A 57,671-nucleotide genomic window follows, 5' to 3' on the forward strand; every position below is an offset into this window, starting at 1 on the left:
AATAGCCGCAGCGGTTATAGCTCCAAAGGCCGGGTTGACGGCTACAGCGGCGGCGTTTACGCCACCTGGTATCAGGATGCCAACACCCTGAACGGCCTGTATGTGGACAGCTGGGTGCAGTACAGCCTGCTGGACGCTGAGGTACACGGCGAGCAGCTATCGGGCGAAAGCTACGATATGAGTGGCCTGAGCGCCTCGGTTGAAAGCGGCTATCGTCTCCCGGTTTATCAGGGTGAGAACGGTCAGGTGTTTATCACGCCACAGGCTCAGGTAACCTGGAGCGGTATCAGCGCTGACGACCACCGTGAAGTTAACGGTACCCGCGTGACTTCATCGGGTGAGAACAACGTTCAGACTCGTCTGGGCGTGAAGCTGTCCCGTGACGGCGTGAGCGATAAAGACAAAGGTAGCGACAAGCTATTTACCGTGTATGTCGAAGCCAACTGGTTGCATAACACCGAACAGGCGGGTGCCGTGCTGGACGGTGTGGCGGTCAAGCAAGCGGGCAACGCAAACGTGGGCGAGCTGAAGCTGGGGGCCGAAGGCCAACTGAATAAGCACGTTAATCTGTGGACCAACGTGGCTCAGCAAATGGGTGATGAAGGCTATAGCGATACTGCGTTAACCGTCGGATTTAAATATAAGTTCTGATAATCCGCTAATAAAAGGCCCGCCATGAATAATGGCGGGCCTTTATCTTATCAACGGTCATAGTTTACGTTTTATCCAGATCAAGGAATGTAGAACATATGGAAATCAGATCTAAACCTTGCTGTCATTATTGCGAAGATAGCCGACACGTTAGAAAACACGGCACATCGCGAGCACGTATTCAGCGCTATTTATGCTCTGCCTGTAATAGAACTTTTCAGACCCGTTATATTTATCAGGGAAATAAATCTGATAATAACCGTTCAATTAAAAATGATTAGATGAAGGACAAGATTATTCAGAAATTGCCCGTCATCTGGGAATAAAAACAGATGTAATGAATCGGCATAGTCTTACGCTGGCCGACTCATTACTTCCCCGAATAATGATAAATATATTTATTAGACTAATGAGTTAAGTTTATACGTTGAAAAAAGATTGTTACGCACCTTATTTTCAGATTAATACATGCAAGCGAGGTTATTATAACAAGACAACTTTATTCCCTCCTCCGAATTTAAGTGCAGAGCGGTTGCATTTCTGCTTGAAAGTGGCAAATCTGTTGCCCGTATGGCTCAAGAACTCGATATCAAAGAGAACACTCTCTACAACTTTTCCCATGTCCCACAGATCTCCGAACAATAATTAGAAATACGCCGCCTTAAGGCCAAAATCGCTGAACTGGAGCAGAAGCAATGAATACGATATTCGATGAATATCAACGTGTTCTACAGTCGCCGTCGCTAGCATTCAACGTTGGGCTATTTGTCCCCGGTTGATTATGAGGCTGTCGCGTAATTAGGTGGGAACAATTTCGGGAACAGATCGGTATATAAAACATCATAGATTGAGCATATATACTCACAAGCAAGTTGATATGGATTGAATAGCGTTGATTTATCGATAAGATAAAATGAAGAAAAATGAATGTATACGCGGATTACAGACAAAAAAATAGACGCCTAATGACGTCTATTTTTTCGAATTTGGTACCGAGGACGGGACTTGAACCCGTAAGCCCAATCGGGCACTACCACCTCAAGGTAGCGTGTCTACCAATTCCACCACCTCGGCACTGATTACTCTTGAACTCTTTATCCCTTAACGCGGGATATCACTATTTGGCGTATTCTGAGGAACAGGCGTAGGCTGCTCAGTTTTCACTGGGGTACTCAGATCTTCCCACTCACCGACTTTCTTATCTTGATGAGTACTAAGATTGCCTAACGCCAGACTAATCACAAAGAATAGCGTTGCTAAAATTGCTGTCATTCGAGTCATGAAGTTACCTGACCCGCCTGAACCAAATAGCGTTGCTGATGCACCGGCACCGAAAGAAGCGCCCATGTCAGCACCTTTACCTTGTTGCAGCATAACCAGACCAACCAGTCCGATAGCCACTAACAGGAAAATAATAAGAAGCGCTTCGTACATATTCTTGCCTGTAATCCTTCGGGATAACCCCGTGCGTGCTTAAGCTGGTACCAGTAACTGGAGACAATGTTAATTCGATCTCTCCCGACTGGAGCGGGTGTGAATACTAACCAAAGCCACAGGTAGGTGCAAGCGCATTTTAACAACCCGTGCGTATTTGCAGAAAAAATCGGCATATATTAAATAGGCGTTTGGTTAACTTGGGTATTATAGAGTAATCACGGCCCGCTCGCCATCACTGGATAAGCGCGTCAAACGCTTGCTCTGTACCATGAAATACGTTGAGATCGACAAAGGTATCAATGCCCTCAATTCGCCCTCTGTTGCCATATTGCCAAAACGTCCACGAACGGCCATCGGTTAACAGGGGCTGCCGATAAATATTGCGTATCCAGATCGGATTACCTTCAAATTGATAAGCGGCATAGTCATCAAAAAATTCGCTGGTCACATATAAAATTGGCTTCTTATGGTAAAAAGCTTCCAGACGATTTATTAATACCGTTATTTCTGTAATTACCTGCTCTTTGCTTAAGTTTGACTGACAGTTACCGCCATATTCCAGATCGATAATCGGCGGTAAAATACCGGGTTCATGCGGTACGGTTTCAATGAAGTTTTTAGCCTGTTGTTCGCCGGATTTGCAAAAAGTAAAAAAGTGGTAGGCTCCGACGATAAAATTACGCTTTCTGGCCGACTCCCAGTTAGCCTTAAAGCTTTTATCTTTAAAATCGGCACCTTCACTAGCCTTAACGAAGATAAAGCGGACTTTATCTTTATCAATGCTATCCCAATCAATTTGCTTTTGATGGTTTGATATATCAATTCCCTGTATAGGAAATTCAGCCAGAGTAGGATAATTAAACCTTAAATATCCATGATATAGCGAATAAATCGTTAAAGCCCCAATTCCAATAATGGCAATAATAATCCACAATAAATACCGAACTGGCATACGTAGTAATATCCTTTCACCGTTTGCTAATGATTAGATAGAACAAAGGCGGGAATATCCCGCCTTTGTTCTGAATCGTGGCTCGAGATGCTTAGCCCGCCGATTTTACAGCGTCGGCAATGCTATTTGCCAAGCGTAAAACCTGATCATAATCTTCACCTTCAACCATCACCCGAATCAACGGCTCAGTTCCTGATTTGCGCAATAATACCCGCCCACGACCAGACAACTCTTGTTCAACCTGAGCCGTAGCCTGTTTGACGCTATCAGTGTCTAACGGGTCATGTTTACCGGCAAAACGTACGTTGACCAAAACCTGAGGTAAGAGTTTCATTCCGCTACACAGGTCGTGTAGGGTCATATGGTTGCGGGCCATGGCGGCCAGCACCTGTAGACCCGCCACAATGCCATCACCCGTTGTAGTCTTATCTAAAAGAATGACGTGACCTGAATTCTCTGCACCGAGCGACCAACCCAGTTCTCTCATTTTTTCCAGAACGTAGCGGTCACCGACTTTGGCTCTGGCAAATGGGATCCCCAACTGCTTAAGTGCAAGCTCCAGCCCCATATTGCTCATCAGTGTTCCAACTGCACCGCCTTTAAGCTGGCCCTGACGCAGAGCTTCACGGGCGATGATATACAGAATTTGATCGCCATCGACTTTATTACCCAAATGATCGACCATCATTACCCGATCGCCATCGCCGTCAAAAGCGATACCTACGTGAGCTTTTTCAGCAAGAACGCGTTCTTGCAGCAGGGTAACGTCTGTTGCACCGCATTTCTCATTAATATTCATGCCGTCAGGCTCGCAGCCGATAGCAATAACTTTAGCACCGAGTTCACGCAGTACGCTCGGGGCGATGTGATAAGTTGCGCCATTGGCACAGTCGACTACGATCTTTAACTCGCTCAGGCTCAGTTCACTTGGGAAACCGCCTTTACAGAATTCAATATAACGACCAGCGGCATCGTTAATGCGGCTGGCTTTGCCCAACTCGGCTGACTCTACGCAGGTCAGCGGTTTTTCCATTTCAGCTTCTATCGCTTCTTCTACTTCATCCGGCAGCTTAGTTCCGTCAATAGAGAAGAACTTAATTCCGTTGTCATAATATGGATTATGGGAAGCCGAAATAACGATGCCCGCTTCAGCACGGAAAGTTCGGGTCAGATAAGCAACTGCAGGCGTTGGCATTGGGCCCGTAAAAGAAGCAGACAGACCGGCAGCAGCCAGTCCGGCCTCAAGGGCTGACTCCAGCATATAACCGGAAATACGCGTATCTTTACCGATAATAATTTTACGGGAGCCGTGACGTGCTAAAACTTTTCCTGCCGCCCAGCCTAGCTTAAGCACAAACTCCGGAGTGATAGGATGATCACCAACCTTGCCCCGAATACCATCCGTGCCAAAATACTTGCGATTACTGCTCATGTTATTTTTATCCCTTAGCCGAAAGTGTTGCTTCAACGACTCTCATCGCTTCAGCCGTTTCTTTTACGTCATGGACGCGAATAATTTGTGCCCCTTGCATTGCGGCAATTACCGCACAGGTAACGCTACCGATAACCCGTTGCTCAGGAGGCACATTTAAAAGTTGCCCTATCATAGACTTTCTCGACATTCCTACCAATAGCGGCAAACCAAAATGGTGAAAGTCAGACAAATGGGACAATAATTGGTAATTATGCTTTAGATTTTTGCCAAAACCGAACCCTGGGTCGAGCAATATTTTATTCTTATTAATACCGGCATTGATACAACGAGCAACATGTTGAGCGAAAAATGCATCAACGTCAGCCACCACGTCCTGATACTGAGGCTCATGCTGCATATTTTTGGGTATGCCTTGCATATGCATCAGGCAAACTGGCAATCCCGTTTCAAGCGCCGCGTCAATTGCTCCCGGCTCTTGTAATGCTCTGATATCATTGATCAGGTGAACCCCAACGCGGTTTGATTCCCTCATCACTTCCGGCTTGGATGTATCAACCGAAACCCAGATTTCAAAGTTTTTAGCTATTGCCTCAGCAACCGGAATAACCCGATCAAGCTCTTCCGCAACGGAAACGTCTGCCGCTCCGGGCCGGGTTGATTCGCCGCCAATATCAATAATGGTAGCTCCGGCCTGAATCATTTCATTTGCATGGCGTAAAGCGTTATCTATCTGACTATAGCGGCCGCCATCAGAGAAGGAGTCAGGCGTTACGTTGAGGATCCCCATCACCTGTGGATAGGAGAGCTCTAGCGTTAGTCCCCTGCTTTCTAACTTCATGGTGAATTCCTTTAGGCCAATATTAATCAATAGCTAATATTATTTTACTTCGGACCAGATGACTAATAAGAAACAAAAAAGCTCTTTAGTCAAAATATGCTTCACTGTAGCAACAAAGACAAAACCCCCGAGCAAGCTCGGGGGTTTTATTACCACGGTTAACCAATATGATTCACTTAAACTGCCGGTTTATCACTTGGTGTTTCAGGCTTATGCAGATCCGTTGGTTCAGAAGGCATAACCGGAACCTGAGTATTATCCACAGGTGGTTTAGTTCCACCACTCTGTGCGTCATCCCAACCAGCTGGAGTACGAACTTCACGACGGGCCATTAGATCGTCGACCTGAGGAGCATCAATGGTTTCATACTTCATCAGCGCATCTTTCATAGCATGCATGATGTCGATATTGTCTTCCAGAATTTGCCTTGCACGCTGATAGTTACGTTCGATCAGCAATTTCACTTCCTGATCGATAATGCGCGCAGTTTCATCAGACATGTGCTTAGTTTTTGACATCGAGCGGCCAAGGAAGACTTCACCTTCTTCTTCAGCATACAGTAGCGGGCCCAATTTTTCAGAGAAGCCCCACTGAGTTACCATGTTACGCGCAATCGATGTAGCGTATTTGATATCCTGAGATGCCCCTGTCGATACTTTATTCTCGCCATAGATTAACTCTTCGGCCAAACGACCACCATAAGCAACCGAGATCATACTTTCCAACTTCTGGCGGTTCACGCTGATTGCGTCGCCCTCAGGAAGGAAGAAGGTTACGCCTAACGCCCGTCCGCGAGGAATAATCGTTACCTTATGAACCGGATCGTGTTCCGGTACCAAACGGCCAACAATCGCATGGCCAGCTTCATGGTAAGCCGTCGACTCTTTCTGCTCTTCGGTCATCACCATTGAACGACGCTCAGCACCCATCATGATCTTATCTTTGGCTTTTTCAAATTCAACCATGGATACAACGCGCTTATTAGTACGGGCAGCAAACAGAGCGGCTTCGTTAACTAAGTTAGCTAAATCAGCACCAGAGAAACCCGGCGTACCGCGAGCGATAACGGACTCGTCTACGTCTGGCGATACTGGTACGCGGCGCATATGGACTTTAAGAATTTGGGCGCGCCCGCGAACGTCTGGTAATCCAACAACAACCTGACGGTCAAAACGACCCGGGCGTAACAATGCAGGATCCAAAACGTCCGGACGGTTAGTAGCGGCAATAACGATAACGCCTTCATTACCTTCAAAACCGTCCATCTCAACCAGCATTTGGTTCAAGGTTTGCTCACGCTCATCGTGACCGCCGCCTAAGCCAGCGCCACGCTGACGGCCCACCGCATCGATTTCATCGATAAAGATGATACAAGGGGCGGCTTTCTTAGCCTGTTCGAACATATCACGAACGCGAGATGCACCAACACCAACAAACATTTCAACAAAGTCAGAGCCGGAAATGGTAAAGAATGGCACTTTAGCTTCACCGGCAATCGCTTTAGCCAGCAAAGTTTTACCGGTACCCGGAGGACCGACCATCAAAATGCCTTTAGGGATTTTACCACCTAGCTTTTGGAACCGGCTTGGGTCACGTAAAAACTCAACTAATTCACTGACGTCTTCTTTTGCTTCATCACAACCGGCAACGTCAGCAAAGGTCGTCTTGATCTGCTCTTCCGATAACATTCTGGCCTTACTTTTGCCGAATGACATCGCACCTTTACCACCGCCGCCTTGCATTTGGCGCATAAAGAAGATCCAGACGCCAATCAACAGAAGCATCGGGAACCAGGAGATAAATACTTGTTGCAGGAAGCCCGGTTGTTCCGGCGGTTCACCGACAGTTTTTACATTATTTTTTAGCAACAGACTAATAAGTAATGGATCTTCAACAGGTATATAAGTTGTATGGGTCGCTTTGTCTTGCTGTGTTTTATACTGAATTTCGCGCCCACTAATGCGAGCTTCGCTAACCTGGTTATTACTAACCTGCGTCATAAACTCAGAATAGTCAGTTCGACGACTATTAGATTCGCTAGGTCCGAAGCTCTGAAATACAGTCATCAGGACAACCGCGATGACCAACCAGAGAATTAGGTTTTTCGCCATATCACTCAAGGAATTAACCTCATATTACAATGGTATTAACAATACGCGTTAGGGTACTATAGTTTTCGCCCAGTCGCTACAATGTATACTTCACGTGAACGAGCTCGCGAAGCATCAGGTTTACGGACTTTTACTGTGTTAAAGAAAGAGCGGACTTCGCGTAAATACTCATCAAATCCCTCCCCTTGAAAGACCTTCACCAAAAAACTGCCGCCCGGCGCTAGTACATCTCTACACATCTCTAACGCCAGTTCCACTAGATACATCGACCTTGGAATATCAACGGCAGGAGTGCCACTCATATTCGGCGCCATATCGGACATTACTACCTGAACCTTGCCGTCACCTACGCGCTCTAACAAGGCTTTCAGGACCATCTCATCACGAAAATCGCCCTGAAGAAAGTCAACACCAACGATTGGATCCATAGGTAAAATGTCGCATGCAATCACTCTACCCGTGTTACCAATTTGTGTCACAACATATTGTGACCAACCACCCGGTGCAGCACCCAGATCGACAATGGTCATTCCTGATTTAAATAATTTGTCTGTTTGCTGTATTTCATCTAGTTTAAACCATGCGCGGGAACGTAGCCCCTTTTTCTGCGCCTGTTGTACATATTTATCGTTAAAGTGTTCTTGTAACCAGCGTGTTGAACTGCCTGAACGCTTTTTACCCATGAGGTATTCCAACTATAAATGTCTATCGGCTTCACACCAAATTGGTGATAAGTATCAGATGGCGGTAGAATAAGCCGTTTTCAACCCCAAACCCAAACTGACGTAAAGAAAATGAATCTATCTAACAAGCAAAAGCAACATCTTAAAAGCTTAGCGCACCCTTTAAAACCTGTAGTGATGATAGGTGGGAACGGCCTTACAGAGGGCGTCCTCGCTGAAATCGAACAGGCTTTAGAACATCATGAGCTGATAAAAGTAAAAATATCAACGGAAGAGCGCGAAACAAAACAACTGATTGCTGAAGCGATTACTCGTGAAACTGGCGCTAACAATGTGCAGGTGATTGGCAGTATTTTAGTGCTCTATAGAGCAAGTAAAGATAAAAAAATCAGCCTGCCTCGTTAAGTTTGATGAAAAAAGGTGATAATTGTCGCCTTTTTTCATTTCTTTACATTCAGCCAGATATTGACCAAATGTAATATGACCAGAAATTAGAGGTATTGAACCTTTAAAATCTCAAACTCGATATCGCCACCGGGTGCCTTGATGATTACAACATCGTCGGCTTCTTTGCCAATAAGCCCGCGGGCCATCGGTGAGTTAATTGAGATCAAATTTTGCTTAAAATCGGCCTCATCGTCACCCACGATACGATAAGTCAGCTCTTCTTCAGTTTCCAGATTCATCACATCAACCGTGGTACCAAAAATCACCCGGCCGGTATTTGGCATTTTAGTCACATCAATAATCTGGACGTTAGATAGCTTAGCTTCGATATCTTGGATACGACCTTCGCAGAAACCTTGCTGCTCGCGAGCGGCATGATATTCCGCATTTTCTTTCAGATCGCCGTGAGCACGCGCTTCGGCAATATCAGAAATGATTTTGGGTCTACGTACGCTTTTTAAGTATTCGAGCTCTTCACGCAGGTTCTCGGCCCCAAGTAACGTCATTGGAATTTGTTTCATCTATCCTTTCCTCTTAAATCGCTGACATTAGCCACAGCCGCAACGATTTATAATAAATTGACGGCCTTTCTCTACAAGGCTGTCTACTTTACAAACAAAAGCAGTCCGACCCGGCACCATTTAACCAAGCCAAACAAATATCGCATTGAGGCCCCATTTTACCTTAGAGTTGCTTTGGGGTCATTGTTTACTTTTATCATACATCAGCCATAGTATGGCAATCATGGGATAAATTACTGAATCGAATAATGGTACACTTTCAGCCGCTCAAACCATTGCCCCTATTCGAGTCGAGAGCCCGAAAGCGTAGTATCAAAACCGGCTATTCAGGACAATATTATTTATGCAGGCAAGCAGGTACCAATTAATTATGCGTTTATTGAAAATTTTCACCGGGTTGGCATGTACATTGGCATTCACCGTACAGGCAGCACCGATTGAACAATATGCTGAATCCCTCCCGGACGGTGCTAGCCTCTCCCTGATGGTACAAAAAGTCGGCGCATCGACACCATCTATAGACTACCACGGTAAACAGCTAAGCCTGCCGGCCAGTACACAAAAAGTCGTTACCGCATTAGCCGCATTATTACAGCTTGGGCCAGATTTCAAATTTATCACCACAATGGAAAGTTCCGCAACCTTCAGCAACGGCGTTCTTAATGGCGATCTGATTGTTCGTTTTAGCGGTGACCCTACGCTAAAACGCCAGCAACTGCGTAATATGGTGCAGTCGCTCAAACAGCAAGGATTACAGAAGATATCCGGCAGTCTGGTGATTGATTCATCGGTATTTGCCAGCCACGATAAAGCGCCCGGCTGGTCATGGAACGATTTGACCCAATGTTTCAGCGCTCCGCCTTCTGCGGCCATTGTTGATAAAAACTGTTTTACTATTGCTCTGCAAACGTCAAAACAGAGCGGTGGCACGGCAACAGCGCAGGTAGCACCTTATTACCCCGTTCAAGTTATCAGCAACGTAAAATCTTATCCGCAAAACTCACCGGATGCCCGTTACTGTGAATTTGATGTTATTGCCAGTGAGAATCAGAGATACACCCTGGCAGGATGCATGACTCAGCAAGAGAAGCCGATTTCATTAGCGTTCGCGATTCAGGACGGTGCCGATTACGCAGGCCAGATATTAAAGAGTGAATTTCAACAGGCAGGAATTCAAATTGGTAACGCTATCAGATACCAAACGTCACCAACGGCGCCAGCCAAAGTGTTGGCGCAAACTCAGTCAGTAGCGTTACACGATCTACTCAAAGTGATGCTAAAAGTTTCTGATAATATGATTGCCGATACCGTCTTTCGTACCATGGGTAACAGGCAATATGGCGTTCCGGGAACATGGCGTTCAGGCTCTAATGCGGTTCGTTTAACGCTACGTCAGCAGGCTGGGATTGATATTGGTAATACAGTTATCGCCGACGGCTCCGGCTTATCTAGACATAACCTGATTGCGGCTGATACGATGATGCAGATTTTACAATATATCGCGCAGCACGACGCCCAGCTAGATTTTATTTCAATGCTGCCCGTCTCCGGTCAGGACGGAACCCTCCGTTCCCGCAGTGGCTTTAAAGACGCCGGGTTAGACGGTAAAGTCTCGGCGAAAACCGGGGCGCTTCAGGGAGTTTACAATCTGGCTGGCTTCATCACTACGGCCAGCGGTGAGAAAATGGCGTTTGTTCAGTATCTATCTGGCTACGCCATGTCACCACAGGATCGCTCAAGTCGTAAAGCAACGTTGGCCGGATTTGAAAGCATGCTTTACCGGGATATTTACACGAGTAACTAATCGTCGGAAACAACCATATCGGGCGGAACAAAACCGCCTATATGGTTTAAATCTATCAGCTATCCATCGTCTCTTCCAAAACCCACACGCTGACACTACCGCCGTTAACCGGAAAATCTGCATTTCCCTGTTCATCGGTCGTTATCGTCTCTTCACGTTTGCCAAGATAATCACGATAATTTTTGTTTGCGAATCCATCGCCTAATGGAATATTTTTCTTATTCTCAGCTCCGTTCGATAGAATCACGACACAACCGGGCTCTTCGTTGGTTCCTGAGCGGACAAAGGCAATACAGTTAGCATCATCAAAGTATTCGGTCTGTATTCCGTTAGCAAAACGTTGGCGCGCCTGTATCAACAAAGGCAGTTCCTCTATCGCAGACATCTCAATGTCATAAAGCTCACCATCACTTCCCTCATCCTGATAGCTCGCGCCGAATAGGTCTGGATAAAAAATGCAGGGAACACCCTGTTCACGCATTAGGATCAGCGCATAGGCTAAGGGTTTAAACCAAGGGTCAACTGGCGTTTCCAGCGACTGTAGAGGCTGCGTATCATGATTAGCAACAAGCGTTACCGCATGTTCTGCGTTGGCAGCAACTAAAGAACCGTCAAAGATCGTCGTCAGGTCAAACTCGTCGCCGCCTTTTGAAGCATGATAGAAATTCAGATGAAGCGGTGCATCAAATAGCATTAGCTTATCGTCAACTAAGTCCAGATATTGCTGCAAAATGCTCAAGTCGTGCGACCAATATTCGGCCACGGTAAATAAGTCTCTCTGAACGGTACCTCTGGCATGATCCAGCCATTGCTTAAAGAACCATGCAGGAATATGTTTTACCGCGTCGAGCCTGAAACCATCACAGGGTACCGTTTCCATCAACCAGGTTATCCAGCGCTTAAGTTCTTCCATCACCGCCGGGTTTCGGTACTCAATGTTGGCTCCCATCAGAAAATCATAGTTGCCGTTTTCACTATCAACCTCATCGTTCCATCCGTCATCAGCATAGTCATTAACAATTTTGAATATCCCCTCTTCCCGAGGCTCTTCAATATAGTCAACACCGCTAAAGCTATGGAAATCCCAAACGTATTCAGAGTACTTATTCTGCCGACCGGGAAAAGTAAATCGGGTATAGGCCAGCGCTTCTATCACTTCGTTGGAAATATCATTACGATTATCCGAATCAACCTTTTTGACCTGAATCTTTTCCTTTTCATCAGCACCCAGTTTATGGTTGAGAACAATATCTAAATAGACCTCTAACCCGTTATCTTTAAGGGTATTAACCGCCTTAAGCAGGCCATCCTTATCACCATATTTAGTCGCGCGAGATCCTTTCTGCTCAAACTCACCAAGATCAAATAGGTCATAAGAGTCATACCCCACAGAATAGCCGCCAGAAGCCCCTTTATAAGGAGGAGGTAACCACACGGCGGTTATCCCTAACTCAGCCAGTTGTTCAGCACGTTCTACGGCCTCAGGCCACAATTTGCCACCATCAGGATAATACCAATGGAAAAACTGCAGTATGATTGCTTTTTTCATAATTACTGGTTCCATAAGTCGATTGGATTCAGTAAAAGTATGGTGTTGATTGGCTAAAAATACAGCGAAAGATAATATTAATTACCCGAACAAAAAGAAAAGGCTGCCTTAAGGCAGCCTTCATTAGTCGATTCAATATGTCGATCGGTTAGCGTCGTTCATAAATAATTTCAACGCCGTCGTCATCTTCTTCGTCCCAATCATCATCGTCGTCATCTTCATCAGAACCGGTCCAAATCTCTTCCTTACTGTTACTATCAGAACCATCTAATTGCTCACGATGGTAGTCATCCCACATAAACTCGACTTTCTCTGGAGCAACTTCTTCAATAGCCATCGTTTTAGGATGCGCGTTCAGGAAGGCCATAACGTCCCAGCAGAGTGCCGTCACACCGGCGCGATTAGCCGCTGAAATCAGGTAATATTTACCTTCCCAGCCTAATGCATCAGCGATCTCTTTTGCTCTTGCCTCGGCTTCTTCTTCACTAACCAGATCGACTTTGTTAAATACCAGCCAACGCGGTTTATCCGCTAAGTTTTCACTGTATTGATTCAGCTCATTGATAATAATATGAGCATTCTCAACAGGTTCAGATTCATCAATTGGCGCAATATCGATAAGGTGCAACAACACACGACAACGTTCAAGGTGCTTAAGGAACCGAATACCTAGGCCTGCGCCATCGGAAGCGCCTTCAATAAGACCAGGAATATCGGCAACGACAAAGCTCTGCTCGCTGTCCATACGCACCACGCCTAAACTAGGCACTAACGTTGTAAACGGGTAGTCAGCAACTTTCGGCTTCGCGGCAGATACTGCACGGATAAAGGTCGATTTGCCAGCATTTGGTAAACCAAGCATACCGACATCGGCCAGCAATAAGAGCTCTAACAATAGATCATGCTTATCACCCGGCGTACCGCTGGTCTTCTGACGAGGAGCCCGGTTAGTTGATGATTTAAAACGCAGGTTACCTAAGCCATGGAAGCCGCCTTTAGCGACCATTATTTTTTGCCCATGGCGGGTCAAATCGCCTAAAATCTCACCGGTATCCTGATCCTGAATTCGCGTTCCTACAGGAACCTTGATGGTAACATCTTGGCCTCTGCGACCGGTACAGGCCTTGCTTTGGCCATTTTGGCCACGCTCGGCGCGAAAGGATTTCTCAAAACGATAGTCGATCAGCGTATTTAGGTTCTCATCAGCGATCATGTAAACATCGCCGCCATCACCGCCGTCTCCTCCATCAGGGCCACCGTTAGGAATATATTTTTCGCGGCGGAAGCTTACACAACCGTTACCACCGTCGCCTGCTTCAACGCGAATGACTGCTTCATCAACGAATTTCATTCACTGTCTCCGTAAATTATTTATCCGACTACCCAAATGCCTTACTCTGATTTTACCCTATATTCTCGGGTTAATTTCTGAATGCTATTTATAGGGGTAATACCGATTTTTTCTCTGACCGCCGGGGCAATAGTCGATGGCCCGCAGCGGAAAACATGGCGCCCATAACAACAATGAATGCGCCGCTATATCCAAGTATATTTAGCACCGTCATGGAGAATACATCTGGCCAGAACAATGCTAATAAATCAGAAAATACTAAAGTAAACAAAGGAGTCAGCGTAATCAGGGCACTCACTTGTGCCACCTGCCAGCGCGCCATCGCTTCACCCAAAGCGCCATAGGCAACTAGAGTATTCAATCCACAAAAAGCCAGACAGCCCAACTGCCATGCGTTTAGTTTATAAATTTCACTGGGTGTTGATATCGGAGTAACGAGAACCACACATAATATATACAGTAGAAACAGGATCTGAGAAGCTGCCAGTCGCCGTTGTAGTATCTTCTGAGCAATCGCATAGCAAACCCAAACCAGTGCAGAACACATGCCCAGCAGCACGCCCACGGTGTAATCGGTTAGACGCGTAAATATTTCAATCAGGTTAGTATTAAAAAACAATACCAAACCAAAAATTAACATCGCGGCACCGATAACCTGGGTGATTCTCATACTTTCTTTGAGTATCAGTACGCTGGCAAACATCAACCCTACCGGCGATAGCTGTACAATCACCTGAGAAGCAGTCGGCGTTAAATACTGTAATGCAGAGCTGTATAGAATAAAGTTTCCGACCAATCCCAATGAGGCAATGATTAACATGGCCAACCAACGAGGGCGCTTAAATAAGCTTAAGCTAGGTAACTTATGCTGAACCGCTAATACGATGCCAAGACCCACTGCAGATATAATAAAACGATACCAAACAATGGTATTAGGTGTCATATCCGGCAAAAGTTGCTTTATCGCAATTGGCACCATACCCCATAACACCGCAGTTATTAGTGCAAACGTAATGCCTAATCCCACACTCTGTTTTACTTGCGACATTTATCTAACGGCTCCAGCGCTACGGAACGAATTCTATTCAGATACCAATTTCAAGTATCACCACAACAGATTGATCAATAATAATCCATCAGTCATGTCATCAACAGCCGATGAGCTAACATACCTTTAAAAATAAAAAGCCCCGCAATAACAATTGCAGGGCCTTACATCTATTGGGGCTCGAAAAAGTTATTCAGCTTCGATGCTGATAAACTTACGATTTTTCGGGCCTTTTACTTCAAATTTGACTTTACCGTCAATTAAAGCAAACAGAGTGTGATCGCGACCGCAACCTACGTTAGTACCCGCGTGGAACTTAGTACCACGTTGACGTACCAGAATGTTGCCAGCCAGAATTGATTCACCACCAAAACGCTTAACGCCTAAACGTTTCGCTTCAGAATCGCGGCCATTTCGTGTGGAACCGCCAGCCTTTTTATGTGCCATTTATCGATCTCCTATACCTTAAGCGCTGATAGCAGTGATTTTAACATCAGTAAACCACTGACGGTGGCCCTGCTGCTTACGGTAGTGCTTACGACGACGGAACTTGACGATTTTAATTTTATCGCCACGACCGTGTGCCACAATCTCTGCTTTAACTTTGCTGCCGTCAACGTATGGAACGCCAATCTTAACGTCATCACCGTTAGCAATCATCATAACTTGGTCAAACTCAATAGTTTCACCCGTTGCGATGTCCAGCTTTTCCAAGCGAACAGTTTGCCCTTCGCTTACTCGGTGTTGTTTACCACCACTTTGGAAAACCGCGTACATATAAACTCCGCATTTCCGCGCATCCGACTTAATGTGTATAGAGTGCGCTATAAAATATTCACAATAGGGCGCGAATTCTACGCAAAAATCTAACCGATGACAAGCGTAGATATGATAAGAATGAGAAGAAAATAATTAAGCACATTTAAGGACGTTCATCTACGCTCGTTTTCAAGTACAATCCTCTTGCCTCGGCGCACGTTTTTTGCGTGCCGGAGGATGGCCCCTAATATCAAAATAAAATGATAATATTATAATTGACGCTATGAACATTGAAAAAATCACGCAGTTAGCAGAACAGGACATGGCAGCGGTCAACGCGGCAATACTGGCCCAGTTAGATTCAGATGTAGTACTTATCAATCAATTGGGACATTACATCATTAGCGGCGGAGGAAAACGTATCCGCCCAATGATTGCTGTGCTTGCAGCCAGGGCTCTTGATTACCAAGGTGACGGACACATTACTTCCGCCGCTCTAATTGAATTTATCCATACTGCGACGTTACTTCATGATGACGTTGTTGATGAGTCCGATCTTCGCAGAGGAAAGGCTACGGCTAATGCAGCGTTTGGTAACGCGGCCAGCGTGTTAGTTGGTGACTTTATCTATACCCGTTCGTTTCAGATGATGACTAGCCTCGGGTCATTAAAAATTCTCAAACTGATGTCGTCAGCAACTAACGTTATTGCTGAAGGGGAAGTCATGCAGTTAATGAACTGCAACAACCCAAATATCACTGAAGAAAATTATATGCAGGTGATTTACAGTAAAACGGCCCGATTGTTCGAAGCTGCTGCGCAAACGTCAGCCATTTTGGCTAATGGAACGCCTGAACAAGAAAAGGCCTTACAGGATTATGGTCGCTATATTGGTACGGCATTCCAGCTAATTGACGATTTACTGGATTACAGCGCTAACGGAGCCAAATTAGGAAAAAATCTAGGTGACGATCTTAACGAAGGCAAACCTACCCTACCATTGCTGCACGCAATGCATAATGGAAGCCCTGAAAGGTCAGCACAAATTCGTGAAGCGATTGAACAAGGGAACGGCAGGCACCTGCTACAGCCCGTATTAGAAACCATGCACCAATGTGGTTCACTGGCATATACCCAAAAACGAGCCGAAGAAGAAGCGGACAAAGCAATTGCCGCGCTAGCTTGCCTACCCGACACGCCGTATAAAGCCGCGTTGGAAGGTTTAGCCCGCCTTTCTGTACACAGAGACACCTAGCAGTTTTACACATAGACAGCGGTCTGCCGCAGTGGCCCGCTGTCTATATTTTTGTAACAGTAATCCTATTCTACTTCGCTAAGTTCAGCCTCAGGCACCGTTACGTTACTTTCTGTGCGCGCATTTACTTTAGCCATTAAGCCGGTAACGCCATATCGGACGATCAATGACGTTATTTGCTCTCGCTCCGTCAGCGTTAATTGGTTATATGCAGTAACCCAGATAGAAAATGGATCATTACTATTAGCAATATACTGCGTGCCGTTCTCATTAGCCCGTAAAACGCTCCGGGCTTTATCTGGAATACTATCAATATGATACTCAAGCGCCTTACCCTGAATGCCGAGGCGTTTACGACTATTCCACTGTTCCCTACGAGCTTTCTGATTAATTCCCTGAATGGTAGAAGGTAGCCCAGCAATCCCTGTCAGCTCATTTGTTGAAAACCATTCTTTTTTCATAAAATATTACCCTTTCGCTCGCTATTCCATACTGTCAGTTCACTTATGACTTTCTTAAATACAGATGAAATATTTCGTTTTAGTAAAGCATGTGCCGTTTATTACGGCTCGAATATATAAACCGGTAACTGGGTTATGTTAGTCGCATAAATAAAAAAAAGACTAGTTTAAATTTCTTTTCCTGTCTAAAAAGACAGGTTAACTCATTGTAAAAACGTATTTTCTGCGAGGTTCTTTTAGCCAAATAAATCAATAAATCGGAGGATGAAGATGCTAATGGAATAACCTTACCTAACATTCATAATAGATATAAAATTAGAATAACTTAATGACCAATTTAATATAAAAATCACTTTACTTAATGAATAAAAATAAATATCCACTCATCTAAAACTAACGCGACCAGATCACCATTCAAGACATAACCAAATGAAAATAAACGAATTTACCAACTAAAAAACAGCTATGTCATAGAAATAATTGTGCTATCCATAAAATAAATCGTTTGAACTAAATTAGAAATTTTGTTGATATTAAATTGATTGAAAATATTAAGGATTAATATTTTAAACCTGAATAACAGGTATATATTAGTTGTTTTCGTAACGCCTGTAATTAACTGGCATATTGAAAAGGAGTATAATTAAATGGCTTTAAGGAAAGATGACTGGCATCCCGCAGATATTATTGCGGCACTGCGCAAACAAGGCACAACGTTAGCTGCGCTTTCACGTCAGTCAGGTTTAAGTTCATCAACCTTAGCTAACGCTTTAGTTAGACCATGGCCAAAGGGCGAATGGCTGATCGCTAATGAGCTAAGAATTCATCCCTCTGAAATCTGGCCTAGTCGCTACTTTGATGCTAGAACCAATAAACTACTTGTATGTCGTCAGCAGAAGAATAAAAAAGATACTTCCGATAGTTTCTAAAATGTAGGAACCGACTAAAACTAAATAAATTGATAAATAGGATTAGGTAAGTAAAGCAACATTTAAGCAAATTTTTATCATAAAAAAACCGCTACCGGTGAGCCTGATAGCGGTTTTCCATTATTCATACTGGCTATTAGCCCTGAATGAATTTTTCACCTAACTCAATATCTTTATGCAAAACGTCAAGCATAGAATCGAGCGCTTGTTGTTCAAAAGCAGATAATGTACCTATCGATTTTATCGACTCAATACCGTTCTTACCCAGAACTAAAGGTTGGGCGAAGAAACGGGAATATTGACCATCCCCTTCAACATAAGCGCACTCAACAACATTGCCTGCGCCCTGCATTGCCTTAACTAACGACAGCGCAAAACGAGCAGCAGCCTGACCCATTGACAGAGTGGCAGACCCACCACCGGCTTTGGCTTCAACCACTTCAGTACCCGCATTCTGAATGCGTTTAGTCAGGTTTTCAATTTCAGAATCAGTAAAGCTAACGCCGGAAATCTGTGACAATAGAGGTAAAATAGTTACGCCAGAATGGCCCCCAATAACCGGAACTTCAACCTCAGAGGGCTGTTTACCTTTCAGCGCAGCAACGAAGGTGTTTGAACGAATAATGTCCAACGTTGTGATGCCGAATAATTTATTCTTATCATATACACCCGCCTTTTTTAACACCTCGGCAGCAATCGCTACCGTCGTGTTTACAGGGTTAGTAATGATACCGATGCAGGCTTTCGGGCATACTTGAGCAACTTGCTCAATCAAGTTACGCACGATACCAGCATTAATATTGAACAGATCGGAACGGTCCATGCCAGGCTTTCGAGCAACACCGGCAGAAATTAGAACAACATCAGCGCCTTGTAGCGCTGGCTTAGCATCTTCGCCACTAAATCCCTTGACCTCAACGGCAGTAGGAATGTGGCTTAAATCAACAGCAACGCCCGGAGTAACCGGTGCGATATCATAAAGGGATAGTTCAGAATTTGCGGGTAATTGCGTTTTCAGTAATAAAGCGAGAGCCTGACCAATACCTCCTGCAGCCCCAAGTACTGTAACTTTCATTTATTACTCCTTTGTATTGCATTTAATGTGTTATTGGAATCTATTCGTTAAGCTTAAAGGATGAAAAGCGCGATAACAAACATTAAGCCAGCATATTGAGACGTAACCCAAGAAATAAGTAGTTAAATACATTAAGTTCACCACAATATATAAAGATTTTTGAGTCTGGCGCGATTTTTATTCATAATGAGTACATTGTTATCTAACTATCGGCGGTAAATGATGCGAAGCCCTGCAAAGCAAGACGATCTGGTGAAAGCCTTTAAGGCGCTATTGAAAGAAGAGAAGCTCAGCTCTCAAGGTGAAATAGTACAAGCTTTACAAGATGAAGGTTTCGAGAACATCAACCAGTCCAAAATATCCCGCATGCTAACCAAGTATGGCGCGGTACGGATTCGGAATGCCAAAATGGAGATGGTTTATTGCCTGCCAAGCGAGCTTGGAGTCCCAACGGCAACCAGCCCTTTGAAAAATTTGATTCTGGACGTCGACTATAACGACTCTTTAGTCGTTATACACACCAGCCCGGGGGCGGCACAATTACTTGCCCGCCTACTCGATTCAATTGGTAAGTCAGAAGGTATCCTTGGTACGATTGCCGGCGATGACACTATATTTACCACACCAGCCAGAGGTTTCAGCGTAGAACAGCTATACGAAGCCATACAAGATCTGTTTGAGCAAGAGCTTTAGTTAACGCGTAGAGTTGATTAAATGAAAAGGCCTTCATAATTGAAGGCCTTTTGCTATTGAGCTAATCGCCCAACGTCAGAGCAACCCTTTCTGTGCTAAGCCAGACAATAACTTATCGTGGATACCACCAAAGCCGCCATTACTCATCACTAAAATATAATCGCCAGGCTGAGCCGTTTTCACGATAATATTAACCAGAACGTCTAAATCTCCAGACCAATGAGCAGGCTGAATACAAGCGTCCGCTACCTCAGATATTTGCCATGGAAGACTTTCTGGTTGCAGTAAGAAAACCTCATCAGCCCGGCCAAGAGCCGGCGCCAGATCGTTTTTGCTTACGCCCATCTTCATAGTATTAGAGCGGGGTTCAAGCACCGCTAAAATTCTGGCAGTACCGCCAACCTTGCCTCTCAGCGCCGCCAGCGTAGCAACTATAGCCGTCGGATGATGAGCAAAATCGTCATAAACGGCGATACCATTAACTTCACCTTTTAACTCAAGGCGACGTCGGGCATTAATAAAATCGCCGAGGGCAACACACGCATCTTTTGGCTGCACGCCAACGTGGCGGGCCGCAGCAATAGCCATCAGGCCGTTATGCATATTATGCTCACCCACTAATGCCCATTGCACTTCCCCGACGACCTCGCCGTTAAGTAACACCTGATAATGGCTGGCATCGGCATTCAGTTTGTTAGCACCCCATTGCTGGCCATCACCCAAGTATTCGAGCTCACTCCAGCATCCCATATTGATAACCTGTTTCAAATTCAGATCGTTCTCCGGCAGGATTATCTTACCTTTGCCGGGAACCAAACGAACCAAATGATGGAACTGCTTTTGTATTGCTGCCAGATCGTCGAAAATATCTGCATGGTCAAACTCTAAGTTGTTCAATACCAAAGTGCGCGGGCAGTAATGAACAAATTTGGAGCGTTTATCAAAAAAAGCACTGTCATATTCATCGGCTTCAATGACAAAAAACGGGCTATCGCCGAGGCGAGCCGAAACGTCAAAATTGCCCGGAACGCCGCCGATAACGAACCCAGGCTTATAACCACAATATTCAAGGATCCACGCGGCCATACCCGCCGTGGTAGTTTTACCATGAGTACCCGCAATCGCGATAACCCAGCGATCCTGAAGAACGTTGTCGTGTAGCCACTGGGGCCCAGAAACATAGTGAATCCCTTGCTCCATCACGGCTTCAACGCAAGCATTTCCTCGTTTCATAGCATTGCCAATAATCACTAAATCAGGCTGAGGGTCGAGCTGGGATGGGTCATATCCCTGAATCAGTTCGATGCCCTGATTCTCTAATAAAGTACTCATTGGCGGGTAAACGTTAGCGTCAGAACCGGTTACCTGATGCCCGAGAGCACGAGCCAGCATGGCAATGCCGCCCATAAAAGTGCCGCAAATACCGAGAATATGAATGCGCATTGTATTTCCATTTTTCAGGTGTATCGAGTTAGCTCTCATTCTAACGCCTTGGGCTTGCGATAAGAAGAGGAATTACCTATCAATTTCTTTAACCTTTAGTTAAAATTTATCGCACATACAACTGATGGCATACGATTGCCGTTATCCTTTCGGCCTATTCAGGAATCGTTCATGAAAACGTTAGGCGAATTTATCGTCGAGAAGCAGCACGATTTTCCTCACGCTACCGGTGAGCTTACTTCGTTACTATCAGCCATTAAGCTGGGTGCTAAAATTATCCACCGGGATATAAACAAAGCCGGACTGGTTGATATTCTCGGGACTAATGGCGTCTCGAATATACAGGGCGAAGCTCAGATGAAGCTTGATCTGTATGCGAATGAAAAGCTCAAAGCAGCGCTTAAAGCGCGCGGTGAAGTTGCAGGCATTGCATCAGAAGAAGAAGACAACATAGTTATCTTTGAAGGCGAACGGGCTACGAACGCAAAATATGTTGTACTAATGGATCCCTTAGATGGCTCATCCAATATTGATGTAAACGTGTCAGTCGGTACCATTTTCTCTATCTATCGCCGCATTACGCCGTTAGGTCAACCGATTACCGAAGCTGATTTCCTGCAACCGGGCAATCGTCAGGTTGCGGCTGGCTACGTGGTTTATGGTTCATCCACCATGTTAGTTTATACCACTGGTTTTGGCGTTCATGCCTTTACCTATGACTCTTCTATCGGCGTTTTCTGTCTGTCACACGAAAAGGTGCGTTTCCCCGCTACGGGCAATATGTACTCAATCAATGAAGGGAATTACATCAAATTCCCATTAGGCGTAAAAAAATACCTGAAGTATTGTCAAGAGCAGGATGAGGCGACTAACCGCCCTTATACCTCACGATATATTGGCTCTCTGGTGGCCGATTTCCATCGCAACCTGCTAAAAGGCGGTATTTATCTGTACCCAAGTACCGCTTCCCATCCCAAAGGTAAACTGCGTTTACTGTATGAATGTAACCCTATGGCAATGCTGGCAGAACAGGCCGGTGGCCGCGCCAGCGACGGGTTTAGACGAATTCTAGACATTGAGCCTAAAGAGCTTCATCAGCGCATGCCGCTGTTTATCGGCAGCGAAGACATGGTTAAAGATGCTGAGCGCTTTATGCATAACTACCCGGATGAATAATTCCGGACGCTTAGTTCCATAGCACCATCGGATAGCGGGGCAGATAATTCTGCCCCGTTTTTTTATCACTTTGTCAGTACGCTATTGGGCTAGCCATATACCGACAAAATCGCCAGTTGTTTACATTTATGAAACCATTATAATCATTGATGTTTACAACACTGGGGTCAACAATGAGTAGCATCGTTCAAAAAGGTGTCGTGGTATTTATCGCTTTTTGCGCGCTGTCGGGTATCGGCGGCGTCATCCTCGCAGGTTTAATCATTTATAGCCGGGCAACGTCCTGAATAGCCGTATTACCGTTTATTTCGGGGCTTAGTTGCCCATCTCGCTCTACGTATAGCTCGTCTTATAAACAGCTAAATATAATTTCGGTTAATGCTTCAATTATGCCCGCTATCATCAAAAATTGAGGATTCGATCGGAGAGTCGGCTATAATAAGCGCCAATTTCAATCTAATTTTATTTGATAAAAGGAAATAGAGATGAGCCTTAACTTGGTTCCGGCAGGTAAAGACCTTCCAGAAGACATTTACGTTGTAATTGAAATCCCGGCAAACGCCGATCCAATCAAATATGAAGTAGACAAAGAAACCGGCGCCATTTTTGTTGACCGTTTTATGTCAACCGCCATGTTCTACCCATGTAACTACGGCTACATCAACCATACCCTGTCATTAGACGGTGACCCGGTTGACGTACTGGTTCCAACCCCTTATCCACTGGTTCCGGGTGCAGTTATCCGTTGCCGCCCCGTCGGCGTGCTGAAAATGTCGGACGAAGCCGGTGAAGATGCCAAATTAGTCGCCGTACCACACACTAAGCTGAGCAAAGAGTACGATCATATTAAAGACGTCACTGATTTACCTGAGCTACTACGAGCCCAAATTTCTCACTTCTTTGAACATTACAAAGACTTAGAGAAGGGTAAATGGGTTAAAGTGGAAGGCTGGGAAAATGCTGAAGCGGCAAAAGCTGAAATTGTTGCTTCATTTGAGCGAGCGAAGCAGGCTAAATAGTCCATTGCTACCACCTATGATGCTGTTACCACCGATGCGGTAATGACGGACGTAAAAAGAGCGCTACAAGGCGCTCTTTTTTATTACTTCGAAACTAACGACCCAAACTAATTTTAATCGGTCCTGCTCACCCAATCACCGCTATTAATGCGTTTAAGGCCGTCAACAGAATGCAGGTACAGATACATCCAGGCGCTCCCGTATGGCGTTTGAACCAGCTCACGTTTGTAGTCCCGACGATCGTTTTTTAACTCGTCCAGTTCAGCCAGAATAGACGAATCGATCCGATACACTTCACAATCGATCTCACCGTCACCTTTAATGACCGCCGGATAAAGGCCTAAATCATACAGTTCGTAGCCCGGAATGCGATAATCACCGAGCCACTGGGCATTAGTCATCCAATGACTATTCCCCTGTTTGCGTCGTAAACTACCATAAACAATAATTCGCATAATCAAAACTCAAACTGATAAAGTAGATCCAATGCCTGATCGAGGCCAGACACAGCTTCAAGATACAGCCTTGGCATTAACCGATAGCGCAATGTCAGGGTCGCAAGAGAATCGAAAATTCCTACGCCATATTTCACCTGTAGATCTTGCGTAATATAGCCACTCACGACGACGGCAGAGCTATCTCCAACGCCTTGTGTATCTAACGATAGATTTTTTACGCCAAAAGCATCGCCAATTTGGCCGACTAACTTACCGCTTTTAGCAACACCTAACCCTATAAGCATTGAGGTCATCATATCACTGTCACCACCACGGCTGTCTAGTCCCTGCCCTCTTAATAGATAAGAAAGTGCCGCTTGCTGTGACATGGCGGGATCCGAGAATATCTCAACGTGGGGTTCGCTGGCTAATCCGGTAACCCTTACGCCAGCGGTAACGCCATCAGCCGTTGAATCCGGATTACGAATAGCTTCCAAATCGAGCAGAGGTTGATCCGGAGGCCCGGCAAACTGTATCACCCCTTTTTGGATCACAAGATCTTGCCCATATGCCCTGAACTGGCCTTTTGGAATGTTAATTTGCCCGCTAAGCCCCAGCCCTTTCTTATCTTGAGCCACTTTCAACGAGCCTTGCAGGTGAGCTTTCAGCCCAAATGCATTAATCGCAACGTTATCTCCGACATTGATAACTAAGTTACTGCTAATTGGGATCGCCGCCGTTCTCGGCGCGATAGGCTGTAGATTCTGGTCTAGCATCACCTCATCAGGAGATACGCCCGTTGCACTCTCAGGAACGTCCTGAACGGAAATTCTTGCCCATGGAATAGTGACCGACCCGTTAAGCGCCAGCAGCTGAGGCATTGCCTCAAACACAACATCAGGAGACATATCCAGCATGATTGTTGGTGGCATCGCCACGCGGATACGATCGCCCTTAGCCGTAATCGAAGCGCGCCAGGCGGCGGGCTGCTGCCAGTCGGCGTTTCCGCCCAAATTTAGTGCCCCGTTCTCAGTCTGAATTTGGCCGGTCAAATTCGAACTAGTACCGTTAAAGTTCAGCGCTAAATTCCCCTGTTTAATCGTTAGAGGAACCCATTGGCTGTTCAGGCGCAGCTTATCTAAGCTTAGGCTGCCCAAAATTCTAGGGCTTTGAATATTCCCGCCCAAGCGCAGATTAGCATTCAGCGAACCCTCGGCGATTTCACCCTTGACGAGAATGGGTTTTATCAGCGCCAGAGAAAAACCGTCAATTATTACGTTACCGGAAAGATTACGCTGCCCCTGCGGATCGCTGATTTGAACGTCACCGTTAAAGCTGCCGTTATTGGCTACTTTCATCAGCCAGTTCAACTGAGCCCTGTTACCGTTCATATTAGCGTCGATTTTTAACACATCGAACGCAATAGGCAGAGGATACCCTTCAACCATCTGCGTTACCGCTACTCCATTACCGGCTAACGTTAATTTGGCCTGAGGTAGTAAACCATCAGCTTTCCAACTCACATCCGCATTGCCAGTAAAAATGCCTTTTACTTTGGTATCTTTATCCAATAACCGATCCAGCATTGTGAGATCAAATCGGTTCAAAACAATGCTTGCCTGACCGTCAGGACCCGCTTCAATAGCCTTAGGTACGCACAGTTCAGCATTAGGATTACGCCAGCAGTGAGGGCCTACGCTAATCGTCTGGGTAGCATGGCTATAGCCTAATGCAACATCACGGGTTAAACCCCAGTCACCAACCGGAGTGTCAAAAGACGCCTTGCTCAGCGTACCTATCCAGCGTTGTGTCTGGCGATCAAAGCTGCCGTTTAATGCCAACTGGCCGGAAACCGGTTTACCGTCAATATTGAGCTCAAGCTGATGATGTTGCTCATTCCCCTTGGCATCAAGGTTCAATAGGCTAACGTTCAATTCACCCTGCTTAAGCTCATTAACCTGTAGGTTCAATGAGCCGCTAACCTGCTGGGCTGAAACCACATCGCTGTTTAACCTAACGCGCGCAATACTCAACGCCTGCCAGCGCAAACCGCTGGCTGTCAGATCGGCGACTAATTGAGGCGCTTTAGCCGAACCGCTTAGCCTTACCGTGCCTACGGCAACCCCATCAAGACCGGGCATCATACCGGTCAATTTTGGCGCATTAATATTGGCATCCAACAGCCACTGGTCTGACAGATCGCCTTTGATATCCACGGTATTAGGGCCAAGCGTTAAATTAAAGCCCGGAATGACCCATTGCCCTGAATCATTGCCCCAGGCAGATCCTTTGGCCAGCAATCGGTTTTGTTTTATGTTGCCGCTGAGATCGATATCTGAAATATCAATTTGCCAGCTTCCGCCGTATACACTACCTCGGGTAGTTACTTTACCATTTAGCTGAGCGGGCCATTGCGGCCACTGTTTGGCGGTATTCACTCCATCGATCGTCAGAAGCGAGTTCCAACTAATCGCTTTGCTCCAGTCAACAACGCCGCTCAGTTCAGCGTTTCCCTGAAGAGCACTCAACTGCAGGCGAGACAGAGTAAACCGTTCAATATTCCCCTTTCCGTCAACCAGCAGGCTGGCCGGGGGAATGCCGGTCCCTTCCGCGCTGGAACGCAGCGAAAGCGCGTAGTCGGTTGCCTTTCCGTTAAGCCGCAGTCGAGTATTATTCAACTGATATTCACTTTTACCGGTTAGCGGCCACTGAACCTTTTGGCTATCCAACGTGAGCTGTAATGGTAGCCCTGCCGTTGTAAGCTCAGTTTCTGCACTTAGCTGTGCCGCTACCGGCCCGGACAAATTAAGGCCCAGCATTAAGCGACCAACAACGTTCCCGCTTAAAGACAGCTTAGCCTTTTGGCCTTTCAACGGTTCAACATTCGCTACGCCATTCAGCGTGAGGTTAACCGGCCATTGATTTTTTAGCGAAATATCACCGCTCACGGCAGCCATGCCTTCCGGCGCATTCACTTCTAATGACTGAATCTGAATATGGGAATCTTGAGTTATCGCCTGTAGCGTTAAGCGATCGATTTGTATTTGTGAATCAGCGATCAGGCGCAAATTCTCACCGAGCAGGCTTTGCAGGTTGATGTCTACCGGCAGCCGGACATCGGGTAGAGACTCAAGCAGAGGTTTATCAAACAGCGCTTTCAGCCTCTCTCCCGTGGTCTGTGGCTCTTCTGGTGTTGAAACGGTGACAGGCACCTTTGGCGGTTCAGTTTTTGGCAGCACCACCAATAATTGACGTATATTGGTTGGTAAAAGCGTAACGTCTCGCTTCTGCCAACGGGCTCCGCTACGGAATTCATCGAGCGTAATCGCTATGTCGTCAACGGTCACGCTAACGTTATTCAGCCGCAACAGGCTAAGTTCAATAGGGTAAGGCGTTTGGATATCGGTAACCGGATCGCTTTGCGTTTCTGGCGTTTGCGACACAGGCATTTGAGTACTATCAACCTTGACGTCAATATCTTTGGCAGTCACTGCGTTAACGCAGACTTTCCCTTCGCTCAGGCAGGTGAAATTCACCGAGAGGTGAAGCTCGCCAACCGCTACCGATAAACCCGGTTGGCTATAATTAATCTGCGACAGCGTAAGATTACGCCAACTGCCTTCTACGTTAGCTACCTGTAAGCCGGGTACAAAACGGGGAACGTTTTTGATAGTAAACAGCAGACCGGTCTGAGACCCCAGTAGACCGGCCAGCGCGCCTATCAGCAGCACGACCAGTAATACCAAGCTAATGGCGATTCGTTTTACCCACTTCATCCTCATAGTTCCGGCCCTAACCCGATATAAAGCTGTAAACCCTTCTCATCTTTATCACCAATAGGCGCAGCAATATCTAACTTAATTGGCCCAATCGGCGAAGCCCAGCGAACGCCCATGCCAGCACCTTTTTTAAAGGTGTAGTCGTCCAGTTTATTCACCGCATCGCCGCCATCAGCAAAAGTAGCGATCCACCACTTACCGCTGACGTTATATTGATATTCCAGCGAGCCGGTTGCCATCTTTGATGCACCGGTGAGCTTATCGTCACTGTCTTTAGGCGAAATTGACTTGTATTTATATCCGCGAATACTACGGTCACCACCGGCGAAAAAGCGCAATGACGGAGGCACCTTGGAGAAATCACCGGTCTCTATCCAGCCTACATTTCCTCTGGCGATAAAGCGGTGTTTATCGGCTAAAGTTCTGATCCAAACGTTCTGCGCCTGAGCAACCGCAAAATCAACATCAGAACCCCAAGTCGTGTTAGATACGTCTATCGAATAACGCTGACTGTCGCCCCAAAGCGGCATCAAACCACCCCGTTGACGAGTACGGTTAAGGCTAACGCCGGGGTAAAGCAGCATCGTGGTATTAGTATCTAAGCCTTGGGTAAAGTGGTCTAGGCTCCAGGCCATATTCACCGCGCGCTGCCAGCCGCTAGAGCTGTCCCAAAAGCGGGCGACGTTTACTTTGGTGGAATCCGACTGAGTATCGTTTTGGTCTTGCCGTTTAAAGCCGGTTTGCAGTACATAATACTGTTCTAACGGACTTTTTAGCAGGGGAATTTTATAGCTGAAATCAATAGATTGCTCTGGCTGAGAAAGACTCAGGCTGGACTGAAAGCTGTGCCCTTGGGCGTTAACCCAAGGCTTGCGCCAGTTAGCGGTAAGCTTCGGGCCGATATCGGTTGAATAGCCACCGCCTAGCTCAATGATATTTTCGCTTCTGGGCGATAGCTCACCTTCTAAAGGCAGCAATTTATCACCATAAACACCGGTAAACTTTGGCGCGACAACGACGGAGTTAAACCATCCGCTCGAAGAAAGCCGGCGGTTTAATTCTGAAAGCCTGTCGGAGCTATAATAGTCGCCCTCTTTAAAGGGGAGCAGGTTTTGCAAATACTGGTCGTCAATTTGTGAATTAACGAAAGTGACTTTACCAAACCGGTAACGATCGCCGCTGTTAAAATCAATATCCCAAAAAGCCTGAAGTTCACTGGCCGCTACTCCCAGCTGGCTTTTAGTAATATCTGCATCGAAATAGCCACGGCGCAGGGCCAGACTGGTTAATGAACGTTTAAAGCTATCGTAAGTTCCATGATCCAGAATGGTGCCTTTCGATGGAACATCTGTTTTAAACAACCCGATATAGGCTTCATCCTGCTTTGCCTGTCCCTCAATGTTAATTCGAGTTTTCTCAATCCGAATCGGCTCGCCGGGCGTTACTATGGCGAGTAGAACGGGCTTAGTTGCCAGCTCTGGGTGGGTTATTTCAAACCGGATCTCAGGGTTATAGTAACCTTTGGCGCGCAAACCTTTTCGAATTTCTTCATCTACTTGGCGGGTAAAACGCGGGCTATTAACCGCTTCTTCATCAGGAATAGTAGAAAGCAACGCACGAACGTTCTGTTCTAAATCACCGCTAAGACCTTTAACGTCCAGACTTAAGCCTTCACTGGTCGCTGAAGACGCAACTAGAGCTAGCAGGAGCGGTGGGAACATTTTATATCGTGATCGTGGCACGCAGACTCCTAAAATAATCTGACTGATTCACTACAATACCAAGGGTATGAACCGATCGGTTAATCGCATACTCTGTTAATTATTTGTATATTGTCTGCAAAGATACAACATACTTGCCCCTATATCGACAACCTAATTTGGAGTTAATTCATGTTTTCGTTAGATAAAACTAAACTTATTACGCCAGAAAATGCGTTACCGGGTCGTTCAGATACCATGCCCGTTGCGGCGGAACACCAGATATTACACTCATCGATGACAAACATTCCTGACAATATGCTAGTTGCGATGGTGGCAATGGGTTGTTTCTGGGGCGTTGAACGCCTGTTCTGGCAGCAGCCCGGTGTATATAGCACTGCCGCAGGCTATAGTGGCGGAGTCACGCCTAATCCCACCTATCATGAGGTTTGCTCAGGGCAAACCGGGCACGCGGAGGTCGTCAAAATTATCTTTGACCCGGCATTAATCAGCTACCAGGCACTACTAAAACTGTTCTGGGAAAATCACGACCCGGCGCAGGGAATGCGCCAGGGTGGAGACATTGGCACCCAGTACCGTTCCGCTATTTATCCAACCACCGAGCAGCAATTCCAGCAGGCTTTAGACAGTAAGGGAGCCTTCGAGGCCGCAATGCTCATCGCCGGTGATAAACGTATTGTTACCACTGAAATTACGCCAGCACGGCCGTTCTATTTTGCAGAGAATGAACATCAACAGTACCTCGCAAAACACCCTAACGGATACTGTAATCTAAGCGGCATCGGGGTTTGCCTGCCAACGAAGGGATGACCAAGAGTTAAGCAACTGTTATACTAATGGCCGTAGCGGACTAAAACCGATAGACAAGATAGTCCGCCGCCCTTTTTCATATATCCTGAATATTCAACGTAAAATCAATTTCCGACATAACTGCGGATAAACTATGTTAAACAGTCTATTACTAATTATTTTATTGATCGCGATAAGCGCGTTCTTTTCATTTGCCGAAATTTCATTAGCAGCATCACGTAAAATGAAGCTAAAAATGATGGTCGACGAAGGCAACATCAACGCAGAGCGCGTTTTAAAACTACAAGAAACTCCCGGCATTTTCTTTACCGTAGTACAAATTGGTATCAATGCCGTCGCTATTTTAGGCGGTATCGTCGGGGATTCCGCTTTCTCGCCATTTTTAACCGACCTGTTTAGCCGTTTCATGGAACCGGTACTTGCAGAGCAGCTCGGCTTTATCGTCTCATTTACTATCGTCACCAGCCTATTTATTCTGTTTGCAGACTTAACGCCTAAGCGTATCGGTATGACATCTCCGGAAGTGGTAGCCGTACGGATTATCAATCTAATGCGTTTTTGTATTGCCCTATTCCGCCCGCTGGTTTGGATATTCAATGGGATGGCGACGCTAATCTGTCGGCTACTCAAGGTGCCAATGGTACGTAATGACAACATTACCTCTGACGATGTCTATGCCGTGTTCGAAGCCGGAGCGCTGGCTGGGGTGTTACGTAAGCAGGAACATGAGTTAATCGAAAACGTATTTGAATTAGAGTCCAGAACGGTGCCTTCGTCGATGACGGCCCGTGAACACGTGGTTTATTTCGACCTTAACGAACAAGAAGATCAGATTAAAGACAAAATCGCCAATTATCCCCACTCCAAGTTTTTAGTGTGTAATGGCTCTATCGATCAAATCATCGGCTACGTCGATTCCAAAGATCTGCTGATTCGCGTATTGAGTAATCAAAGCCTGACGCTCACTCTCAAAGGCGGCGTTCATATTCATACCCCGCTCATCGTGCCGGACACGTTAACGTTATCTGAAACGCTGGAAAGCTTTAAACTCGCCGGAGAAGATTTTGCCGTTATTCTCAATGAATATGCTCTGGTGGTGGGAATTATTACGCTAAAAGACGTGATGACTACGCTGATGGGCGACTTGATTGGCCCCGGTCAGGAAGAGCAGATTGTGGCCCGTGACGAAAACTCATGGCTGGTAGATGGTGCGACCCCCATTGATGACGTAATGCGAGTGATGTCGATTGATGATTTCCCGCAGTCCGACAACTATGAAACTATCGGCGGCTTCATGATGTTTATGCTGCGCAAAATTCCAAAGCGTACGGATTCAGTCAAACATGCCGGATTTAAATTTGAAGTGGTTGATATCGATAGCTATAAGATTGATCAGCTGCTGGTTACCCGCATTGAAAACAAGGTGATTCCAGTAGCGATAGAAGAAAGTAAAAAAGTGGACTAACTCGTAGTGCGAAATCGCTAAACCTTAAAACACAAAATGGCCATCTGAAAGGATGGCCATTTTATTCACCGTCAGGCAAATTGGGCCCGCAACTCTCTTACTTCACGGTTTACCTCAGCCATAACGCTGAAGTGAAGCTTATCACATACCTTTGGAAGCAAAATTTTTCCCATGTCAAACTCAAAGGCACCAATACCTTTGATATACAACCGCCCACGGAATAGAGTCTTCACATACAAAGCAACCCGCTGCGGATTGTAACTAGGGAAGATTTTCATTTTACGCCCTCCATCATTGTTTTTAGCTTAACACCACTATAGCTGTAGCCACGAAATGACCCGATAGTGGCGTGAGCTATTACATTTAGTTAACACTACAATCGCATCCGTATATAGCTTCTTTAATGTTATTTACACTATCAGCCATAATACCGACTCGATGACGAACACCATTAACTATAGAAACAAATCGAGGATCTATCGAATAAAAAACTAACAAATAAATTTATTTCAATATATAAGACCAATTAGCTCCATTTATTCCGCGGGTTAGCCGACACATAAAAACCGGGATTAATAAAAGACTCCACGGGAGAATAGTCCAAACTGACATCATCCCAATTGTTCACCTGCAGGCCCGCTGCTAACGCAATGGCATGCCCGGCAGCGGTATCCCAAATACAGGTCGGCCCAAAGCGCGGATAAATCTGAGCGTTCCCTTCCGCCACTAAACAAAACTTAAGCGATGACCCGACGGCCATCGTCTCATACTGCCCCAATGAAGAAAGAAAATCCTCCAGTTGTTGGTCTCTATGCGATCGACTGCACACTACGTTTGGCGGATAAGCACGTTTGGCCTTAATTTCCTTGCGTTTACCGTTAGACTCTTTCCAAGCGACGTTATTCTCAGCGGCGTATAGCAGGTCAAGCACCGGCGCATAGACCACGCCCATAACCGGAATGCCGTTATTAATCAGAGCAATATTTACCGTAAATTCACCGTTGTGGCTGAGGAATTCTTTGGTGCCATCCAGCGGATCGACTAACCAGTAGCGCTGCCAGTGACGACGAATTTCCCAATCCTGAGGCGCTTCTTCTGAAAGTATGGGGATATCTGGCGTAAGGGTAGTCAGGCCTTGAACGATCAAACGATGAGCAGCCAAATCCGCAGCCGTTACCGGAGAATGGTCGGACTTCAAGCTGGCTTCAACCGGTTTATCTCCCTGATAGATAGCCATAATAGCGTCCCCGGCCTCACGGGATAAAAGACAGATTGCCTCCAGCATTTCAGATAACCGATGCATGATAAATACCTATATTGCCATTCAAATTATTAATACCCAGATTAGCTATTTTTTTCGCAATAGCCAGTGTGTTAACGGCATGACTTATTACTAAATAGTATTACCCACCCCAAAAGGTAGAGCAGGGAAACTTAGCCTTATTTATCGGAAATTTAGCTAACATAGAATAAAAAAAGAGCGGATTACGCACAGCGTAGTCATTACATAAAAAAACGCCGGCATCGCCAGCGTTTTCTATTTAAAGATCGTCAATTGCTACAGAATTTCTATCAGTTCGACGTCAAATATTAATGTACTAAACGGTGGAATCGCCGCGCCAGCGCCACGCTCACCATAAGCCAGATTATGAGGAATGGTTAATTTCCATTTAGAACCAACAGGCATCAGGGTTAAAGCTTCAATCCAGCCAGCGATAACGCCGCTAACTGCAAATTCTGCCGGCTCACCGCGCTGTATTGAACTATCAAATACGGTTCCGTCAGTCAGCATGCCTGCATAATGAACGCGCACGCGATCCTGGCGGGAAGGAACTGCTCCCTCGCCCTTAGCCAGCACTTCAAACTGCAGGCCAGACTCGGTGACGTTTACTTCACAACGCTTGGCATTATCTTCCAGAAAGCGGACACCATCTTCAGCCATTTGCTTTTGTTTCTCAATACGCGCTTTATCAGCACGCTCATGAATTTCACGCAGAGCACGGTGAACGGCGTCAACCGGTACTGACGGGTGATTGCCGTTTAGTGCGTCAGTTAGACCGGCTAATAGAGCTTCAGGCTGTAAACCTTCTAATCCGGACTCTTGTAACTGCTGCCCCACTTGTAAACCAATGCCATAGCTGGCCTGAGATTCTACGCAATCAAAAGATGGCTTAGTCATCGTTTTTCCTTAGGATCGATAAAATAAAAATGAAGCATAGCACAGCATACTTTTAGGAAAAATTTAGATCGCTAAAAATACACAAACACACCAAATTAACAACTATTCGGAAAGCTCAACGTTAGCTCGCTCAATACTTCGTTTACTCAGCAGCCAGACAATAATCCCCAACAGGCTCAAAATACCGCCGACAACAGAAACGCCTATCCATTGAGCATATTGATACGCAGCGGCTGAAATCAATGAGCCAAACGCTCCGCCAATAAAATAGCTCGTCATATAACCAGCCGTCAGGCGGCTGCGGGCTTCCGGCATCATGCGATAAATCATAGTCTGATTAGTCACATGAACGGCCTGAACGGCCAGATCGAGTACGATAATCCCGACCAACAGCGCCCAAAGAGAATATTGCCCAAAAGCGACCAGTAGCCATGAGCTAAATAATAATAATAGGCCAACTGTGGTAGTCCGTCCTGATTTTCCCCGATCGGCTAAGCGGCCAGCACCGTTTGCGGCCAGTGCACCGGCCGCACCCACTAATCCAAACAGTCCTATAACTGCTTCAGAGTAGTGATAGGGGCCACCGGCCAGTAGAAAAGCCATTGAGGTCCAGAGCACGCTGAAATTAGCAAAGGATAAAGCGCCCAGCAACGCTCTGGTTCGTAATGTGGCGTTGTGCGTAAATAGAAAGATAATAGAGACCAGCAGCTGAGGGTAGTTCAATCCGCTGTGCTGTTTATAGCGAGGTAGGGCTCGCCATAAAATCAGGGCCATCAGTATCATTAGCCCACTGGCAACCCAATAAACCGTACGCCACCCGCCCAATGACGCCAGTAATCCAGCAACCGTTCGGGCCAATAAAATCCCCAACAGCAATCCGCTCATAATCATGCCGACCACTTTTCCGCGTTTTTCAGGCGAAGCCAGCGTAGCCGCCAAAGGAACCAGGATTTGGGCGACCACGGAGAATAGCCCGGTCAGCGCCGTGCCAACAATCACCCACAAAATGGTAGAAGACAGCGCAGTGATCAACAGCCCTGCGGCAGAAAGCAGCGTCATCAATACGATCAAACCCCGGCGCTCAAACATATCACCGAGAGGAACAATGAACATCAGCCCGGCAGCATAGCCTAACTGAGCGGCGGTAACAATAAACCCAGCCTGGCTCACGGTAAGCTCAAAGTTACTCGCGATAGTCTCCAGCAGAGGCTGAGCATAATAGTTACTGGCAACGGCCAGACCGGTGGCGATCGACATCAGGACGATGAGGGCCGGCGTTAATGATTTATTAACCGTATTTTGATTCATAATCTAGATTCTTAACGTGACAATATCTTCAGTATCCGGCAGTTTCAGCAATTCTTACAGCGTAAATTTAAAACAGCCTACCTACGATCTGGCGGCTGCTCGGGAACAACGCTTTCAAACGCAATCAGGTACTGACTTCAATCAGTAAGAACCCACATTCAGGTTAACTAAAGTGGATAGTCGATAACTTGAGGAAACTTAGAGTAGCCGATATATATTATTTACATACGCTAGGTAATTCGCTCTATTATGGATAAGATAACGCCAGAGCAACACTCGTTTTTATGATTTTTGCAGATTGCTAAACGCTTAACAAAGTAAGGATGGAGTGGAGTAATGCAGGTAAACAGAGGCAGAAAAAGAGCATCCATAAACAGTCAGCCAATAAAAGTCGGGTTATCAAAACTGTGGCATCTGTCTGACAGCTTTGACTGGATGTCTCCGCTACCTTATCCACATCGCCGGGGTATTATACTGGCGACGCTATTACTGCTTATCGCCTTCTTCTGGCCCAGCTCGGTACCAGACGTCCAAACAGGTAGCAATCCGGCTACCCCGGTTGATACTGCTGCCACTACTGGGCAAAACCAGCCGCCTAGCTCAAATACGGCAGAACCCCATAACGCTGACCAGACTCCAGCAATAGAGCCGCCAGCGCAGCAAAATACGCAAACAGCGCTTTCACCGCCGCCTCTCCAGCCAGAACAAACGCAGCCGGCAGAGCAAATAAGCTCAACGACTCCGGCAGATGCAGGGCAATGGAAAGAGTTCACGGTTCAGAAAGGCCACACGCTGACACAATTATTCAGAGACAATAACTATACGGTGTCTGATGCATTCTTGATGGCAAGGGTTGAAGGTCAGGGTCGGCCGATTAATGAACTTCAGGTTGGCCAAAAAATCAAAGTTAGAGTAGCTCACGATCGGCAGGTCACGGCGCTGGAAGTAGAACTTACGCCGAACAGGTCCGCGTTATTTATCCGACAAAGTAACGGTAGTTTTAAACGTGAACGCTAAGTTTCTGTTGTAAAAAATCCCGCAACACCACGGCCTGATTATGTATCCTGTCTTTATTAGCAAACAGCAGCGTCACTAGTTTTCCCTGTCGTAATAGCTCTACGAGAGGTAGCCAATCGTCACTCGCCTCCAGCTCAGCAAGATATAGCACGCGAAACTCCGGCCAGCGGTTAGGATCGTCATGAACCCAGCGCCGCAGGTCTGCACTAGGCGCGATACTTTTTAGCCAAGGTACGCCGGTCAGTCGGATCTTACTAATACCCCGTGGCCACAAGCGATCGACCAGAAAACTGTTTTCTGCCGCAGGAACCGGAATATCATAAACACGAACCAGTTGGATATTTTCAGTGGTCATATCGTTTTCCTTGTGCGATCTGGATTTCCCAATACCAATTCCAGTTTAAAGCCCTACAGTAAAAAATAAAAACCCTAAAAAGCAAAACGCCGACATAAGCCGGCGTTTTTTAACATGGTAAGAAAACTAAATATTAGTCTTCAGCAACCACGATCACGTTCAGTTTAGCGAATACTTCGCTATGGACTTGGAAGCTAATTTCGTACTCACCAATGTTGCGTAAAACGCCATCTGGCAGACGAACTTCGCTCTTAGCCACTTCCACGCCTGCTGCAGTAACTGCATCAGAAATGTCACGTGTACCGATAGAGCCAAACAGTTTTCCTTCATCGCCTGCTTTAGAAGCGATAGTCACGCTGCCCAGATTATTGATCTTAGCCGCGCGAGCTTCAGCTGCTGTCAGAACGCCAGCCAATTTGGCTTCTAATTCTGCACGGCGAGCTTCGAAGTACTCAACGTTTTTCTTGGTTGCCGGAACCGCTTTACCTTGCGGAACCAGATAGTTGCGAGCATAGCCCGACTTAACGTTAACTTGATCACCTAGGCTGCCTAAGTTAGCAACTTTATCAAGTAGAATAACTTGCATTACCGTATCCTCTCTAAGTTCGTGGACAGTTGCCGATTACTGATGACGATCAGTATACGGTAACAAAGACAGGTAACGCGCGCGCTTAATAGCACGAGCCAGCTGACGCTGGTATTTTGCGCGAGTACCGGTGATACGGCTCGGGACAATTTTCCCGCTCTCGGTGATATAATTTTTTAGCGTTGCGATATCTTTATAGTCAATCTCAATAACGCCTTCCGCGGTGAAACGGCAGAACTTGCGACGACGGAAATAACGTGCCATTTGGCTAGTCTCCAGAATCTATCAATTCAATCTGCTCGGCATGTAACACTAATTTATTTAGCCCGTTGCGGCCTTGATGGCTGCTAATAAAGCCGGTTACTTTAAGGTTACTGCCGACCGTTATACTGTGAGTTAACGCTTGTGACTGCGGCCCGCTGACAACGATGGGCATTCTGCACCATGCTTGTCGGCTAAATCCTGCTTCCTGTTGCTGTGAGCGGTGCTCTAGCACAAACTGACAGTGAGGAATGCCGGACGGACTGGTTTTACGAATGGGGGTCTTGCACACAGTGCCAGACAACACCAACCGATTTGCAGTCAACACGTGCGATTACTCTTCAGAATCCTCAACATCATCAGAATCATCAATGCTTTCTTCTGCGAAATCTTCACGACGCTCACGGCGTTCGTCTTTCGCTTTAACCATTGGTGAAGCTTCTGTTACGGCATGCTTAGTACGCATAACCATGTTACGGATAACGGCGTCGTTGAAACGGAAGTTAGTTTCCAGTTCATCGATCGCTTCCTGAGGTGCTTCAACGTTCAAAAGAACGTAGTGAGCTTTATGCAGTTTATTAATTGGATAAGCCAGTTGACGGCGGCCCCAATCTTCTAAACGGTGGATAGAACCACCTGCAGTTGTGATCGCACCGGTGTAACGTTCGATCATGCCTGGAACTTGTTCGCTTTGGTCTGGATGGACCATAAAGACGATTTCGTAATGACGCATCAATTGCTCCTTACGGATTATTCAGCCTCCTGTCAGGGTCAGCCGTGGCCCATGGAAGCAAGGAACGTGTTTAAGTGTACGGCTGAAAAAATGACGGTGAATTGTACGTTTATGGCCTAGGAACTTCAAGGAGATTCAGCTTTTCTTTTCAATTAGCCAAATCCCGTCATCTTAAGCCTGTGCCAACGCTTCGATTTCAAGCGCAGAATCGAAGTGCAGCCTGGCAACGCCGGCCACAATGCGTGCCGGGCGATGATCTCCAATCCATTGAGAATACAGCCGGTTAAACTCAGGCCATAGATTCATATCAACAATATATATGCGCACCTGCACCAGCTTATCCTTACTGCTGCCTGAAGCCCTCAGGCAGGCATCGATATTAAACAGTACCTGTTCTACCTGTTCTGCAAAAGGCCTATCGCCCAGCGAACCCCCCTGTAGGCTAACCGGTAATTGGCCGGACAAATAGACCATACCGCCGCTGATGCAGGCATGTGAGTAATGCCCCCCCGGCTTGGAGAGTTCAGAACTATTAATACAGGAAATATCCTTTATTACCTTTGACTGATTCATGTTGGTTAACCTAGTTTAGTGCGACCGAAGCAACGCTCCGACCTTTAGCCATTAATTAAAGATCTCGTTCATCATTGCGGACGCTTTCAGCCCCGAGCCAGTCAGAATAACCACGGTGGTCTCACCCGGCTTAATGGTTCCCCGTTGAGTGAAAGCATCTATTGCTGCCGCGGCGGTTGAACTTGTTGGCTCGGCAAACAGTCCCATTGCGGCCAGCTTTTTCACCGCACGAATAATCTCATCCTCTGAAATACCAATAGTATCGCCGCCTGAACGCCGGATCGCAGACAGAACCTCTGCTAAACGAACCGGACTACGGATCGCAGTACCTTCAGCAATAGTCGGGGCATACTCCGTCGCTACCAGCTCACAAGTACCGGCCTTAAACGTAGCGTCAATCGGAGAGCAGTTTGTCGGTTGAGCGATTAATAGCTTCGGTAATTTTTTTATCTGCCCTGCTGCCAATAGCTCACAAAAGCCAATATCACATCCCAGAACGTTACTGCCTGCACCGGTAGGAATAATAATGTTATCCGGTGCTTTAAAACCAAGATCTTCCCAGATTTCATACGCCAGAGACTTCGTTCCCTGCAGAAAAAACGGATGCCAGTTGTGGCTAGCATAAAAGGTATGCTTAGACTGCCTGAGGGCTTCCTGCTCAGTCGCCTGACGCGATCCCGGTACACCCTGTACTTCAGCGCCAAACGAACGGCTTTGTAACAATTTACCCGCAGAGGTTGAATCAGGAGCCAAAATCTTGGCGTTAACGCCTGCGGCCGCGCAGAAAGCTGCTATGGCCGCCCCTCCGTTACCAGAACTATCTTCAATCAGCTCCTTGACGCCTAACTGAGCCAGAAATGACACCATTACCGCCGCACCGCGATCTTTAAAGCTGCTGGTCGGGTTAAACCACTCCAGCTTGAACAGCACATCTGCGTTCCCCCAGCGCTTTTCCACCAAAGGTGTGCAACCTTCGCCTAAAGAAACCGGATGATGAATTTCAACCGGCAATGCCGCCTGATAGCGCCACAGCGAACGTTTTTTGGTTTCGATATCATCACGAGTGATACCAGCTAACGGTGTAATCATTAACGGCGCTCCGCGCTCGGAGCACCAGCGCAGATCGTCAATCGGATAAGATAAGCCAAAGCGTTCATCAATATATTTGGGGGGATTTATTTTCATACGCGTATCTCCAAGAGGGCATACCACTAATTGAGTAACGGATAGAATGACGCCGCCAATATACAAAAAATAAATAGTTATACAAAGTGTTAAATAAATAATTAGCTATCGTCGTCACAAGAAGTAGACGACCGTTAAGAATGGTGGATGACTAAACGCGGCATATAAAACAAAGATTCTTACCGTTCTGGAGCCAGAGTCGTAGCTAGTCAATATCATTGCTGAATCTCACCAACATTTATCTCATGAAGCTATAAATCATTTATCATATTGTATAATCTAGAACAAAAGGTAAACCGGATAACGCATCAATGTCGGCCGAAAAAAACCACAAGTTCACTACATTAAGCGAAAATGAGCTGCTGCTAAGAGAAGCTAAAAAAATTGCCTCTGCACTAGGAAAGATGTTTGCCCCCAGCTGCGAAGTAGTACTTCACGATCTGACTCATCCTGAGCACGCCATTATCGCCATTGAGTGCCCGCTCTCTGGGCGAAAAATCGGCGATCCGGCCACGGAAATGGGGTTGGCCCGGATTCAGAACAACAGCTTCCCGGACGTAGTTCAGAACTATGAAAACAGTTTCCCTGACGGCAGGCCGGTAAAAAGTACCTCGATTGGCCTGAGAAATAGTCAGAACGAATACGTGGCGGCGCTGTGTTTGAATATGGACATTTCCCTATTTAGCACAGTTCAGAGGGTGATCGGCCAACTTACCGCAGTAGACAATCAGCAGGCTCCGCTGAATGAATCGCTGAAAACCTGGGGGCTGGATGACATTAAAGCCAAGATCAATGAATACGCAGCGGCGTTAAATACCCAACCGCGGGCGCTCACGTCACAACAGCGGCAAAAGCTTATTCGTCATCTGTCTGAACTGGGCATGCTACAGCTGCGGGGAGCAGCAACAACGGCGGCAGAGACGCTCGGGATCTCAAGGGTTTCTATTTACAACGCACTAAAGAATTAGCTGCAAAATAGCGCGCTTATTTCTAAATATAACCTCTCGTATTGACCTTTATTTTGCGCGCCGTATAGTCAGAGAGAGGTATATCATAGCCTGAAACACATATTCATTTTGATTAGCCGCCTCAGACAAATGTCCGGAGCCGTTACCGTTACTATAGTTTTATCTTAATTAGACGGGATCCCATGCAAACCTTTCTTTTACCTTTATGGCACCAGATGGTGCTCTCTGCGCCTCTATTTATACTGGCCATTTTGGGATATGGCTTAATTCGCTGGGGTAAATGGGATAAAGCCGTCGCCGACGGGCTCACCAAGTTTGTCTTTTCAGTCGCATTACCCGCCATGCTATTTCGCATGATGTGCAACTTTTCTAAGCAACCACCGGTTGATGCCCGGCTATTGATCGCTTTCTTCGGCAGCTGCCTGATTGTATTTATCGTTGGTCGCCTGCTCGGCGCTAAAGTTTTCAAGCTTGATGGTACTTCTGGTTCAGTATTTGCGCTGGGAGGCATCTTCTCTAATAACGTGATGCTGGGAATTCCGGTGGCAACCGTTGCTCTGGGTGAGGCGGCATTGCCATCAGTCGCGCTGGTTTTGGTATTTAATGGACTGATTCTATGGACGCTGGTTACTGTATCCGTTGAGTGGTCACGCAACGGCTCCCTGACGGTAAAAGGCTTCGCCCACACGGCCCGCAACGTGCTAAGAAATCCGCTAATTATCGGGATTATTTCCGGCACGCTCTTCAGCCTGACGGGTTACGATCTCCCCATCATTATCGATCAGCCGGTCAGTATGCTAGGCCAAATAGCAGCCCCAATGTCATTGATTGCACTGGGCATGAGCCTAGCTGAATACCGGATCCGCGATGGCTGGCAGATAAGTTCAGCCATTTGCACTTTAAAACTAATACTACAGCCAATGGTCGTCTGGGCTTTAGCCGTTATACTAAAATTGCCACCGATGGAAACTCAGGTGGTGGTGCTACTAGGTTCAATGGCCGTTGGGGTTAACGTTTATCTGATGTCCCGCCAGTTCAACGTCATTGTCGGGCCAGCGGCTTCCAGCATGGTTATCTCTACCATACTGTCAGCAGTGACTACCCCTTTGATACTGACATTAATTGGCGTAAGGGTTTAATCGCAGAATACTAACAAGTTAATCAGATCAACCACAAGAGAGGCTCACTAGATGTATCAGCTTTATATAGCCAACAAAAACTACTCTTCATGGTCACTGCGCCCGTGGGTATTAATGAAAACGTTAGCCATTCCGTTTGAAGAAATCATGACGCCTTTTACGCCGGTTTCCAGTTGGAATGAGTTCAGCGCCTTCTCGCCGTCAGGCAAAGTTCCGTGTTTGACCCACACACAGCTCACGATATGGGATTCACTGGCCATTATTGAGTATCTGGCAGAATCACACGCATCCGTCTGGCCAGCGTCCGCTGAAGCGCGCGCATGGGCACGCTGCGCCAGCGCAGAAATGCACTCGGGATTTAACACTATTCGCAGTCACTGCCCGATGAATATTGGTATCCGGCTACGTCTCAGTCAGCAAACACCCGAGCTGAAAAAGGAGCTATCCCGCTTAGATGGACTGTGGAATCAGAGTTTAGACAAGTTCGGCGGTCCCTTCTTAGCTGGCGATATATTCACCGCCGTTGATGCCTTCTTTGCGCCCGTGGCCTTCCGCTTACAAAGCTACGATTTAACGCTTTCGCCAACGGCCTTAGCCTATGCCGACAGGCTACGTAATCTTCCGGCGATGGTCCAATGGCAACAGGCGGCGCTGAAAGAAGTGTGGCGAGAAGAAGATCATGAACGTGAAAGCCTAGATAGAGGAACGTTATTGCAAGATCTACGGACCGGATAACCGAATCATTCTATAAACAACAAAGGCACCCATAAAGGGTGCCTTTCAGATTTATAACGATACCAACATCAAAACCGCTATCAACCGCGCTGTCTCACAATCTCAAACAAACAAACCCCGGTCGCAACCGAAACGTTAAGCGACGAAACGCTACCCGCCATCGGAATACTAATCAGCTCATCGCAATGCTCTCGGGTCAAACGACGCATACCTTCACCTTCAGCGCCCATCACCAAGGCAACCGGACCATCGAACTTACTTTGGTACAGCGTATGATCGGCCTCACCGGCCGTACCCACGATCCAGATATTTTGTTCCTGAAGCAGCCGTAAAGTGCGCGCCAGATTAGTCACCCGAATCAAAGGCACGGTTTCAGCCGCACCGCTGGCAACTTTCTTCGCCGTTGCATTTAGCTGAGCCGAACGGTCACGGGGCACGATCACGGCATGAACACCGGCGGCATCTGCGCTACGCAGGCAAGCGCCTAAGTTATGCGGATCGGTAACGCCATCGAGTACCAGCAGGAACGGTTTATCCAGACCGGCAATCAAGGCCGGCAAGTCGTTTTCCTGATATTGACGACCTTCACGCACTTTGGCGATAATACCCTGATGAACTGCACCTTCAACTTTGTTGTCCAGCCACTGGCGATTCGCAACCTGAACTGAAATACCGCTTTGTTCAATTTCAGCGACTAAAGGCTGTAACCGGCGATCGTCCCGGCCTTTAAGAATAAAGACTTCAATAAAACGCTGAGGGTCTTGATCCAACAACGCTTTAACGGCATGAATACCGTAAATAATCTCACTACTCATAGCATCATTCTTCTACAATTATTCTTCTACAATCAAGTATAAAATCAGGGCGACACCGTGGCCGCCCTGCGATGACGGCTTATTACATTAAATTTCGTCGGATTTCTTAGTCCGCTTAGTTTTTAACGCTGCCGTTATTTTTTTCGTCTTGGCTGACGGAGATTTAGCCTTTGGCTTCGCCTTATCAGCTTTTTCAACGCTGCTAGTTTTATCCGCCTTGGCGGCTTTAACTACGGTTTCATCTTTGTTAGCTTTGCTTCTTCTCGGCGCTTTAGATTTAGTGCGGGAATCGCCTTTAGAGTGGCTCTCGCTGCGTAGCTTCACGCTTTTCTTTTCGTTATCACGGGCAGTTTTACCTTCCCCACGCGGACGACGCTCGCTGGAAACCAGCGCGAAATCTATTTTGCGTTCATCCAGATGTACGGCATCCACCCGAATTTCCACCTTATCGCCCAGCCGGAATGTCTGACCGGAAGATTCCCCGACTAAACGCTGCCCGACGTTATCAAAACGATAATAATCATTCTCTAGGGTTGAAACGTGCACCAGACCATCGATAAACAGATCGTCTAAGCGAACAAAAAAGCCAAATGACGTTACGCTGGCAATAGTGCCGCTAAACACTTCACCGACGTGATCCTGCATAAAGTCACACTTCAGCCAGTCGGCTACGTTTCTGGTCGCTTCATCTGCCCGGCGTTCAGTCATGGAGCAGTGCTCACCTAACTGAAGCATTTCATTTACTTCATAATGCCAGCCGCCGCTTGGCGTAGAATTGCCCTTAAGCGTACCGGCCTGCTTGGCCAACAGATACTTAATTCCACGGTGTAATGACAGATCCGGATAGCGACGAATCGGAGAGGTAAAGTGAGCGTAAGACGTTAGCGCCAGACCAAAGTGACCGCGATTATCAGGATCGTAAATCGCCTGTTTCATTGAACGCAGCAGCATCGTCTGCAGCATTTCACGATCGGGGCGATCGGCAACCGCATCCATTAATACCGCATAATCTTTAGGCTGAGGCTCCAGACCGCCACCCAAGGTTAAGCCTAACTCGCTTAATACGCTGCGCAGTGACGTCATGTTCTCGCCTTTCGGACGATCGTGAACCCGGTATAGCGCCGGTTCAGCAGACTTCTCAACGAAACGAGCCGCAGAGATATTAGCCAGAATCATACATTCTTCAATGATCTTATGAGCATCATTACGGACCAGAGGCTCAATACGCTCAATGCGGCGTTCAGCGTTAAAAATAAATTTAGCCTCGTCGGTCTCAAAAGAGATACCGCCGCGCTGCTCGCGGGCCAGATCTAATGCTTTATACAGATGATTAAGCTCTTCCAGCATTGGTACCAGCGGTCGATAGTGCTCACGCAGCTCGGCATCGCCTTTCAGAATATCCGCAACTTTGGTATAGGTTAAACGAGCGTGAGAATTCATCACGGCTTCGTAGAACTTAAAGGTAGAGAGTTTACCGGTGGCAGATATGGTCATTTCGCACACCATGCACAGGCGATCTACCTGAGGATTTAGCGAACACAATCCGTTCGATAACACTTCAGGTAACATTGGTACAACCTGTGACGGGAAATAAACTGAGGTTCCCCGGCTATGGGCTTCTGTATCCAGAGCAGTTGGCGGACGAACGTAGTAGCTCACGTCGGCAATCGCTACCCATAGGCGCCAGCCGCCACCGCGTTTTTTCTCACAGCAAACGGCGTCATCGAAGTCACGCGCGTCTTCACCGTCAATAGTCACTAACGGTAAATCGCGTAAATCGATACGGCCCTTTTTAGCCTCTTCAGGCACTTGCTCTTTTAAGCCAGCAACCTGATTAAGTACGGCGTCAGGCCAGACGTGAGGTATTTCGTGGGTGCGCAACGCGATATCTACCGCCATTGACGTTCCCATATTATCGCCTAACACTTCAACGACATGACCAACCGCTTTGGTTCGACGGGTCGGGCGCTGAGTCAGCTCAACCACCACCACAAACCCCATACGGGCACCCATGATGTTCTCTGGCGGTATTAAAATATCGAAATGCAGTCGGCTATCGTCAGGTACCACAAAGCCAATGCCAGCATCGGTAAAATAGCGCCCGACAATCTGACTGGTCTTCGGTACTAAAACTCGAACTACGCGAGCTTCACGGCGGCCTTTGCGATCAAGATCCTGAGGCTGAGCTAAAATCAGATCCCCATGGATAGTCATTTTCATCTGTTCAGCTGAGAGATAAAGATCTTCTTTACTTCCCTCAACCCGCAAAAATCCGTAACCGTCGCGATGGCCGATTACCGTACCTTTGATTAAATCTAAACGCTCAGGCAATGCATAACACTGGCGGCGGGTAAAAACCAACTGTCCGTCGCGTTCCATTGCTCTTAAACGACGTCGCAGCGCCTCTTGTTGTTCTTCACCTTCCAGACCAAGCGCGCTAAATATTTCATCGCGATTAGCCGGTTTTTCTTTTTTAGCCAGTAAATCAAGGATGAATTCGCGGCTTGGAATGGGTGACCCGTACTTTTCAGTTTCGCGGGCTAAGAAAGGATCTTTTGACATTACTCTTCCTTCTTTTTAGTTGCCGATATTAATGGGGAGCCAGAAAACAATAAAGCTTGAAGACCTTTGTTATCATCAATCATATCGGCAAGCGTGTGATTGTCTAATTCTTGTAGAAAAGACTTAACCGCTTTATCTAATACTAATTTTAGACGACAGGCGGGAGTAATGTGGCAAAATTCCAGACTACAGTTAACCAACGATAGCGGCTCCATAGCGCGAACCACATCACCAATTCGGATGGTATGGGCTGGGCGGCCTAAACGGATGCCGCCATTTTTCCCCCGCACGGCATCAACGACCCCGTCGCGGCTAAGCTGGTTAATAATTTTAACCATATGATTGCGAGAAACGCCATAGACTTCAGTAACCTGAGAAATATTGGTAAGTTCGCCAGCGGGGAGTGACGCCATATAAATCAGGGCTCGCAGGCCATAATCAGTAAAACTTGTTAACTGCACGAATACCTCTTTACTAAAATTACGCTCAGGACCCCGGCGGGCTGAACATCGCGATCTCAATAACAAGACCGCGCAATGACAATAGGTGCTGAAATATCAGGAGCAATACGCTTAATTAATAACGCTGCTCAATAGTCCATCAGGATAACAAACCCGCTTACAACTAGCTTGTGAATAATTTATTTCACCCGTAGAGCGAGGTATACCCTGCTACATTTAATTACTTTCTCTATATAAAAAGAAACCGGGCTAATTGCCCGGTTAATAACCCTACTTCAACTTCAGATGATTTTTATGCATCAAACGGATCGCGTAAAATCATAGTTTCAGTACGGTCTGGGCCTGTAGAAACGATATCAACCGGTACGCCGGTTAACTCTTCAAAACGCTTGATATAGTCACGCGCAGCCCGAGGCAATTTATCGAACTCTTTAACACCAAAGGTGCTTTCGCTCCAACCCGGTAAGCTTTCGTATACCGGCACGATACCTTCCCAGGCATCAGCGTCTAACGGTGTAGTTTCCACTACGCGGCCGTCAGGCATACGGTACCCTACACAGATTTTCACTTCTTTCAGACCGTCTAACACGTCCAGTTTGGTCATGCAAAAGCCAGACAATGAATTCAGCAGTACCGCACGACGAACGGCGATGGCATCTAACCAACCGGTACGACGACGACGGCCAGTAGTTGCACCAAACTCGTTACCCTTTTGGCACAGAAACTCACCAACGTCATCAAATAACTCTGTCGGGAACGGGCCAGCACCAACGCGGGTTGAATAAGCTTTAACAATACCTAATACGTAATCCACATAGCGCGGACCAAAACCCGAACCCGTAGCAACACCGCCAGCGGTGGTATTAGACGAAGTGACGTAAGGGAATGAACCGTGATCGATGTCTAATAAAGTGCCTTGTGCACCTTCAAACATCATCAGCTCGCCTTTTTTACGGGCGCTGTCTAACAGTTCAGAAACGTCAACAATCATAGCGATCAGGATGTCAGCGATAGCCATCACGTCGTCCAGAACGGTTTGATAATCTACCGCTTCTACTTTGTAGTAGTTAACTAGCTGGAAGTTATGGTATTCCATCACTTCTTTCAGCTTTGCTGCGAAACGCTCTTTATTCAATAAATCACCAACGCGCAGAGCACGACGAGCGACTTTATCTTCATAAGCAGGTCCGATACCACGGCCGGTTGTACCGATCGCTTTAGCACCGCGCGCTTTTTCACGAGCTACATCTAATGCCGCATGGTAAGGAAGAATAAGCGGACAAGCTTCTGAGATTAACAGACGCTCACGCACCGGGATGCCCCGATCTTCTAATTCACGCATTTCTTTCATTAAAGCTTCGGGAGATAAAACAACACCATTTGCAATGATACTGGTTACATTCTCGCGAAGAATACCGGAAGGGATTAAATGAAGTACGGTTTTTTCACCGTTGATAACAAGAGTATGACCCGCATTGTGTCCGCCCTGATAGCGTACCACATACTTAGCTCTTTCGGTCAGGAGGTCTACGACCTTGCCCTTACCTTCGTCACCCCATTGAGTGCCCAGTACGACGACGTTTTTGCCCATCTCACTATTCACCAAGTCAGTTAAAAAAGAATTCTACCATCACATTAATTTACTTTCAGTATTTTTTAACACAGGTGGCTCAAATCAGACCAGTAGCAATTCAGCATTAGCTAAAAAATTATATTTCTTTGTTATAGCGTAATGAATGGGCGGAATAATGAACGGAATTGACTATACGCAATCGATAACTTATCCATAACGTTGGGCTTCTAACCAAAAAACGATACTCAGGCAGCTGGCCTCAAAACGCCCTTCTTGATTAACAACAATAATACCAACGCCAAACCGTGCTGACCCTTTACAACAACTTCAGCAATCTTCCTATTTATCTTAATTAAACGCATGGCTTGGGTAAAAAATGTGCGGCATGTCAAAAATTCGATTATCAATTCCAAAGATTTCTTGCATAAATCAGCTTCCATGACCATATTTAAAGAAACGATTCAGCACTGATGAGCTATAGAGATGGAGTTATTCAGTGCTTATTTTTACCACAAAAGCTGAATCGATTCAGTAAAAATGCACAGAGGTACATATGTATCAGTTATTACCACAAGTTATTCACCTGAAGGCATCGGCTGACGGTAAAGAGGATGCAATCACTCAGGTTGCCGCCGCTTTAGCTGAAGCTGGCTACGTTAGCGCAGGCTATCTCGACGGCATGCTACAGCGTGAGCAACAGGCATCGACCTACCTAGGTAACGGCATTGCCATCCCCCACGGCACTACCGATACCCGCACTCTAGTGCTGAATACCGGAGTACAGGTTTTCCAGTTCCCTCAGGGAATTGAGTGGGGAGAAGGACAAACCGCCTATATTGTCATTGGGATCGCCGCCCGTTCCGATGAACATCTGGCCCTATTGCGCCAGCTCACGCACGTATTAAGCGATGAGACCATTTCCCGGCAGCTAGCCCAAACGACGTCAAAAGAGGAGCTGTGTAGCTTATTGATGGGAGAACGCCAGACAAAGGAATTTGATTTTGATGCGTCATCTATTACCTTAAATGTCGATGCCAATAACCTCATCACCCTTCAGGCAATTAATGCTGGCCACCTCCGGCAGATCAACGCCGTCGACGATCGGTTTATGGTTGATGTTATTACCCATTCACCAATCAACCTCAGGCAGGGGATTTGGCTAAACGACAGCACCGAAGGAAACTTATCCACCGCCGCGTCGCTGAGTCGGCCCGCAAAGCCATTTGACGTTAACGGTGAGAAAATGGCCCTCTTGCTGACGGTATCAGTAGCTGATGAGCAGCACCTGCCAATGCTAAACCGCCTCACTGCGCTATTAATAGCCCAGCAGGCCGAAAAACTCATTACTGCAGATGCCGCCACCCTGATTTCATTGTTAACCACCGACGCGCCTCAGGGAGATAACCAAATCAATGCGGAGTTCGTGATTCGTAATGAACATGGTTTACATGCTCGCCCTAGCACCGTCTTGGTGAACACCATTAAAAAATTCAATGCAGAAATCACCGTGACCAACCTTGATGGAAGCGGAAAACCGGCCAATGGCAAAAGTATGATGAAAATGGTCTCTCTTGGCGTAAGAAAAGGCCACCGTCTGCGGTTTACTGCCTGCGGTGATGATGCAGAAATGGCCATTCAGGCCATCGGTGAAGTTATTGCCTCTGGCTTAGGAGAAGGTGCATGACCAGAAAAGTAGCCACTATCACGCTGAATCCGGCCTACGACCTTGTAGGCAGCTGTTCAACGCTTGAAATCGGCGATGTAAATCTTGTCCGGACCACCGGCCTTCATGCCGCCGGAAAAGGGGTGAACGTAGCAAAAGTGCTGAGAAATCTGGGAATCGATGTCACCGTCGGCGGCTTTTTGGGGCGCGATAATCAAGACGGATTCCAGCAGCTATTTAGCGAACTTGGCATTGCTAACCGCTTTCAGGTAGTGCCGGGGCGCACTCGCATCAATGTGAAATTGACCGACAACAGCGGCAAAGATACTGACTTCAACTTCTCAGGGTTTGACATTCCGGCATTGGACTGGGACCGCTTTGTCACGGACTCGCTTTCATGGCTCGGGCAGTTTGACATGGTAGCAATCAGCGGCAGTTTACCGGCAGGCGTCTCTCCGGATGCCTTTACCGACTGGATGATGCGTCTGCGAAGCCTATGCTCTTGCATTATTTTTGACAGCAGCAGAGAGACATTTGCCGCTGGCCTGAAGTCATCCCCATGGCTGGTCAAACCTAACCGCCGTGAGCTGGAAATCTGGGCTAACCGCTCCCTTCCAACAATCGAGGATGTTGTCAGCACGGCTTATGAGCTACGGGAGCAGGGAATTGCACACGTCGTGGTCTCTCTCGGAGCCGAAGGGGCACTGTGGGTCAACGCTTCCGGTGCATGGCTGGCTCAACCACCGGTTTGTGAAGTTGTCAGCACCGTTGGTGCCGGAGACTCGATGGTCGCAGGTTTAATCTATGGATTCCTGATGCGTGAATCCAGTGAGCACTCACTTCGTTTAGCCACGGCCGTTTCGGCTCTTGCAGTAAGCCAAAGCAGCGTGGGAATAAACAATCGTCTTGAACTAGCTGCAATGATGTCGCGGGTTAAGTTAATACCGTTAAATTAGAGGCCTGACTCAATGAAAACACTACTATTATTAGACGGCTTATTAAGCCCCACGGTTAGCCATCTGGCAAAGACTATGCTGACAGCCAACGCTGACAAAGCTGGAATGACTTGGGTAGAACAGCCTCAAGATGCTGAACTGATTCTGGCCATTGGCCAGAATCAGCCGGTAAACGCTGAACTCAACGGAAAAAAATTCTTTCTGTCTCCGGCCGATCTGGCTATCCGTGAGCCAGATCGGGTGCTGAACCGGGCGATGGCTGAAGCTAGCATATATCAAGCTTTGCCAGCAGCTACCGATGAAAAACCACAGGATCGGCAGTTCAATTTGGTCGCCATTACCGCCTGCCCGACCGGCGTTGCCCACACATTCATGGCCGCAGAAGCGCTTGAAACTGAAGCAAAAAAACGCGGTTGGAAGGTAAAGGTAGAAACCAGAGGGTCAGTCGGGGCAGGAAATGCCCTCTCCCAGGAAGAAATACAACAGGCCGATATGGTGTTTGTTGCTGCGGATATCGAAGTCGACCTAAGCAAATTTGCCGGTAAGCCGATGTATCGCACCTCTACCGGGCTGGCGCTGAAAAAAACGGCTCAAGAGCTGGATAAAGCGAAAGGTGAAGCTCAGATATTTCAGCCTCAGAGCGGCGCATCTTCAGCCACCGAAGGTAAGAAGAAAGAGTCCGCTGGCCCTTACCGCCACCTACTTACCGGCGTATCTTATATGCTCCCGATGGTAGTAGCCGGCGGCCTGTGCATTGCTTTATCATTTATTTTTGGTATCGAAGCCTTCAAAGAAAAAGGCACGCTTGCCGCCGCATTAATGGATATCGGAGGTACTTCCGCGTTTGCACTGATGGTACCGGTTTTAGCGGGTTATATTGCCTTTTCTATCGCTGATCGCCCGGGTTTAACGCCGGGCTTAATCGGCGGCATGTTGGCGGTGAGTACTAACGCCGGATTTCTGGGGGGAATTATCGCCGGGTTTATTGCGGGCTACGTCGCGTGGGCACTAAGTACTAAGCTTCATTTACCTAAAAGCATGGAAGCCCTGAAGCCTATTCTGATTATCCCACTGGTTGCCAGCCTGATTACCGGCTTAGCCATGATCTACGTTGTTGGCACGCCGGTAGCTAAAATAATGGAAGGGTTAACCCACTGGCTACAGGCTATGGGAACCGCTAATGCCGTTATGCTTGGTGCAGTGCTCGGTGCAATGATGTGTACCGACATGGGCGGGCCAGTTAATAAAGCGGCCTACGCTTTCAGCGTTGCCCTATTAAGTACCAAAATCTATGCCCCAATGGCTGCCGTGATGGCCGCAGGCATGGTGCCACCATTAGCCATGGGGCTGGCAACGCTGTTAGCCGCGCGTAAGTTTGCCAAAGCGGAACAAGAAGGCGGTAAAGCGGCTTTAGTTCTCGGCTTAAGCTTTATTACTGAAGGTGCCATCCCTTTTGCAGCCAAAGACCCGATGCGCGTTCTTCCATGCTGCATTGCCGGAGGTGCACTAACCGGTGCGCTATCGATGATGTTCGGTGCTCAGTTAATGGCACCGCACGGCGGTTTATTCGTGCTGTTAATTCCCGGCGCTATTCATCCGGTGCTTGGTTACTTAGGGGCAATCGTTGCAGGAACCTTACTAACGGCGGTGTCGTATGCCGTACTTAAAAAAGCGGATAGTGAACTTCCTAAAGCAATACCGATTGAGTAATAGCTTCAGATTAAATAACGTATAAACGATAACCACCTCCATAGGCGGTGGTTTAAGAATGACAGCAACAAAAAATGGCCCGATCAAATCGGGCCATTTTCAATTTAACTACTGGTCAGAAATTACTGTTTCGGACCTGCATCAGGAGACTTCATATAGCGGAAGAACTCACTGTCAGGGCTGAGAACCATAACGTCATTACCACCGCTAAAGCTGGTTTCATATGCACGTAAACTACGGATAAAGGCATAGAAATCAGGATTCTGGCTAAAGGCATCGGAAAACAGTCTGGCAGCGGTTGCGTCACCGGCACCGCGCGTCATACGCGCTTCACGCTCGGCTTCAGCCAAGGTTTTAGTAACCAAATAATCGGCCAGCGCGCGATTTTTCTCTGCCTGTTCCTTACCCTGTGAACGATGGCGACGGGCGACGGCTTCACGCTCGGCACGCATACGCTGATAAATTGCACCAGAAACTTCTGCTGGCAGGTTAATTTGCTTAATCCGCACGTCAACAACTGCAATGCCCAGCTCGTCCATGCTGTTCGCATTCGCTAAAGGCAATTTATTGTCACTCGGCAACGCCGTATTAGCAGGGTCAACCGGAGCAGGTGAATCAGACGTTCCTTTATTCAGAGCATCACGCACGTCCTGCATCAGCTTACCACGGGAGTCAGTTACGATATCTTTGATATCACGCTGACCAATTTCAGAACGCAAACGGTCACTCAGCTTACTGTTAAGAATACGCTCAGCATTAGACTGATTACCGTCACCGGTAGCTAAGTAATAGCGGCTAGGATCGGTGATTTTCCACTTAAGGAAAGAGTCAACGATCAGGTCTTTAGTTTCTTTAGTTACGAAGCGGTCAGCCTGATTATTCATGGTCTGAATACGGACATCCAGCAGCTTAACGGTATCGATTAATGGAATTTTAAAATGCAGGCCCGGCTCATAAACCCGAGGAATATCCTTCGCATCACGCAGCACTTTACCAAAGCGTAATACTATACCGCGGCTACCTTGTTCCACGACAAACAGGGAAGTGAAAACGCCGATAATGACAATAACAATGAAGGGAATAAATAATTTACGCATTAGTGATTATCCTCTTCCTAAACCAGCTGCACCAAGACGTTCAGCCTCGGCAGCATTACGCTGCTGAGTCACACCATTGGTAGTTTGTGACGCCGATGATGAACTCGAAGTCGGTTCAGGCTTACTGCTTGTTGTCGCAGATGGCGAAGGCGGAGTTGCAATACTTACGGTATTGGGCTTCGGCTCAGGGATTACCGACCCTTTGACAGCACCAGTTTTACCACGCATCAGTTGATCCAAAGGCAACACCATCAAATTATTGCCCTTATCATTCATCAACACTTTACTGGTACTACTCAGTACTTTTTCCATCGTCTCGATATACAAACGCTCACGGGTAATTTCCGGTGCGGCTTTATATTCAGGCAACAGTTTAGAGAAACGAGCAACCTCACCTTCAGCTTCCAAAACCGTCTGGACTTGATAGGCTTTAGCATTCTCAATTAAACGCTGAGCATCACCGTTAGCTTTCGGCTGAACTTCGTTGGCATAAGCTTCTGATTCGCGAATATAGCGCTGTTCATCTTCGCGAGCAGCAATCGCATCATCGAATGAAGCTTTAACTTCTTCCGGCGGACGAGCGGCCTGGAAGTTAACGTCCAGCACTTTTAATCCCATGTCATACACTTGAATAGTTTTTTCAAGTTCCTGTTTAGTATCTTCACGAACGATAGTACGCCCCTGAGTCAGGATCTTATCCATGGTGTATTTACCAATAACGGAACGCAGTGCGCTGTCAGTGGCCTGACTTAAACTGTCGTCCGCATTGGTCACGCTAAACAGATATTTAATCGGATCCGAAACCTGATACTGCACGTTCATTTCAACGCGAACCACGTTCTCATCAGAAGTCAGCATCACGCCTGAGGCAGCCAAGCCACGAACGGCTTTAGTGTTCACCGGCTTAACGGAATCAATGAAGGTAGGTTTCCAGTTCAGACCAGGACTAACCATAACCGGTTGTACCTGACCAAATCGGGTAATTACGCCTAACTCACCCTCTTTGATGGTATAGAAGCCGCTTAAGCCCCAAATCACCACGGCGACAACCGCAATAATAGCAAAAAGACGGCCTCCCATAGCCGGACCAGCGCTATTGCCGCTATTTCCACCGCCACGACCCACTTTGCCAAGCAAACCGCTCAGCTTACTAAAAATATTATCCAAATTCAGCGATTGCTGACCCCGGCCTTTATTTGATCCACCACTATTATTTCCACCGGGGTTGCCATTGTTACCGCTCCCCCACGGATCGCGGTCTTGGCCATTATTACCGGGCTGATTCCACGCCATGTTTTAGCTCCACTCATATAGGATCGTTTTATCGGGCACGATCTTGCGGGGTCCAACTAAACAATAAAGTTTACCAGACCCTGCTCTTGTTTACAGAGGCGACGCCAATCAACAATTGGCATCCTAATCACTAAACCGATGCTTCCATCTTCCTCAACCCACTCTTTAATTATGGATTGAAGCTGATAAAAACGACTACGTAACCGACCTTCTTGTACTGGTAATTTAAGTTCGTACTGCGCAATCTCACCGGAAAGACGTTCCGTTAATGCACGGAACAACAAATCAATGCCATCACCAGACTCAGCGGAAAGCCAAACCCGAATCGGCAAATTTTCTTCATTTCTATCGATACGCGGAACAAAGTTATCCAGCATATCAATCTTGTTCATCACCAACAGAGCCGGTATTTCATCGGCCTCAATTTCGGCTAAAACCTCATTAACGGCATCAATATTACCATCTATACGACCATCGGCCGCATCGACAATATGCAGCAGCAATGATGCTTGCCGGGTTTCTTGCAGCGTTGCTTTAAATGCCGCCACCAAATCGTGAGGCAAATGACGAATAAAGCCAACGGTATCGGCCAGAATAGTTACGCCAACGTCTTCAACTTCAATCCGACGCAGCGTCGGATCGAGAGTCGCAAACAGTTGGTCTGCGGCATACACTCCCGCCTCAGTAATACGATTGAAGAGGGTTGATTTCCCTGCATTCGTATAACCAACCAGCGATACGGTAGGAATATCGGCCCGCATGCGAGCACGCCTCCCTTGCTCACGCTGCTTTTCAACTTTTTCAAGCCGGGAAAGAATTTGGCGAATTCGATCCCGTAATAAACGCCGATCGGATTCCAGCTGGGTTTCACCCGGCCCGCGTAAACCTATTCCGCCTTTCTGGCGTTCTAAGTGAGTCCAACCTCGGACTAAGCGAGTAGCCAGATGCCGCAATTGCGCCAGCTCGACCTGCAGCTTTCCTTCGTGAGTCCTTGCCCGCTGGGCAAAAATATCGAGAATCAATCCAGTACGATCGATAACCCGACACTCACAAAGCCGCTCAAGGTTACGTTCCTGAGCGGGAGAGAGCGGATGGTTAAATAGCACTACGTTTGCACCGCTGGCACGCACGGCGTCGGCAATTTCCTGCGCCTTACCCTCACCGACATAATACTTAGCGTGCGGAGACTTACGGCTGCCGGTTACAATCTGTAGCGCTTCCACTCCCGCAGAGGACACCAAGGATTCAAACTCTCTGAGATCCTCTGTGTCTTTTTCTTGAGAGAAGTAAACATGAACCAGTACTGCCTGTTCTCCGGCATCGTATCGGTCAAACAAGTGCCTTACCTCTCACAGGTGAATAACTCAAACGAAATGGACTATTCAGATACATCGTCTTCCTGTTGTGGCTGACCACCTTGGTAATTGCCAACGGTTCCCGCTGGAGCATTACTGTGGTGAGATACCGGACGTGATGGAACCACGGTAGAAATGGCATGCTTATAAACCATTTGACTAACCGTATTCTTCAGCAAGATAACAAACTGATCGAAAGACTCGATTTGACCTTGTAATTTAATACCGTTCACCAGATAAATAGATACTGGAACTCGTTCACGCCGCAGTGCGTTTAAGAACGGGTCTTGTAAAGATTGCCCCTTAGCCATTTTTGTTTTCCTTTATAAATATGTGGTTTGTTACCAAGAGCCAGCGGCCCTAAAATAAACTGCGTAAAAAAGATGCATCGAGTACAAAACAAAACCATTGAGTACATTAAAGTATATAACCCATTAATTGTACACAATCACAAGCTTATACACTAACGACTCGTGTAACTCTTTCCAATGAGTGCGATAAATCGTCACTGTCTAACCAATCGATCCCTTCCCAACCTCTCAACCACGTCATCTGACGCTTAGATAGCTGCCGAGTCGCACAAATTCCCCGATAAACCATTTCAGCATGATCTATCTCTTCGTTGAGATAACTCCACATTTGCCGATATCCCACGCAGCGAATAGACGGTAAATCCAGATGTAAATCTCCTCGAGCCATAAGCACTTTTACTTCATCTTCAAATCCGGCCGCCACCATCTGATGGAAACGATCTTCTATCCGTTGATGCAATAACTCGCGCGAAGAAGGAGCTATTGCAAACTGGTGTACCAGATAAGGCAACGTATCACCAGAAACTTGTGTCAATTCTGTTAAAGTTTTACCTGAAATGTAAAAAACTTCCAGTGCTCTGCTTAAACGTTGCGGATCGTTTTGATGAATTCTTGCACCAGCCACCGGATCTATTTGCTGTAATCGCTGATGTAATGCGGCCCATCCGAGCCGTTCTGCTTCTTGCTCAATTCGCTCACGAACGGCACTGTCTGCCGGTGGTAACGGTGATAGCCCTTCAAGCAACGCTTTGAAATACAGCATGGTTCCACCGACTAGCAGCGGGATCCGTCCTGCGGCAACAATAGCGGCCATTTCTTTCAACGCATCGGTACGAAAATCCGCCGCCGAATAAGCCTCGGCGGGGTCGCGAATATCGATCAGGCGGTGCGGTGTTTCAAGCAACTCCGCCGCAGTGGGCTTAGCGGTTCCGATATCCATACCTCGATAAATCAGCGCAGAGTCAACGCTAATCACCTCAACGGGTA

58 protein-coding genes and 1 tRNA gene (1 of these 59 running past the window's edge) are annotated in these 57,671 nt (G+C 46.9%); 20 read left to right on the top strand and 39 right to left on the bottom strand.

What is annotated here, in order from left to right:
* The 3 genes from GVI43_RS13160 to GVI43_RS16085 all read left to right on the top strand — a co-directional run.
* The coding region (locus GVI43_RS13160) for an autotransporter outer membrane beta-barrel domain-containing protein (protein ID WP_159567322.1) at positions 1–651 on the top strand (651 nt) is incomplete at its 5' end.
* Between the two features lie 98 nt (positions 652–749).
* Complete coding sequence (locus tag GVI43_RS16080; protein ID WP_425482152.1) at positions 750–932, top strand: IS1/IS1595 family N-terminal zinc-binding domain-containing protein; 183 nt, start codon at positions 750–752, stop codon at positions 930–932.
* A 220-nt stretch (positions 933–1,152) separates the two neighbouring features.
* The gene (locus tag GVI43_RS16085) at positions 1,153–1,296 is read left to right on the top strand and encodes a transposase (protein ID WP_159567384.1); all 144 of its coding nucleotides are present in this window, start codon (positions 1,153–1,155) and stop codon (positions 1,294–1,296) included.
* Positions 1,297–1,638: 342 nt separating this feature from the next.
* Here GVI43_RS16085 and GVI43_RS13170 read toward each other — a convergent pair.
* From GVI43_RS13170 to rlmE, 7 genes are all read right to left on the bottom strand, one after another.
* Positions 1,639–1,725 (bottom strand) — tRNA-Leu (locus GVI43_RS13170).
* 27 nt (positions 1,726–1,752) lie between these two features.
* Complete coding sequence (secG, locus tag GVI43_RS13175; protein WP_159567323.1) at positions 1,753–2,085, bottom strand: preprotein translocase subunit SecG; 333 nt, start codon at positions 2,083–2,085, stop codon at positions 1,753–1,755.
* A 235-nt stretch (positions 2,086–2,320) separates the two neighbouring features.
* The gene (locus GVI43_RS13180) at positions 2,321–3,040 is read right to left on the bottom strand and encodes a glycoside hydrolase family 25 protein (protein ID WP_159567324.1); all 720 of its coding nucleotides are present in this window, start codon (positions 3,038–3,040) and stop codon (positions 2,321–2,323) included.
* Positions 3,041–3,131: 91 nt separating this feature from the next.
* Positions 3,132–4,472 carry a phosphoglucosamine mutase gene (glmM, locus tag GVI43_RS13185; protein ID WP_159567325.1) on the bottom strand — a complete coding sequence of 447 codons (1,341 nt, stop codon included), beginning with the start codon at positions 4,470–4,472 and terminating at the stop codon, positions 3,132–3,134.
* A gap of 7 nt (positions 4,473–4,479) precedes the next feature.
* A complete protein-coding gene (folP, locus tag GVI43_RS13190; protein ID WP_159567326.1) occupies positions 4,480–5,313 on the bottom strand; it encodes a dihydropteroate synthase in 834 nt (277 codons plus the stop codon).
* Positions 5,314–5,489: 176 nt separating this feature from the next.
* Positions 5,490–7,433 (bottom strand): ATP-dependent zinc metalloprotease FtsH, encoded by a 1,944-nt coding sequence (gene ftsH / locus GVI43_RS13195; protein WP_159567327.1) that lies wholly within the window; start codon positions 7,431–7,433, stop codon positions 5,490–5,492.
* Between the two features lie 47 nt (positions 7,434–7,480).
* Positions 7,481–8,107, bottom strand: a complete 627-nt coding sequence (gene rlmE / locus GVI43_RS13200; RefSeq protein WP_159567328.1) for a 23S rRNA (uridine(2552)-2'-O)-methyltransferase RlmE — start codon at positions 8,105–8,107, stop codon at positions 7,481–7,483.
* Positions 8,108–8,218: 111 nt separating this feature from the next.
* On the opposite strand from rlmE, the gene yhbY reads away from it, so the two are divergent.
* On the top strand, positions 8,219–8,512 hold the full coding sequence (yhbY, locus tag GVI43_RS13205) for a ribosome assembly RNA-binding protein YhbY (RefSeq protein ID WP_159567329.1): 294 nt from the start codon (positions 8,219–8,221) through the stop codon (positions 8,510–8,512).
* A gap of 86 nt (positions 8,513–8,598) precedes the next feature.
* On the opposite strand, the gene greA is transcribed toward yhbY, so the two are convergent.
* On the bottom strand, positions 8,599–9,075 hold the full coding sequence (greA, locus tag GVI43_RS13210) for a transcription elongation factor GreA (RefSeq protein WP_159567330.1): 477 nt from the start codon (positions 9,073–9,075) through the stop codon (positions 8,599–8,601).
* Positions 9,076–9,445: 370 nt separating this feature from the next.
* Between greA and dacB the strand changes: the two genes are divergently transcribed.
* Positions 9,446–10,879 carry a serine-type D-Ala-D-Ala carboxypeptidase gene (gene dacB, locus GVI43_RS13215; RefSeq protein ID WP_159567331.1) on the top strand — a complete coding sequence of 478 codons (1,434 nt, stop codon included), beginning with the start codon at positions 9,446–9,448 and terminating at the stop codon, positions 10,877–10,879.
* A 55-nt stretch (positions 10,880–10,934) separates the two neighbouring features.
* Here dacB and amyA read toward each other — a convergent pair whose 3' ends face one another.
* The 5 genes from amyA to rplU all read right to left on the bottom strand — a co-directional run bounded on the left by amyA (position 10,935) and on the right by rplU (position 15,604).
* The gene (gene amyA, locus GVI43_RS13220) at positions 10,935–12,431 is read right to left on the bottom strand and encodes an alpha-amylase (RefSeq protein WP_170324336.1); all 1,497 of its coding nucleotides are present in this window, start codon (positions 12,429–12,431) and stop codon (positions 10,935–10,937) included.
* Positions 12,432–12,576: 145 nt separating this feature from the next.
* Entirely contained in the window at positions 12,577–13,779 is a 1,203-nt protein-coding gene (cgtA, locus tag GVI43_RS13225) for an Obg family GTPase CgtA (protein WP_159567333.1), read from the bottom strand.
* A gap of 88 nt (positions 13,780–13,867) precedes the next feature.
* Entirely contained in the window at positions 13,868–14,827 is a 960-nt protein-coding gene (locus GVI43_RS13230; RefSeq protein WP_159567334.1) for a DMT family transporter, read from the bottom strand.
* 189 nt (positions 14,828–15,016) lie between these two features.
* On the bottom strand, positions 15,017–15,274 hold the full coding sequence (gene rpmA, locus GVI43_RS13235; RefSeq protein ID WP_029094365.1) for a 50S ribosomal protein L27: 258 nt from the start codon (positions 15,272–15,274) through the stop codon (positions 15,017–15,019).
* 18 nt (positions 15,275–15,292) lie between these two features.
* The gene (gene rplU / locus GVI43_RS13240) at positions 15,293–15,604 is read right to left on the bottom strand and encodes a 50S ribosomal protein L21 (protein WP_159567335.1); all 312 of its coding nucleotides are present in this window, start codon (positions 15,602–15,604) and stop codon (positions 15,293–15,295) included.
* A 265-nt stretch (positions 15,605–15,869) separates the two neighbouring features.
* Here rplU and ispB point away from each other — a divergent pair, with 265 nt between their 5' ends.
* Positions 15,870–16,841: an octaprenyl diphosphate synthase gene (gene ispB, locus GVI43_RS13245; RefSeq protein WP_159567336.1), complete on the top strand. Its 972-nt coding sequence runs from the start codon at positions 15,870–15,872 to the stop codon at positions 16,839–16,841.
* Positions 16,842–16,906: 65 nt separating this feature from the next.
* Here the strand turns inward: ispB and GVI43_RS13250 are convergent, their stop codons facing one another.
* Positions 16,907–17,302: a DNA-binding protein gene (locus tag GVI43_RS13250; protein WP_159567337.1), complete on the bottom strand. Its 396-nt coding sequence runs from the start codon at positions 17,300–17,302 to the stop codon at positions 16,907–16,909.
* Between the two features lie 647 nt (positions 17,303–17,949).
* Here GVI43_RS13250 and GVI43_RS13255 point away from each other — a divergent pair.
* Positions 17,950–18,231 (top strand): helix-turn-helix domain-containing protein, encoded by a 282-nt coding sequence (locus tag GVI43_RS13255; protein WP_159567338.1) that lies wholly within the window; start codon positions 17,950–17,952, stop codon positions 18,229–18,231.
* Between the two features lie 136 nt (positions 18,232–18,367).
* On the opposite strand, the gene mdh is transcribed toward GVI43_RS13255, so the two are convergent.
* Positions 18,368–19,306 carry a malate dehydrogenase gene (gene mdh / locus GVI43_RS13260; protein WP_159567339.1) on the bottom strand — a complete coding sequence of 313 codons (939 nt, stop codon included), beginning with the start codon at positions 19,304–19,306 and terminating at the stop codon, positions 18,368–18,370.
* Positions 19,307–19,528: 222 nt separating this feature from the next.
* On the opposite strand from mdh, the gene argR reads away from it, so the two are divergent.
* Positions 19,529–19,999: a transcriptional regulator ArgR gene (argR, locus tag GVI43_RS13265; protein ID WP_159567385.1), complete on the top strand. Its 471-nt coding sequence runs from the start codon at positions 19,529–19,531 to the stop codon at positions 19,997–19,999.
* Positions 20,000–20,074: 75 nt separating this feature from the next.
* On the opposite strand, the gene mpl is transcribed toward argR, so the two are convergent.
* Complete coding sequence (gene mpl, locus GVI43_RS13270; RefSeq protein ID WP_159567340.1) at positions 20,075–21,442, bottom strand: UDP-N-acetylmuramate:L-alanyl-gamma-D-glutamyl-meso-diaminopimelate ligase; 1,368 nt, start codon at positions 21,440–21,442, stop codon at positions 20,075–20,077.
* A gap of 171 nt (positions 21,443–21,613) precedes the next feature.
* Between mpl and fbp the strand changes: the two genes are divergently transcribed.
* The 3 genes from fbp (at position 21,614) to ppa (ending at position 23,637) form a co-directional block, all read left to right on the top strand.
* A complete protein-coding gene (gene fbp / locus GVI43_RS13275) occupies positions 21,614–22,618 on the top strand; it encodes a class 1 fructose-bisphosphatase (RefSeq protein ID WP_159567341.1) in 1,005 nt (334 codons plus the stop codon).
* A 173-nt stretch (positions 22,619–22,791) separates the two neighbouring features.
* A complete protein-coding gene (locus GVI43_RS16090; RefSeq protein WP_425482153.1) occupies positions 22,792–22,905 on the top strand; it encodes a protein YohO in 114 nt (37 codons plus the stop codon).
* A 198-nt stretch (positions 22,906–23,103) separates the two neighbouring features.
* On the top strand, positions 23,104–23,637 hold the full coding sequence (gene ppa, locus GVI43_RS13280; protein WP_159567342.1) for an inorganic diphosphatase: 534 nt from the start codon (positions 23,104–23,106) through the stop codon (positions 23,635–23,637).
* 113 nt (positions 23,638–23,750) lie between these two features.
* On the opposite strand, the gene GVI43_RS13285 is transcribed toward ppa, so the two are convergent.
* The 3 genes from GVI43_RS13285 to tamA are packed head-to-tail and all read right to left on the bottom strand — an operon-like array spanning position 23,751 to position 29,574.
* Positions 23,751–24,092, bottom strand: coding sequence for a gamma-glutamylcyclotransferase family protein (locus tag GVI43_RS13285; RefSeq protein WP_159567343.1), 342 nt, complete (start codon positions 24,090–24,092; stop codon positions 23,751–23,753).
* Positions 24,093–24,094: 2 nt separating this feature from the next.
* The gene (gene tamB, locus GVI43_RS13290) at positions 24,095–27,850 is read right to left on the bottom strand and encodes an autotransporter assembly complex protein TamB (protein WP_159567344.1); all 3,756 of its coding nucleotides are present in this window, start codon (positions 27,848–27,850) and stop codon (positions 24,095–24,097) included.
* Positions 27,851–27,852: 2 nt separating this feature from the next.
* On the bottom strand, positions 27,853–29,574 hold the full coding sequence (gene tamA / locus GVI43_RS13295; protein ID WP_159567386.1) for an autotransporter assembly complex protein TamA: 1,722 nt from the start codon (positions 29,572–29,574) through the stop codon (positions 27,853–27,855).
* 171 nt (positions 29,575–29,745) lie between these two features.
* Between tamA and msrA the strand changes: the two genes are divergently transcribed.
* Both msrA and paeA read left to right on the top strand, forming a co-directional pair.
* Complete coding sequence (gene msrA / locus GVI43_RS13300) at positions 29,746–30,384, top strand: peptide-methionine (S)-S-oxide reductase MsrA (protein WP_159567345.1); 639 nt, start codon at positions 29,746–29,748, stop codon at positions 30,382–30,384.
* 133 nt (positions 30,385–30,517) lie between these two features.
* Positions 30,518–31,849: a polyamine export protein PaeA gene (gene paeA, locus GVI43_RS13305; RefSeq protein ID WP_159567346.1), complete on the top strand. Its 1,332-nt coding sequence runs from the start codon at positions 30,518–30,520 to the stop codon at positions 31,847–31,849.
* A 71-nt stretch (positions 31,850–31,920) separates the two neighbouring features.
* On the opposite strand, the gene GVI43_RS13310 is transcribed toward paeA, so the two are convergent.
* The 4 genes from GVI43_RS13310 to GVI43_RS13325 form a co-directional block, all read right to left on the bottom strand.
* On the bottom strand, positions 31,921–32,127 hold the full coding sequence (locus GVI43_RS13310) for a DUF1107 domain-containing protein (RefSeq protein ID WP_159567347.1): 207 nt from the start codon (positions 32,125–32,127) through the stop codon (positions 31,921–31,923).
* Positions 32,128–32,375: 248 nt separating this feature from the next.
* Entirely contained in the window at positions 32,376–33,134 is a 759-nt protein-coding gene (gene cysQ / locus GVI43_RS13315; protein ID WP_159567387.1) for a 3'(2'),5'-bisphosphate nucleotidase CysQ, read from the bottom strand.
* Between the two features lie 273 nt (positions 33,135–33,407).
* Positions 33,408–34,028: a BamJ family beta-barrel-assembly machinery protein gene (gene bamJ, locus GVI43_RS13320; RefSeq protein WP_159567348.1), complete on the bottom strand. Its 621-nt coding sequence runs from the start codon at positions 34,026–34,028 to the stop codon at positions 33,408–33,410.
* A 102-nt stretch (positions 34,029–34,130) separates the two neighbouring features.
* Positions 34,131–35,336, bottom strand: a complete 1,206-nt coding sequence (locus GVI43_RS13325) for an MFS transporter (protein ID WP_159567349.1) — start codon at positions 35,334–35,336, stop codon at positions 34,131–34,133.
* A 336-nt stretch (positions 35,337–35,672) separates the two neighbouring features.
* Between GVI43_RS13325 and GVI43_RS13330 the strand changes: the two genes are divergently transcribed.
* A complete protein-coding gene (locus tag GVI43_RS13330) occupies positions 35,673–36,353 on the top strand; it encodes a LysM-like peptidoglycan-binding domain-containing protein (RefSeq protein WP_159567350.1) in 681 nt (226 codons plus the stop codon).
* On the opposite strand, the gene GVI43_RS13335 is transcribed toward GVI43_RS13330, so the two are convergent.
* The 7 genes from GVI43_RS13335 to GVI43_RS13365 all read right to left on the bottom strand — a co-directional run bounded on the left by GVI43_RS13335 (position 36,337) and on the right by GVI43_RS13365 (position 40,046).
* Positions 36,337–36,708, bottom strand: a complete 372-nt coding sequence (locus tag GVI43_RS13335) for a DUF488 domain-containing protein (RefSeq protein WP_159567351.1) — start codon at positions 36,706–36,708, stop codon at positions 36,337–36,339. The two genes, GVI43_RS13330 and GVI43_RS13335, sit on opposite strands and share 17 nt — an antisense overlap.
* 133 nt (positions 36,709–36,841) lie before the next feature.
* On the bottom strand, positions 36,842–37,294 hold the full coding sequence (gene rplI / locus GVI43_RS13340) for a 50S ribosomal protein L9 (protein ID WP_159567352.1): 453 nt from the start codon (positions 37,292–37,294) through the stop codon (positions 36,842–36,844).
* 36 nt (positions 37,295–37,330) lie between these two features.
* Positions 37,331–37,558: a 30S ribosomal protein S18 gene (gene rpsR / locus GVI43_RS13345; protein ID WP_048637617.1), complete on the bottom strand. Its 228-nt coding sequence runs from the start codon at positions 37,556–37,558 to the stop codon at positions 37,331–37,333.
* A 4-nt stretch (positions 37,559–37,562) separates the two neighbouring features.
* The gene (priB, locus tag GVI43_RS13350; protein WP_170324337.1) at positions 37,563–37,880 is read right to left on the bottom strand and encodes a primosomal replication protein N; all 318 of its coding nucleotides are present in this window, start codon (positions 37,878–37,880) and stop codon (positions 37,563–37,565) included.
* A gap of 9 nt (positions 37,881–37,889) precedes the next feature.
* A complete protein-coding gene (gene rpsF / locus GVI43_RS13355; protein WP_159567354.1) occupies positions 37,890–38,288 on the bottom strand; it encodes a 30S ribosomal protein S6 in 399 nt (132 codons plus the stop codon).
* Positions 38,289–38,459: 171 nt separating this feature from the next.
* Complete coding sequence (locus GVI43_RS13360) at positions 38,460–38,861, bottom strand: RidA family protein (protein ID WP_159567355.1); 402 nt, start codon at positions 38,859–38,861, stop codon at positions 38,460–38,462.
* Positions 38,862–38,912: 51 nt separating this feature from the next.
* The gene (locus tag GVI43_RS13365) at positions 38,913–40,046 is read right to left on the bottom strand and encodes a threonine synthase (protein WP_159567356.1); all 1,134 of its coding nucleotides are present in this window, start codon (positions 40,044–40,046) and stop codon (positions 38,913–38,915) included.
* A gap of 311 nt (positions 40,047–40,357) precedes the next feature.
* Between GVI43_RS13365 and GVI43_RS13370 the strand changes: the two genes are divergently transcribed.
* The 3 genes from GVI43_RS13370 to GVI43_RS13380 all read left to right on the top strand — a co-directional run bounded on the left by GVI43_RS13370 (position 40,358) and on the right by GVI43_RS13380 (position 42,888).
* A complete protein-coding gene (locus GVI43_RS13370) occupies positions 40,358–41,014 on the top strand; it encodes a helix-turn-helix transcriptional regulator (protein WP_159567357.1) in 657 nt (218 codons plus the stop codon).
* 182 nt (positions 41,015–41,196) lie between these two features.
* Positions 41,197–42,153: an AEC family transporter gene (locus tag GVI43_RS13375; RefSeq protein WP_159567358.1), complete on the top strand. Its 957-nt coding sequence runs from the start codon at positions 41,197–41,199 to the stop codon at positions 42,151–42,153.
* Positions 42,154–42,204: 51 nt separating this feature from the next.
* A complete protein-coding gene (locus tag GVI43_RS13380) occupies positions 42,205–42,888 on the top strand; it encodes a glutathione S-transferase family protein (RefSeq protein ID WP_159567359.1) in 684 nt (227 codons plus the stop codon).
* An 80-nt stretch (positions 42,889–42,968) separates the two neighbouring features.
* Here the strand turns inward: GVI43_RS13380 and rlmB are convergent, their stop codons facing one another.
* The 4 genes from rlmB to GVI43_RS13400 form a co-directional block, all read right to left on the bottom strand.
* Positions 42,969–43,703: a 23S rRNA (guanosine(2251)-2'-O)-methyltransferase RlmB gene (gene rlmB / locus GVI43_RS13385; RefSeq protein WP_159567360.1), complete on the bottom strand. Its 735-nt coding sequence runs from the start codon at positions 43,701–43,703 to the stop codon at positions 42,969–42,971.
* A gap of 87 nt (positions 43,704–43,790) precedes the next feature.
* Positions 43,791–46,265 carry a ribonuclease R gene (gene rnr / locus GVI43_RS13390; RefSeq protein WP_159567361.1) on the bottom strand — a complete coding sequence of 825 codons (2,475 nt, stop codon included), beginning with the start codon at positions 46,263–46,265 and terminating at the stop codon, positions 43,791–43,793.
* Positions 46,265–46,726 carry a nitric oxide-sensing transcriptional repressor NsrR gene (nsrR, locus tag GVI43_RS13395; protein WP_159567362.1) on the bottom strand — a complete coding sequence of 154 codons (462 nt, stop codon included), beginning with the start codon at positions 46,724–46,726 and terminating at the stop codon, positions 46,265–46,267. The genes rnr and nsrR overlap by 1 nt, the downstream gene beginning before the upstream one ends.
* A gap of 292 nt (positions 46,727–47,018) precedes the next feature.
* Entirely contained in the window at positions 47,019–48,317 is a 1,299-nt protein-coding gene (locus GVI43_RS13400; RefSeq protein ID WP_159567363.1) for an adenylosuccinate synthase, read from the bottom strand.
* A gap of 535 nt (positions 48,318–48,852) precedes the next feature.
* Here GVI43_RS13400 and fruB point away from each other — a divergent pair.
* Genes fruB through fruA form a run of 3 tightly spaced genes read left to right on the top strand, consistent with a single transcriptional unit; the run spans position 48,853 to position 52,628 of the window.
* Positions 48,853–49,983 (top strand): fused PTS fructose transporter subunit IIA/HPr protein, encoded by a 1,131-nt coding sequence (gene fruB / locus GVI43_RS13405; protein ID WP_159567364.1) that lies wholly within the window; start codon positions 48,853–48,855, stop codon positions 49,981–49,983.
* Positions 49,980–50,918 carry a 1-phosphofructokinase gene (gene fruK / locus GVI43_RS13410; protein WP_159567365.1) on the top strand — a complete coding sequence of 313 codons (939 nt, stop codon included), beginning with the start codon at positions 49,980–49,982 and terminating at the stop codon, positions 50,916–50,918. Before fruB ends, fruK begins: the two co-directional genes overlap by 4 nt.
* Positions 50,919–50,930: 12 nt before the next feature.
* Positions 50,931–52,628, top strand: coding sequence for a PTS fructose transporter subunit IIBC (gene fruA / locus GVI43_RS13415; RefSeq protein ID WP_159567366.1), 1,698 nt, complete (start codon positions 50,931–50,933; stop codon positions 52,626–52,628).
* A 122-nt stretch (positions 52,629–52,750) separates the two neighbouring features.
* On the opposite strand, the gene hflC is transcribed toward fruA, so the two are convergent.
* From hflC to miaA, 5 genes are all read right to left on the bottom strand, one after another.
* Complete coding sequence (gene hflC, locus GVI43_RS13420) at positions 52,751–53,725, bottom strand: protease modulator HflC (RefSeq protein WP_159567367.1); 975 nt, start codon at positions 53,723–53,725, stop codon at positions 52,751–52,753.
* A 6-nt stretch (positions 53,726–53,731) separates the two neighbouring features.
* Entirely contained in the window at positions 53,732–55,018 is a 1,287-nt protein-coding gene (hflK, locus tag GVI43_RS13425) for an FtsH protease activity modulator HflK (protein WP_159567368.1), read from the bottom strand.
* A 56-nt stretch (positions 55,019–55,074) separates the two neighbouring features.
* The gene (gene hflX / locus GVI43_RS13430; protein WP_159567369.1) at positions 55,075–56,355 is read right to left on the bottom strand and encodes a ribosome rescue GTPase HflX; all 1,281 of its coding nucleotides are present in this window, start codon (positions 56,353–56,355) and stop codon (positions 55,075–55,077) included.
* Positions 56,356–56,396: 41 nt separating this feature from the next.
* Complete coding sequence (gene hfq / locus GVI43_RS13435; RefSeq protein WP_159567370.1) at positions 56,397–56,684, bottom strand: RNA chaperone Hfq; 288 nt, start codon at positions 56,682–56,684, stop codon at positions 56,397–56,399.
* Between the two features lie 145 nt (positions 56,685–56,829).
* A protein-coding gene (gene miaA / locus GVI43_RS13440) for a tRNA (adenosine(37)-N6)-dimethylallyltransferase MiaA (RefSeq protein ID WP_159567371.1) crosses the window boundary here: on the bottom strand, positions 56,830–57,671 show its 3' portion. It continues 85 nt past the right edge of the window; 842 of the gene's 927 nt are visible here — the last part of the coding sequence; the start codon falls outside the window, past its right edge; it ends in the stop codon at positions 56,830–56,832.

Origin of the sequence: Budvicia diplopodorum (genome assembly GCF_009800925.1) — a bacterium.
Taxonomy (GTDB): Bacteria; Pseudomonadota; Gammaproteobacteria; order Enterobacterales; family Enterobacteriaceae; genus Budvicia; species Budvicia diplopodorum.

What these genes read in the sequence shown, in the direction of transcription:
- fruA (WP_159567366.1), top strand. Translation starts at nt 50,931, where the DNA reads ATGAAAACACTACTATTATTAGACGGCTTATTAAGCCCCACGGTTAGC.
- dacB (WP_159567331.1), top strand. Translation starts at nt 9,446, where the DNA reads ATGCGTTTATTGAAAATTTTCACCGGGTTGGCATGTACATTGGCATTC.
- fruB (WP_159567364.1), top strand. Translation starts at nt 48,853, where the DNA reads ATGTATCAGTTATTACCACAAGTTATTCACCTGAAGGCATCGGCTGAC.
- GVI43_RS16080 (WP_425482152.1), top strand. Translation starts at nt 750, where the DNA reads ATGGAAATCAGATCTAAACCTTGCTGTCATTATTGCGAAGATAGCCGA.
- mdh (WP_159567339.1), bottom strand. Translation starts at nt 19,306, where the DNA reads ATGAAAGTTACAGTACTTGGGGCTGCAGGAGGTATTGGTCAGGCTCTC.
- tamB (WP_159567344.1), bottom strand. Translation starts at nt 27,850, where the DNA reads ATGAAGTGGGTAAAACGAATCGCCATTAGCTTGGTATTACTGGTCGTG.
- GVI43_RS13365 (WP_159567356.1), bottom strand. Translation starts at nt 40,046, where the DNA reads ATGAAAATAAATCCCCCCAAATATATTGATGAACGCTTTGGCTTATCT.
- rpsF (WP_159567354.1), bottom strand. Translation starts at nt 38,288, where the DNA reads ATGCGTCATTACGAAATCGTCTTTATGGTCCATCCAGACCAAAGCGAA.
- hfq (WP_159567370.1), bottom strand. Translation starts at nt 56,684, where the DNA reads ATGGCTAAGGGGCAATCTTTACAAGACCCGTTCTTAAACGCACTGCGG.
- msrA (WP_159567345.1), top strand. Translation starts at nt 29,746, where the DNA reads ATGTTTTCGTTAGATAAAACTAAACTTATTACGCCAGAAAATGCGTTA.
- hflC (WP_159567367.1), bottom strand. Translation starts at nt 53,725, where the DNA reads ATGCGTAAATTATTTATTCCCTTCATTGTTATTGTCATTATCGGCGTT.
- paeA (WP_159567346.1), top strand. Translation starts at nt 30,518, where the DNA reads ATGTTAAACAGTCTATTACTAATTATTTTATTGATCGCGATAAGCGCG.
- GVI43_RS13250 (WP_159567337.1), bottom strand. Translation starts at nt 17,302, where the DNA reads ATGAAAAAAGAATGGTTTTCAACAAATGAGCTGACAGGGATTGCTGGG.
- GVI43_RS13400 (WP_159567363.1), bottom strand. Translation starts at nt 48,317, where the DNA reads ATGGGCAAAAACGTCGTCGTACTGGGCACTCAATGGGGTGACGAAGGT.
- yhbY (WP_159567329.1), top strand. Translation starts at nt 8,219, where the DNA reads ATGAATCTATCTAACAAGCAAAAGCAACATCTTAAAAGCTTAGCGCAC.
- GVI43_RS13180 (WP_159567324.1), bottom strand. Translation starts at nt 3,040, where the DNA reads ATGCCAGTTCGGTATTTATTGTGGATTATTATTGCCATTATTGGAATT.
- GVI43_RS13375 (WP_159567358.1), top strand. Translation starts at nt 41,197, where the DNA reads ATGCAAACCTTTCTTTTACCTTTATGGCACCAGATGGTGCTCTCTGCG.
- argR (WP_159567385.1), top strand. Translation starts at nt 19,529, where the DNA reads ATGCGAAGCCCTGCAAAGCAAGACGATCTGGTGAAAGCCTTTAAGGCG.
- GVI43_RS13335 (WP_159567351.1), bottom strand. Translation starts at nt 36,708, where the DNA reads ATGACCACTGAAAATATCCAACTGGTTCGTGTTTATGATATTCCGGTT.
- fbp (WP_159567341.1), top strand. Translation starts at nt 21,614, where the DNA reads ATGAAAACGTTAGGCGAATTTATCGTCGAGAAGCAGCACGATTTTCCT.
- GVI43_RS13310 (WP_159567347.1), bottom strand. Translation starts at nt 32,127, where the DNA reads ATGAAAATCTTCCCTAGTTACAATCCGCAGCGGGTTGCTTTGTATGTG.
- ispB (WP_159567336.1), top strand. Translation starts at nt 15,870, where the DNA reads ATGAACATTGAAAAAATCACGCAGTTAGCAGAACAGGACATGGCAGCG.
- cgtA (WP_159567333.1), bottom strand. Translation starts at nt 13,779, where the DNA reads ATGAAATTCGTTGATGAAGCAGTCATTCGCGTTGAAGCAGGCGACGGT.
- hflK (WP_159567368.1), bottom strand. Translation starts at nt 55,018, where the DNA reads ATGGCGTGGAATCAGCCCGGTAATAATGGCCAAGACCGCGATCCGTGG.
- rpmA (WP_029094365.1), bottom strand. Translation starts at nt 15,274, where the DNA reads ATGGCACATAAAAAGGCTGGCGGTTCCACACGAAATGGCCGCGATTCT.
- GVI43_RS13255 (WP_159567338.1), top strand. Translation starts at nt 17,950, where the DNA reads ATGGCTTTAAGGAAAGATGACTGGCATCCCGCAGATATTATTGCGGCA.
- GVI43_RS13325 (WP_159567349.1), bottom strand. Translation starts at nt 35,336, where the DNA reads ATGAATCAAAATACGGTTAATAAATCATTAACGCCGGCCCTCATCGTC.
- GVI43_RS13360 (WP_159567355.1), bottom strand. Translation starts at nt 38,861, where the DNA reads ATGAATCAGTCAAAGGTAATAAAGGATATTTCCTGTATTAATAGTTCT.
- GVI43_RS16090 (WP_425482153.1), top strand. Translation starts at nt 22,792, where the DNA reads ATGAGTAGCATCGTTCAAAAAGGTGTCGTGGTATTTATCGCTTTTTGC.
- GVI43_RS13370 (WP_159567357.1), top strand. Translation starts at nt 40,358, where the DNA reads ATGTCGGCCGAAAAAAACCACAAGTTCACTACATTAAGCGAAAATGAG.
- cysQ (WP_159567387.1), bottom strand. Translation starts at nt 33,134, where the DNA reads ATGCTGGAGGCAATCTGTCTTTTATCCCGTGAGGCCGGGGACGCTATT.
- greA (WP_159567330.1), bottom strand. Translation starts at nt 9,075, where the DNA reads ATGAAACAAATTCCAATGACGTTACTTGGGGCCGAGAACCTGCGTGAA.
- GVI43_RS13230 (WP_159567334.1), bottom strand. Translation starts at nt 14,827, where the DNA reads ATGTCGCAAGTAAAACAGAGTGTGGGATTAGGCATTACGTTTGCACTA.
- secG (WP_159567323.1), bottom strand. Translation starts at nt 2,085, where the DNA reads ATGTACGAAGCGCTTCTTATTATTTTCCTGTTAGTGGCTATCGGACTG.
- mpl (WP_159567340.1), bottom strand. Translation starts at nt 21,442, where the DNA reads ATGCGCATTCATATTCTCGGTATTTGCGGCACTTTTATGGGCGGCATT.
- fruK (WP_159567365.1), top strand. Translation starts at nt 49,980, where the DNA reads ATGACCAGAAAAGTAGCCACTATCACGCTGAATCCGGCCTACGACCTT.
- GVI43_RS13380 (WP_159567359.1), top strand. Translation starts at nt 42,205, where the DNA reads ATGTATCAGCTTTATATAGCCAACAAAAACTACTCTTCATGGTCACTG.
- rnr (WP_159567361.1), bottom strand. Translation starts at nt 46,265, where the DNA reads ATGTCAAAAGATCCTTTCTTAGCCCGCGAAACTGAAAAGTACGGGTCA.
- rpsR (WP_048637617.1), bottom strand. Translation starts at nt 37,558, where the DNA reads ATGGCACGTTATTTCCGTCGTCGCAAGTTCTGCCGTTTCACCGCGGAA.
- bamJ (WP_159567348.1), bottom strand. Translation starts at nt 34,028, where the DNA reads ATGACTAAGCCATCTTTTGATTGCGTAGAATCTCAGGCCAGCTATGGC.
- tamA (WP_159567386.1), bottom strand. Translation starts at nt 29,574, where the DNA reads ATGTTCCCACCGCTCCTGCTAGCTCTAGTTGCGTCTTCAGCGACCAGT.
- rlmE (WP_159567328.1), bottom strand. Translation starts at nt 8,107, where the DNA reads ATGGGTAAAAAGCGTTCAGGCAGTTCAACACGCTGGTTACAAGAACAC.
- rplU (WP_159567335.1), bottom strand. Translation starts at nt 15,604, where the DNA reads ATGTACGCGGTTTTCCAAAGTGGTGGTAAACAACACCGAGTAAGCGAA.
- rlmB (WP_159567360.1), bottom strand. Translation starts at nt 43,703, where the DNA reads ATGAGTAGTGAGATTATTTACGGTATTCATGCCGTTAAAGCGTTGTTG.
- folP (WP_159567326.1), bottom strand. Translation starts at nt 5,313, where the DNA reads ATGAAGTTAGAAAGCAGGGGACTAACGCTAGAGCTCTCCTATCCACAG.
- glmM (WP_159567325.1), bottom strand. Translation starts at nt 4,472, where the DNA reads ATGAGCAGTAATCGCAAGTATTTTGGCACGGATGGTATTCGGGGCAAG.
- GVI43_RS13330 (WP_159567350.1), top strand. Translation starts at nt 35,673, where the DNA reads ATGCAGGTAAACAGAGGCAGAAAAAGAGCATCCATAAACAGTCAGCCA.
- ppa (WP_159567342.1), top strand. Translation starts at nt 23,104, where the DNA reads ATGAGCCTTAACTTGGTTCCGGCAGGTAAAGACCTTCCAGAAGACATT.
- GVI43_RS13285 (WP_159567343.1), bottom strand. Translation starts at nt 24,092, where the DNA reads ATGCGAATTATTGTTTATGGTAGTTTACGACGCAAACAGGGGAATAGT.
- rplI (WP_159567352.1), bottom strand. Translation starts at nt 37,294, where the DNA reads ATGCAAGTTATTCTACTTGATAAAGTTGCTAACTTAGGCAGCCTAGGT.